Origin of the sequence: Streptomyces canus (assembly GCF_041435015.1) — a bacterium.
GTDB classification, from domain to species: Bacteria; Actinomycetota; Actinomycetes; order Streptomycetales; family Streptomycetaceae; genus Streptomyces; species Streptomyces canus_G.
Map to the genome: position 1 here is coordinate 7,358,511 of NZ_CP107989.1, position 57,234 is coordinate 7,415,744.

Here is a 57,234-nt window from a genome sequence, read left to right on the forward strand (position 1 = left end):
CCGGGCGTACGGGGCGTATGTGCTGGTCACGATGAGCCGTCAGGCCGTGTATCTGGGGCACGGGCGGGAGGCGATCCAGCTCGCGCGAGTGGCCCAGCAGGGCGTCGGTACGACGGCCCCGCCGGTCGTGCAGGCACTGCTGCACGCGGCCGAGGCGCGGGGGCACGGCGTACTGGGGGAGGTGCGGGCGTGCACGGCGTCACTGGTCCGCGCGGAACGGGCCCTGGAGGCGGCCCGACCCGGTGACGACGTCCCGCACTGGGCACGGTTCTTCGACGAGGCGCAGCTGGCGGACGAGTTCGGGCACTGTCACCGGGATCTGCAGCAGTTCCGGGCGGCGGCGCAGCACGCCGAGCGCTCGCTTCAGTTGCGGGCGCCCGCGTATGCGCGGAGCCGGTTGTTCTGCCGGGTGGTCCTTGCCTCCGCGCGCCTGGGTCTGGGGGAACTGGACCAGGCCTGTGCGCTGGCGGCGGAGGCGGCGGGGCAGGCCGCGGAGATGAGGTCGGTGCGGGCGGTGGAGTATGTGCGGGACTTCGAGCGGCGGTTGGAGCCGTACAAGGATGCGGCGCCGGTGCGGAGTTATCGGGACAAGGTTGCTGCGCTGGGGTAGGGGCCGCTTCGCCGTGACTCCGACGGCCCGGTGACGGGTGCGGCGCCGTCGTGGCTTGTCGCGCAGTTCCCCGCGCCCCTCGGGGGGCGCGGGTGTCACGTCGGTCTCAAGCGGCCCGCGTCGTTGGCAACGGATCAGCCCTATGCATTGAGCCTGCCACTCCCAGGTCCTTCAGGATTGCTGTGGTTGCCCGGTGGGCCGAGTGCAGGGCGCCCTGGATCGTGCTGGTGTCCCGGTGGTCGCCGCACACGTACAGGCCGGCCAGCAGGCGTACCGGGCGGCGCAGATCGTGCGGGGCGGGCATGGCCGGGACCGCCTCCCGGGTGTGGTGGACCGCGAGGGTCTCCCAGCGGTGCGTCGGCGTGCCGTACAGGCGGCCCAGGTGGGTGCGTACGGCCGTCTCCAGGTCCGGAGGCGGGGTGCCCAGGACCGTCGAGGAGATCAGGGCCCGGCCCGAAGGGGCCCGACTCGGGTCGACCTCGCTGATCACCGCCGTGTGGGCCACGGGGCCGCCCCGGTCGGCGTCGAGCAGCAGCGCGGAACCCGTGCGGGGCGGTTCGTCCGTCGTGTGGTGGAGGACCGTCACCGGGTGGAAGTCCGGCACCCGCAACCCCGGCAGCAGCTCGGCGGCGGCCCGTGCGTCCGTCGCCAGCAGCACCGCCCGGCACCGGATCTCGCCGTGCTCGGCCGTGGTCACCGACGTCGTCGAGACGGACGTGACCCGCACCCCCGTGTGCACGGTTGCCGTCGGCAGCGTCTGGGCGAGCAGCTCCGGAAGCGCCTCCGCGCCGCCCTCGGGCACGCACAGCCGCCCACCCGCGAAGGCCCGCAGCGCGAGATCGGCGCATCGGCTGGACGTCGTCAGCGCGGGGTCGCACAGCAGTGCGGCGAGCAGGGGACGCAGGAAGCCGTCGATCGTACGCGCGGGCAGCCCCCGGGCCGCGAGCGACTGCACGGCGGGCAACTCGGGACGGGCGAGGAGGCGTTCGACGGGCACGGTGGCGAACCGGGTGAGCGCGGCACCGAGCCGGGCCTGGTCGACGGCACCGCCGAGCGGCGCGCCCGCGCGGGCGGCCCTGGACGCGGTCCCCTGACCGGCACCGGGCAGCACCCGGAACGTGGCCCTCCGTGATGCGGCCCTCCGGGGTGCGGCCACCAACCTCGGCCCCGGCATCCCCCGAGGGGCGCTCGCCAGGGCGCGCACCGCATGCAGTGCGCCCCTTGCGCTCCGGGCGCCCGCCGGAGCGTCCACGCGGTGATGGCGTCCGTCGCCATGCAGCAGGACGCCCGGGGCGAAGGGCCGCAGCACGAGCCCGTCGAGCCCGGGCGCGAGCCGTAGTTCGGGATACGCCGTGGACAGCAGCTGTCCGATCCGGTCGAGCCGGAAGCCGTCGACCTTCTCGGTCGACATCCGGCCGCCCACACACGGGGCGGCCTCCAACACCGCGACGGTCACTCCTTGGCTGGTCAGCCGATGCGCCGCGGAGAGACCGGCGACCCCGGCTCCCACGATCACGACGTCCGCCTGGTACGCGGGCTCAAGCACGTGCCCCTCCTCGAGGTTGCGCGGCCGGTGGAGACGTCATGCCCCCAACAGGCTCCGGGGATACCCGAGTTCGGGTCGAGGGTAGGGCGGTGACCGGTCAGGAACAGTCGCGCATCGGCAGAGCACGGTCGCACAGCGGTCGCATGGTGTCACAGACGGCCACGGGAACCCTCACGCCGCCCGGATCGCCCCCTCGATGTCCGGGAACGCGAACGTGAACCCCGACTCCAGCAGCCGCGTCGGCCGCACCCGTGCGCTGCCCAGCACGTCCCCGGCCATCTCGCCGAGCACGGCCCGCAATACCGGCGCGGGGACGGTGAAGAGGGTCGGCCGGTGCAGCACGCGGCCCATGGCCTCGGTGATCTCACGGTTCGTCAGGGGCTGCGGGGCGGTGAGGTTGAAGGGTCCGGACAGCCCGTCGGTCTCCAGGAGATGGCGGATCGCGGCCACCTCGTCGTGCAGCGCGATGAACGACCAGTACTGCCGCCCGTCGCCCATCCGCCCACCAAGTCCCGCCTGGAACAGCGGGAACAGCTTGCCCCAGGCTCCGCCGCCGCGGCCCACCACGAGCCCGGTGCGGGTGAACGCGGTCCGTACGCCGGCCTGTTGAGCGGGCGCGGTCGCCCCCTCCCACTCCACGCACAGCTCGGGCAGGAAGCCCTGGCCGGCAGGGGAGTCCTCGTCGACGATCCGGTCGCCGGTCTCGCCGTAGTACCCCATCGCGCTACCGTTCACGAAGACCCGGGGCGGCTTGTCCAGGGAGGCGACCGCCTCGGCGAGGGCCCTCGTGCCGTTCACCCGGCTGTCGTGGATCTGCTTCTTGTACGCGTCCGTCCAGCGGCGCGAACCGACCCCCGCCCCGGCGAGGTTGACCACGGCGTCGCACCCCGCGAGCCCGGCCGTGTCGACCCGCCCGGCCTCGGGGTCCCACCGGACCTCGGTCCCGTCCTTGGGCTCCCGGCGCACCAGCCGCACCACCTCGTGCCCGTCCGCGGTCAGGGACCGCGTCAGGGCCGAGCCGATCAGTCCGGACGCTCCGGCCACCGCGATTCTTGAAAGTTGCATGACCTCATCCTGCCTGGTGGGTGAGTAAGAGCGATGTCTGGTTCCGGTACCTCCACCGTAGGCTGGCGGTCATGTCCCAGCTGTCCATACGCCTCGCTCTCCCCGACGACGAGGAGGAGCTGGCCCGCCTCGAGCGTGCCGAATGGTCGCCCCTGCACGACGTCCTGCCCGAGCAGCAGCCGCCCTACCGGCCGTTCTTCGACGAGCGGCACTTCCCCGACGACTGTCTGGTCGCCGAGGCCGACCGCCGCATCCTCGGCTACATCCGTCTCGGTTTCCCGACCGGGCTCGAGGCGAGCGCCCATGTGCGCCAGATCCAGGGTTTCGTCGTCAGCGCCCGGGCCCGGGGCCGCGGTGTCGGCCGGGCCCTGATCCGCGCGATCACCGAGGAGGCCCGGCGCCGGGGCGCCCGCCGCCTCACCCTGCGCGTCCTCGGGCACAACACGCCCGCCCGGGGGCTCTACGAGTCCGAGGGCTTCGCGGTCGAGGGCGTGCTGCCGGAGGAGTTCCTGCTGGCGGGGGAGTACGTCGACGACGTGCTCATGGGGCGCCGTCTCTGAGGATCTGGTCGGCCGCGGCGGTCGTACGGCGTCTGCGCACCGGCAGGCAGAGCGCGACCCCCGCCACGAGCAGCGAGATCAGGAAGAACACGGGCACGGGAGCCTCCGGGGTGCCATGCGGGACCAGTGCGGGACCGGTGTCGTGCGAGACCGTGTCCCCGTCATCCGGGAGGCTGCCGCGTTACGACGTGACCAGATCGCCCGTGTCCACCGGCGACGTGGCGTCCGCCGCCTTCTCGGCGTCGCCGGCGACCTCGTCGACCGTCAGGACGTAGCCCGTCTCGTCGTCGGAGGTGGAGCGGGCGAAGACCACGCCGTAGACCTTGCCGGAGGCGGTCAGCAACGGGCCGCCGGAATTGCCGGGGCGGACGGTCGAGCGGATCGAGTAGATCTCGCGGGTGACGGTGGCGTCGCTGTAGATGTTCTGGCCGGTCGCCTTCACCCGGTTGGCCACCGTGGCCGCCTGGAGGTTCAGGTCACCGTCCTGGGGATAGCCGGCGACCACCGCGGAGTCGCCCCGCGAGGCGCTGTCGTCGAAGCGCAGCACCGGCGCCCGGAGATCCGGGACGTACAGCACGGCCACGTCCCGGTTCGGATCGAACAGCACCACCCGTGCCTTGTACGGCTGCCCGACCCCGCCGACCCGCACGCTCGGCTCGTCGATGCCGGCCACCACATGGGCGTTGGTCATCACGTGCTGCGGGGCGTACACGAAGCCGCTGCCCTCGCGGCCCTGGGTGCCGGAGGCGCCCTCGATCTTGACCGTGCTGAGCTTGGCCGCGTCGGTGGCGGCGGCCGTGACGCTGTCGCCGGTGGGCTTGGCGACCTCGGCCGTCGACTCGTTCTCGAACGGGTTGAAGACCTGCGGGAAGCCCGCCTCGGTCAGCGCGGAGGTGGCCCGGGAGAACCAGGACGGCGTGGTCTCCGGCATGGAGTCCTGGACGGCGCCGAGCAGGGCGGAGTCCCGGATGGCGGTGGTGACCAGCGGGGACGAGGACGCGCCGAGCACGCTTGCGGCGACCCAGGCCACGATGAGCACGGCCACGGAGTTGGCGGCGGCACCGCCGACGCCGTCCGCGACTCTCAGCGGGCCCTGGTCCAGCTCCCGGCGCAGCCTGAGCGCCAGCCGTCCCGCCAGCTCGTGCCCCACCGCGGCCGGGACCAGCACGGTCAGCACGGCGGTCACCGTCGCGGCCGTGCTCCCCGGTGCCACCAGGTCCATCATCCACGGCAGCACCCACACGCCCACGACCGCGCCGCCGACGAACCCGGCGAGCGAGACGCAGCCGGCCACCAGACCGCGTCGGTAGCCGGAGGCCGCATAGGCGGCGATCACCAGCAACAGCAGGATGTCGAGCACGTCCACGGAGCCGCCCTTCTCTCTCGGAACCTTCAGTACGCAGGCGAGGCGTCCAGTGATCAGCCGCACGCACGCGTGGCCGGTTCCCGGCGGTACGTGTGCGTGCACCTGGAAAAACGTCGCGGACCAGGACGATGGTTCCACCGGGTGGCACAGCACACATCGCGGGCGGAGCGGATCGGGCCGAGAGTGGAACCATGCGTGTCCGAAGAGCGCGGGGGATGCGAGGACGGCGAACGGCCCGAATACGTGACGCGAGCGGGACAGGACTCGCGGCCCGCATACGTGACGCGAGCCGAAGAGGCCTCGCGCTCCAAAACCACCTCCCCCGTAAACACCGTCCGGCGCCCGCTGCCATCGGCTCCACGGTTCCTGACAGCCCCGAGGCGCCGACCGGACTCACCGCTCCGGTCGCCCCGACGGCGTCTGCCGGGCCTGCGGCCGCTGCTGGGGACGGGGTGTCCACCGGGCCTGCGGTCCCCGCACGTCCGGCGGCAGCTGACGAGCCCGTGGTTTCTGCCGGGACAGCCGACCCCGACGGGGCTGAAGCCACCCCTGGGGCCGCCGCTTCGGTTCGGCCGACGGCCCCCGTCCGCCGTCCCGCGACCCCCGTCCGGTCGGCGGCACCCGCCGGGTCCGCGCCCCCCGTCCGGCCTGCAGTCCCCGCCGACCTAGCGGCCTCCGCGGGGTCCGCGCCCCCCGTCCGGCCTGCAGCTCCCGCCGACCCAGCAGCCCCCGCACCGTCGGCGGCCCCCGCCAGGTCCGCACATCCCGCGCCGTCGGCGGCCCCCGACAGGCCCGTGGCCGTCGGCCCACCCGCCGCTTCTGTTCGGGCGGCGCGGCGGCTCCCGTTCGCTGTGCGCGTGGTGCTCGGGTGTGTTCCCGGGCTCGGTGCCGTCCTCGCGCTTGTGCTGTGTGTCAACGGCGTCGAGCGCGCGGTCGACGCCGGGCCCGCCAGGGCTGCCGAAGTGGCCCGGCACGGGCTCGCGGCGCACCGCGCGGTCAGGCCGCACATCGTGCCGCGGTCGGTGTGGGCAGCCGGCACCGATGAGGCGAACTCCGCCGCCCGCACCCCACCGCCCCCGCGCTACGACGACAAGGTGCTCGCGGTCTTCGTGCACCACACCGACTCGCCCAACGACTACGACTGCGCCGACACGCCCCGCATCATCCGCTACCTCGCCGCCGGCCAGACCGGCGCCCGCAACTGGGACGACATCGGCTACAACTTCCTCGTCGACCGCTGCGGCACCATCTACGAGGGCCGTGCGGGCGGCGTCGACCGGGCCGTCACCGGTGCCCACACCCAGGGCTTCAACCACCGCACGGCGGGCATCGCCGCCATCGGCACGTTCACCGCGGGCGTTCACGTCCCGCGGGCGATGACCGACGCGATCGCCGCACTGGCCGCCTGGAAACTCGGCCTCACCGGGATCGACCCGCGCACCACCGTACGTCTCACCTCCAGCAACAGCCTCAGCCGCTACGCCGCCGGCACCACCGCGAAGCTGCCCGCCCTCGCCGGCCACGGCGACGGCTACATGACGACCTGTCCCGGCGCCGCCCTCAGGGCGCGGCTGCCGGAGATCAGGGAGACGGCCGCCCGCCTCCAGGGCCGACGGACCTGACCCGCGAGCCGCCGCCGAGTGCCGCCGGGTCACCTGCGCCCGAGATACACCCCCAAGGCCCGCTGCAACACCCTGCCCTGGAGCCCCACCGGCCGTTCCCACTCCCCGAGGTACTCCACGACCCGGCCGCCCGCCCCCGTCTTGAAGCGGAGCCGGCCCAGCAGACGATCCTCGCCGAGGGAGGGATTCACGGAACGCAGGTCGTACGTCTCGGCACCGGCCGCCCGCGCGTCGCACAGCATCCGCCACAACAGCGCGCTGCTGGGCCGTAGTTCCCGCCCCCGGCGACCGGACGCGGCGTAGGAGTGCCAGACGCGGGAACCGACGTTGATCATCAGCGCGGCGGAGAGCACCTCGCCGTCGTACTCGGCGAGATAGAGCCGCAGCCGGTCGGAGTCCTCGGCGTTCATGGCCTCCCACATGCGCCGGAAGTAGACCGGCGGGCGGGCCCGGAAGCCGTCTCGGGCGGCGGTCGCGGCATAGAGGCGATAGAAGTCGGGCAGATCGGCGGCCGTCCCCCAGGAGACCCGGACACCCGCCGACTCGGCCGTGCGCAGGGACTGCTCGAAGTGCGGTGCGAGGGCTCCGCGCAGCTCGTCCACCGAGCGGCCCGCGAGCGGGATGTGACAGCCGTAGCGCGGCTGTCCGAGCCCGAAGCCGCTGTCCTCGTCCTGCGCGCACCGACGCCACCCCAGCCCGCGCAGCCGTTCCCCGGCGTCCAGCGCGAACCCGTCGACGCCGGCCGCGGGCACCTCGCGCACATGGCGTACGTCGGGGTCGGCGATGCCCGCCGTCACCGTCCCGGGGTCCCAGTGCCGCACGACGACGGGTGGCCCGATCCGCACCGAGAACGCCCCGCGCTTCTCCAGGTGGGCGACCAGCGGATCCAGCAGGCGCTCCGGGCGCGGGTCGCGCCAGTCGATCGCGGGCCCGTCGGGGAGATAGGCGAGACAGCGCCGGGTGCCGGGCAGCGGCCGGTACAGGACGAGGGCCGTCGCGACCCTCGCGTCGCCCTCGAACCAGCCGACGCTCTCCGCCAGCCAGTCGGGCTTCACGTCGGCCCACTCGGGGATCTGGAGATGGCTCGCGTCGGGGTGCAGCCGCAGATGGGCGAGATGTTCCTCGCGCGTGATCTCGCGCACATACGGGCTGGTCATGGGCGGGGTGCTCCTGTTCGGGGCGGCCACGGTAAGCCGGGAGTCACGGCAGGGGTCAAGAGGCCGAGCCCTCACAGGTTTCTCGCAGGCGACTCAAGGACCACTCCGAAACAGCCGCCCTATCGTCAGGCACACGCACTGACTGGAGGTGGGGAAGAAATGAACAGCAGTCACACGAACACCACGGAGACGGCCGGCGGATGGACCCGGACCGCGCGCGGCCCCTGGGCGGTCGTCTGCGCCGTCGCGGCCGTGATCCTCGGCCCGGCAGCCGTCACCGCGTCCGCGCTCGACCAGGCCAACGCGGCCCCGATGCACCACGCGGTGAAGGCCGACCGGACCCAGGCGTACATCCCGACGGACACGACCCGGCGCAGGGCCACGACGGCGGCCTGAACACAGGGCGAGCGGCCTGACCGGGACTCAGCCCCTGAACCGGTCCCACAGCTTGGGGTACCGCTCCGCCAGTACCCGGTCGCTCTCCAGGTCGACCGGCGCGCCGAGCGGCTCGGAGGCCCCGGGCGGGATACCCAGGTCGGGAGCGACGGCACCGGTGAGCTGCTCGTATGCCTCGTCGGCCGCGTAGCCCAGTTCCTCGCCGTCGCCGTCGATCTCCTCGTCGAAGTCGGCCAGCAGGTCGGCGAGCGAGTCGGGGTCGTGCACACCACCCTCGTACACCTCGCGCCCCTGGCCGATCAGCCAGCACCGGAAGGAGTCGAAGGCGTCGTCGCTCACCCCGTCCAGCAGGATCCAGGCGGCGCCCCACAGGTCCCAGGTGTACGCACGGTTGAAGCGGGCCTCGAAGTGACGGGCGAAGTCGAGGACCATGTCCGGGTCCAGCGTCAGGAGCCGGTCCACGAGCAGGTCGGCCTGCTCCTCGGGGTCTCCCTCGGCGGCCTCGCGGGTGGCGTCCACCAGCTCCCAGAACTCCGTCTCGTCCATCACGGGTCCAGCATCGGGCCTGGAAGGGTGGGACGCACGTGGAGTGCGGCGGATTGTTATGTCCCGAACAGGGTCTCGTCCCTGCCGTACAGCCCCGCCAGACGCACGGCGTCCCTCGCGAACCGCGTCCGCAGGCTCTCCGGAGCCAGCACCTCGACGTCCGGCCCCAGCGACGCGAGCTGCCCATGGGCGACCTCCTCGGACTCCACCGGGAGGGTCACCGTCACCCACCCGTCGTCGTCCGGCGGCCCGGCGGCCGCCAGTGCCTCCCGGGCGGGACCGGCGGGATCGACGGCGTACGGCAGTCCGCGCGCCCCCGCTCCTGACAGCCGTACGACGACCTCGGCCCGCAGGATCGAGCGCGCGAACTGTTCGGCGCGCTCCTCCCAGAACCCGGGCAGGTCGAACTCCTCGTCGCGCTCGAAGCGTTCCCCGGCGGCCGTCACCGCCATGAACCGGTCGATGCGGTACACCCGGAAGGTGCCGTTCCCCGGGATCCGCGCGCACAGGTACCAGACGCCCGCCTTGAGCACGAGCCCGTACGGCTCCAGCTCTCGCTCCACCTCGCGCTCGCGGCCGCGGTAGCGCGTGGTGACCCGTCTGTCGTCCCACACGGCGTCGGCGACGGCGGGCAGCAGCTCGGGGGACTTCGGCTCGGTGAACCAGTTGGGCGCGTCGAGATGGAACCGCTGAGCGGCCGTACGGGAGGCGTCGCTGACGGAGGGGAGCAGCGCGGCGGACACCTTCAGCCGGGCTGCGGAGGCGGCGTCCTCGAGCCCCATCTCGCGCAGCGCCCCCGGCACACCGGACAGGAACAGCGCCTCGGCCTCGCCGCGCGCCAGGCCGGTGAGGCGGGTGCGATAACCGCCGATGAGGCGGTACCCGCCCGCCCTGCCCCGGTCCGCATACACGGGAACCCCGGCCCCCGACAACGCCTGCGCATCCCGGGTGACCGTCCGCTCCGACACCTCCAGCTCCCGTGCCAGCTCGGCGGCGGTCATGGAGGGACGGGACTGGAGGAGCAGCACCATTTTGATGAGACGGGCAGCACGCATGGGTTCATGATGCCGGGGGCCACTGACAGCGAAGGGGTACGGCGGCCGCCGTACCCCTTCCTCGAAGCTCGGGCTCTTACAGCCCGTACTTCTCGCGTGCTTCCTTCACGGCCGTCGCCTTGACCTCGCCCCGGCGGGCCAGCTGAGCCAGGGCCGCGACCACGACGGACTCCGCGTCGACGCCGAAGTGGCGGCGGGCGCCCTCGCGGGTGTCGGAGAGGCCGAAGCCGTCCGCGCCGAGCGAGGACCAGTCCTGCTCGACCCACTGCGCGATCTGGTCCGGGACCTGGCGCATGTAGTCGGAGACCGCGAGGACGGGGCCCTCGGCACCGTGCAGCGCCTGACGGACGTAGGGGACCCGCTCCTCGCCGCGCAGCAGGCCGGCGTCGGCCTCCAGCGCGTCGCGGCGGAGTTCCGTCCAGGACGTCGCGGACCACACGTCGGAGGCCACGCCCCACTCCTCGGCGAGCATCCGCTGCGCCTTCAGCACCCAGTGGATCGCCGTGCCGGAGCCGAGGAGCTGGATGCGGGGGGCGTTCGCGGCCGGGGAGAGGCCCGCGGACTCCGCCGTGTTGAAGCGGTACAGACCCTTGACGATGCCCTCGTCGATGCCCGGACCGGACGGCTTGGCGGGCTGCGGAAGCGGCTCGTTGTAGACCGTCAGGTAGTAGAAGACGTTCGGGTCCTCACCGGGGGCCGCCTCGCCGTACATACGGCGGATGCCGTCGCGCACGATCGTGGCGACCTCGTACGCGAACGCCGGGTCGTACGTCAGCGCCGCCGGGTTCGTCGCCGCGATCACCGGCGAGTGACCGTCCGCGTGCTGCAGGCCCTCGCCCGTCAGCGTGGTACGGCCCGCCGTGGCGCCGACGAGGAAGCCGCGGCCGAGCTGGTCGCCGAGCTGCCACATCTGGTCGGCGGTGCGCTGCCAGCCGAACATCGAGTAGAAGATGTAGAACGGGATCATCGCCTCGCCGTGCGTCGCGTACGCGGTGGACGCGGCGATGAAGTCGGCCATCGAACCGGCCTCGGTGATCCCCTCGTTGAGGATCTGGCCGTTCTGGGCCTCCTTGTAGTACATCAGCTGGTCGCGGTCGACCGGCTCGTACGTCTGGCCCTTGGGGGAGTAGATCCCCAGCGACGGGAACAGCGACTCCATACCGAAGGTGCGCGCCTCGTCCGGGACGATCGGCACCCAGCGCTTGCCCGTCTCCTTGTCGCGGACCAGGTCCTTGATCAGGCGGACGAAGGCCATCGTGGTCGCGACGTTCTGCGTACCCGAGCCCTTGTCGAAAGAGGCGAAGGCCTTCTCCGCCGGGGCCGGCAGCGGGGCCACCGGGTGCACACGGCGGGCGGGGGCCGGACCGCCGAGGGCCGCGCGACGCTCCTGGAGGTAGCGGACCTCGGGGGAGTCGGCGCCGGGGTGGCCGTAGGGGACCACGCCGTCGACGAAGTCACTGTCCTTGATGGGCAGTTCAAGCAGGTCACGCATGGTCTTGAACTCGTCCACCGTCAGCTTCTTCATCTGGTGGTTGGCGTTCTTCGACGCGAAGCCCTCGCCGAGGGTGTGGCCCTTGACCGTCTGGGCCAGGATCACCGTCGGCGCGCCCTTGAACTCGACGGCGGCCTTGTAGGCGGCGTACACCTTGCGCGCCTCGTGGCCACCGCGGGAGAGGTGGAAGCACTCGAGGATCTTGTCGTCGGACAGCAGCTTCGCCATCTCGACGAGGGCCGGGTCCTTGCCGAAGAAGTCCTGGCGGATGTAGGCGGCGTCGCGCGTCTGGTACGTCTGCACCTGCGCGTCGGGTACCTCGCGGAGCCGTCGTACGAGCGCGCCCGTGGTGTCGAGCCGGAACAGCGCGTCCCAGGCGTTGCCCCACAGCGACTTGACGACGTTCCAGCCGGCGCCGCGGAACTGGGCCTCCAGCTCCTGCACGATCTTGAAGTTGGCGCGGACCGGGCCGTCGAGGCGCTGGAGGTTGCAGTTGATGACGAAGGTGAGGTTGTCGAGGCCCTCGCGGCTCGCGAGCGCGAGTGCCGCCGTGGACTCGGGCTCGTCCATCTCGCCGTCGCCGAGGAAGGCCCAGACGTGGGAGTCGGAGACGTCCTTGATGCCGCGGGCGGTCAGGTAGCGGTTGAAGCGCGCCTGGTAGATCGCGGAGAGCGGGCCGAGGCCCATCGACACCGTCGGGAACTCCCACAGCCAGGGCAGACGGCGGGGGTGGGGGTACGACGGGAGGCCGTTGCCGCCCGACTCGCGGCGGAAGTTGTCGAGCTGCTGCTCGTCCAGCCGGCCGTCGAGGAAGGCGCGGGCGTAGATGCCGGGGGAGGCGTGGCCCTGGATGTAGAGCTGGTCGCCGGACCCGTCGGCCTCCTTGCCCTTGAAGAAGTGGTTGAAGCCGGTCTCGTAGAGCCAGGCCGCGGAGGCGAAGGTGGCGATGTGGCCGCCGACGCCGTATTTGGAGCCGCGCGTGACCATCGCGGCCGCGTTCCAGCGGTTCCACGCGGTGATCTTCCGCTCCATCTCCTCGTCACCGGGCGCGGACGGCTCGGCGGCGGTGGGGATGGTGTTGACGTAGTCGGTCTCGAGGAGCTTCGGCAGCGCGATGCCGTTGCCCTCCGCCCTCTCCAGCGTGCGGCGCATCAGGTACGCGGCACGGTGCGGGCCGGCCGCCTTGGCGACCGCGTCCAGGGAGGCCTGCCATTCGGCGGTCTCCTCGGGGTCCCGGTCGGGGAGCTGGTCGAGCTCGCTGGCCTGGATGGCGTTGGGGTCGGTCATGTCGCCGCCTTCCTCAGTCGAAGGGGTTCCCTCAATCAGGCAGGGTTTCGGGGGTGCCCTTTGTCTTTGGCAGGACAGGGCGGAGGGCCCCGGTAAGGGCCCGTCGGCGACTCTAACTCGCTGATCGATGATCGATCAAAGGGTTGAGAGGCAAAACTTCTCGATGGCGAGAAAGTAGGCACGGGGTGCCTCGGACGGAGACACCGGGTGCCTTGTTTTCGAAGGGTTTCCGCAGGTGAGCGCGGGTGTGCTCGGCTGCGTCAGGCCCGCGGCGCGCACCCCAGGACATGCGCCTTCACGATCTCGGGGATCCGCGGGTCCCGGCGCTTGAACGCCGCCACCAGCTCCTCGTGCTCCTCCGCGTACGACTGCTGGACCGTCCCCAGCCAGCGGATCGACAGGGCGGTGAAGACCTCGATGCCGAGGCCCTCCCAGGTGTGCAGCAGCACGGAGTTGCCGGCCGCCCGCACCAGCTCGCGGTGGAAACCCACCGTGTGCCGCACCTGCCCCGTGCCGTCCGAGTCGCGGTCGGCCTCGTACAGCGCGGCGACATGCGGTTCCAGGGCCGAGCAGTCCTGCGCCAGGCGCTCCGCCGCCAGCTCCGCCGCGATGGCCTCCAGGCCGGCCCGCACGGGGTAGCTCTCCTCCAGGTCGGCCGCCGTCAGGTTCCGCACCCGTACGCCCTTGTTCGGGGCGGACTCGATCAGCCGCAGCGACTCCAGCTCGCGCAGCGCCTCCCGCACCGGCGTCTGGCTGACCTCCAGCTCGGTCGCGATACGGCGCTCCACGATCCGCTCGCCCGGCTGCCAGCGCCCGCTGACGATCCCCTCCACGATGTGCTCGCGGATCTGTTCGCGCAGCGAGTGGACGACGGGCGCGGTCATGAGAGCTCCTTAAGGGCGTTTGACGTTTAGACAATAAGGCCGAGTGCCCGTCCGGGAGGGGCGCACGGGGGCGCTTTCCTGCAGGTGAGACGAGGCTTACACGCTCCCAGCCGCACGACTTCTGTCAAGACACGGAACCCCACGGCTCTGAGAAGTGTCGCGTTCGTCAGGGGTTCCCGCGCGGGGCGCCCCTTCGCACCACAGGGGGACGGCATGAACATCGGGGGACAGCGCGGACTGGCGTTCGCGGCCGTGATCGGCGCGATCGTCGCCGTGACGGGCTGCGCTCAATCGGTCGCACGGGCGACGGCCGACGTGACACCGAGCAGTACCGAAGCGACCGAAGCGATCACCGGCATGGCGGGTGCGACCCGGAGCAGCGGCGCCGCCTGCGTCTTCGTCAAGCCCGACGGGGCACAGAAGTTCGGGCACGTCGGCTGGGGTTTCAAGGTCCCGGGCACCGGACGCTGGGTCTACGGCGCCGTCGAGAACCCCAGCGCGAAGCTGTACACCCCGCCGGGCGGCGACATCGGGGCCTGGCACGCGGAGGGGTCGTACGATCGCATGCTCAGCGACATGTCCACCGACGCCTATTACCCCGGCACGTCCGAGCACCCCTACAGCCGCTACCGCTGCACCACGTCCTCGACCCATGACGTGAACAACGCCCGCGCCATGATCCGCACGGTCGAGGCCCGCGGCTTCCTCGTCGGGGTCGACCCGAGGACCGGGAAACTCACCTCCCGGGACTGCCTGGACGCCACCTACGACGTCCTGAAGGCGTACCGGACGAGGCACCTCACGCCCGCACCCAAGTTGTCCATCCCCAACGTGTGGGCGGAGGAGCTGTGGGGCTGGTCGGACAGGACGCTGACGCCCCGGTGAGACGACGGTGCCCCGTCCGGAGAGCTCCGGACGGGGCACCGTACAGGCACTTCTGAGGCTTACAGGCCGAGCTCGACCTCGAACTCGCCCGCCTCCAGGATCGCCTTGACCGCGGTCAGGTAACGGGCCGCGTCGGCGCCGTCCACCAGACGGTGGTCGTAGGAGAGGGTCAGGTAGGTCATGTCGCGGACGCCGATGACCGTGCCCTCCTCGGTCTCGATGACCGCCGGACGCTTCACCGTGGCACCGATACCGAGGATCGCGACCTGGCCCGGCGGCACGATGATCGTGTCGAAGAGCGCACCGCGCGAACCGGTGTTGGAGATGGTGAAGGTCGCGCCGGACAGCTCGTCGGGCGTGATCTTGTTCGCGCGGACCTTGCCCGCGAGCTCCGCCGTGGCCTTGGCGATGCCGGCGATGTTGAGGTCGCCCGCGTGCTTGATGACCGGGGTCATCAGGCCCTTCTCGGAGTCCACCGCGATACCGATGTTCTCGGTGTCGAAGTAGGTGATCGTGCCTTCGCCCTCGTTGATCTTGGCGTTGATGGGCGCGTGCGCCTTCAGCGCCTGGGCCGCGGCCTTGACGAAGAACGGCATCGGGGAGAGCTTGACGCCCTCACGGGCCGCGAACGCGTCCTTGGCACGGGCGCGCAGCTTCATCAGGCGGGTGACGTCGACCTCGACGACCGAGGACAGCTGAGCCTGCTCGTGCAGCGCCTTGACCATGTTGTCGCCGATGACCTTGCGGATGCGCGGCATCTTGACGGTCTGGCCACGGAGGGGGGAGGCCTCCAGCGTCGGCGCCTTCTTGGCGGCGGGGGCAGCCGGGGCGGCAGCGGCCGGAGCCGGAGCAGCGGCGGCGGCCTTCGCGGCCTCGGCGGCGGCGATGACGTCCTGCTTGCGGACCCGGCCGCCGACGCCGGTGCCCTTGACGGAGGCCAGGTCGACGCCGTTCTCGGCGGCGAGCTTGCGCACCAGCGGGGTGACGTAGGCGCCGTCGTCACCGGAGGTCGCGGCCGGAGCCGGGGCCGGGGTGACCGGGGCGGGCGCGGGAGCCGGAGCGGCGGGCGCCGGGTCGGGAGCCGGAGCCGTCTGCTGCTGCGGGGCCGGAGCCGAGGGCGCCTGCGGAGCCGGAGCCGGAGCCGGAGCGGGCGCCGGAGCCGCGGGGGCCGGGGCGGGGGCGGGGGCCTCGGCGGCCGGGGCCGGAGCGGCGGGGGCCGGGGCAGCGGCCGGAGCCGCGCCCGGGGCGCCGATGACGGCGAGCTTCGCGCCGACCTCGGCCGTCTCGTCCTCGCCGACCACGATCTCCAGCAGGACACCGGCGGCAGGCGACGGGATCTCGGTGTCGACCTTGTCGGTGGAGACCTCGAGCAGGGGCTCGTCCTCCGCGACCTCCTCGCCGACCTCCTTCAGCCACCGGGTGACGGTGCCCTCGGTGACGGACTCGCCCAGCGCGGGCAGGACGACGTCCGTGCCCTCGGCGGAGCCGCCGCCGGAAGCGGCCTCGGCGGTGGGAGCCGGCGCGGGGGCGGCCTGCTCGGTGGACGGGGCGGCCGGAGCCGGCTCCGGGGCGGGCTCGGCGACCGGCTCGGCGGCCGGTGCCGGGGCAGCGGCGGGGGCGCCGGTGCCGTCGTCGATCACGGCCAGCTCGGCGCCGACCTCGACCGTCTCGTCCTCGGCGACCTTGATGGAGGCCAGGACGCCGGCGGCGGGGGAGGGGATCTCGGTGTCGACCTTGTCGGTCGACACCTCGAGCAGCGGCTCGTCGGCCTCTACACGCTCACCCTCGGCCTTCAGCCAGCGGGTGACGGTGCCCTCGGTGACGCTCTCGCCGAGCGCCGGAAGGGTTACGGAAACCGCCATGGTTTCGGTTGCTCCTTACGAATTGCGGAAGTCTGTGATCGTCGCTTCGTCGACCGAGGGATCAGTCGTGCGCGTGCAGCGGCTTGCCCGCAAGGGCCAGGTGCGCCTCGCCGAGCGCCTCGTTCTGCGTCGGGTGGGCGTGGATGAGCTGGGCGACCTCGGCCGGCAGCGCCTCCCAGTTGTAGATCAGCTGGGCCTCGCCGACCTGCTCGCCCATGCGGTCGCCGACCATGTGGACGCCGACCACTGCACCGTCCTTCACCTGGACGAGCTTGATCTCGCCCGCGGTGTTCAGGATCTTGCTCTTGCCGTTGCCCGCGAGGTTGTACTTGAGAGCGACGACCTTGTCCGCGCCGTAGATCTCCTTGGCCTTGGCCTCGGTGATGCCCACGGAGGCGACCTCGGGGTGGCAGTAGGTCACCCGCGGGACGCCGTCGTAGTCGAGCGGAACGGTCTTCAGACCGGCCAGACGCTCCGCGACCAGGATGCCCTCGGCGAAGCCGACGTGCGCGAGCTGGAGCGTGGGGACCAGGTCACCGACGGCGGAGATGGTCGGGACGTTGGTGCGCATGTACTCGTCGACCAGGACGTAGCCGCGGTCCATCGCGACGCCCTGCTCCTCGTAGCCGAGACCGGCGGAGACGGGCCCGCGGCCGACGGCCACCAGCAGCACCTCGGCCTCGAACTCCTTGCCGTCGGCGAGGGTGACCTTGACGCCGGCCTGGGTGTACTCGGCCTTCTGGAAGAAGGTGCCCAGGTTGAACTTGATCCCGCGCTTGCGGAAGGCGCGCTCGAGCAGCTTGGAGGAGTTCTCGTCCTCGAGGGGAGCGAGGTGCTTGAGACCCTCGATGATCGTGATGTCCGACCCGAAGGACTTCCACGCCGAGGCGAACTCGACGCCGATGACACCGCCGCCCAGGATGATCGCGGACTTCGGCACGCGGTCCAGGACGAGGGCGTGGTCCGAGGAGATGATCCGGTTGCCGTCGATCTCCAGGCCCGGCAGCGACTTCGGCACGGAGCCGGTCGCGAGGAGCACGTGGCGGCCCTGGATGCGCTGTCCGTTGACATCGACGGAGGTCGGCGACGACAGCCGGCCCTCACCCTCGATGTAGTGGACCTTCCGGGAGGCGACAAGCCCCTGGAGGCCCTTGTACAGGCCGGCGACCACGCCGTCCTTGTACTTGTGCACCCCGGCGATGTCGATGCCCTCGAAGGTGGCCTTCACACCGAACTGCTCGCTCTCGCGGGCCTGGTCGGCGATCTCGCCCGCGTGCAGCAGGGCCTTGGTGGGGATGCATCCCCGGTGCAGGCAGGTACCGCCGACCTTGTCCTTCTCGATCAGGGCGACGTCAAGCCCCAGCTGAGCCCCGCGCAGGGCCGCGGCGTAACCGCCACTACCACCGCCGAGGATCACTAGGTCGAAAACGGTGCTGGCGTCGTTCGCCACGTCACGTCCTCCATGCATGTGCGCCGTACGCCGGTCTCCAGTGACCGCGCGGCGGCTGGTGTCCGGCCGCTCTTTCTTCGGCCCTGTGGTGGGGGCCCTGTCCTGCCGAGCCCCATCTTCGCACTTGTCAGCCCTGAACGAGACGCCGGGCCGGGGTGTGAGACACCACACGCTCACATGAGAAGAGGGGACATGGTGAGGCAGCTCAGGAACGCGGGGCTGTATCCCCTTGCGGCTGTGCCGCGTGGCTCGACCAGCCCCCACGCCCCTGTGGATGCCACTCAACCGATGGCACCGAGCTATTGGGCGAACATCACCCCAGGTCACCCGAGGCAGTCAGCTCGGCCAGCCGCACCAGCGTCCGCACCGCCGACCCCGTCCCGCCCTTCGGCGTGTACCCGAACGGCCCCCCGTCGTTGAACGCGGGACCCGCGATGTCCAGGTGCGCCCAGGTGATCCCCTCACCCACGAACTCCCGCAGGAAGAGCCCGGCGACCAGCCCACCGCCCATCCGCTCGCCCATGTTCGCGATGTCGGCGGTGGGAGAGTCCATGCCCTTGCGCAGGTGCTCCGGCAGCGGCATCGGCCAGGCAGGCTCCCCGACCTCCTCGGCGGCCTCGTACACCGCGGAGCGGAACGCGTCGTCGTTGGCCATGATCCCGAAGGTCCGGCTGCCGAGCGCCAGCATCATCGCGCCGGTGAGGGTCGCGACGTCCACGATGGCGTCCGGCTTCTCCTGGGACGCCGCCCACAGAGCGTCCGCGAGGACGAGCCGCCCCTCCGCGTCGGTGTTGAGCACCTCCACGGTCTTGCCGCTGTACATCCGCAGCACGTCACCGGGGCGCGTGGCCGACCCCGACGGCATGTTCTCGGCGAGCGCCAGCCACCCGGTGACGTTGACCTCGAGCCCCAGACGCGCGGCCGAGACCACGGCCGCGAACACCGCCGCCGCCCCGCTCATGTCGCACTTCATCGTCTCGTTGTGACCCGCCGGCTTCAGCGAGATGCCGCCCGAGTCGTACGTGATCCCCTTGCCGACCAGCGCGAGGTGCTTCTTCGCCTTGGACGAGGTGTACGACAGCTTCACCAGCCGCGGCCCCGACGCCGATCCGGCGCCGACGCCGAGGATGCCGCCGTAGCCGCCCTTCTCCAGCGCCTTCACGTCGAGCACCTGCACCTTGAGGCCGTGCTCCTTGCCCGCGGCCTGCACGATCGAGGCGAACACCTCGGGGTTCAGGTCGTTCGGCGGCATGTTGATGAGGTCGCGCGCGCGGTTGAGCTCCTCGGCGACGGCGGCGGCCCGGGCGAGTGCGGCCTTGTACGCGGCATCCCGCGGCTTGCCGCCGAGCAGCGTGGCTTCGGCCAGCGGCGCCTTGCCGTTCTTCGCCTTGGCGTCGTTTTTCGAAGGCGCATTCTCCTTGTAGGCCGTGAAGGAGTACGCCCCGAGCAGCACGCCCTCGGCGACCGCGCCGAGGTCGGCGGCGTCGCCGAGCGGCAGTACGAACACGGCCTTCTTCGCGCCGACCAGCGCGCGGGCGGCGACACCGGCGGCCTTGCGCAGCGCCTCCGGGTCGAAGGAGGAGTCCTTCTCGGGCTCGGCGCCCAGGCCCACGGCCACCACGAGCGGCGACTTGATGCCGGAGGGCGCCGGCAGCTTCGTCACCTCGCCCTCGGCGCCGGAGGCACCGAGGGTCTCCAGGACGCCGGCGAGCCTGCCGTCGTAGGCCTTGTCCACGGATTCGGCGCCCGGCGCCACTACCAGGCCCTTCGCGCCTTTGGCGACACCGATCACGATCGCGTCGGCCCGCAGGCCGGGCGCCGCGGAGGTGCTGAGAGTGAGAGCAGTCACGGTGGTGAATTCTCGCTTCCGATGTGAAGTTGCTGGGGTCGAGCGGGTGGGTCGACCGGGCCCGACGGCCGACCCTATTTCGTGTCCGAGCACGGGTCCCGATCGGGGCCTTCACCCCTGCCGGCGACCACCCGGGACGAGCCTACGCTCGGGTCGGCCGAGCGTACCTCCGGCTGCGGCACACGAGATCATCCCTGGGTACGCCGTCGCACCGTCTGGAGCCTGTCCGTTGAAGCGCCCTCTCCTGCTCGTCACCCTGCTCCTCCTGGTGACGGGATGCTCGACCACCCCCGACTCCGCGTCCGGTGACTCCCGTTGGCGGCCCCGCCCCGGCGTCGCCTGGCAGTGGCAGCTGACCGGACGTGTCGACACGTCCGTGGACGTGCCGGTGTACGACATCGACGGCTTCGACCAGTCCGAAGCGGTCGTGTCGTCCCTGCACCGCAAGGGCCGCAAGGCCATCTGCTACCTCTCCACCGGCGCATGGGAGGACTGGCGGCCCGACGCCGACACGTTCCCCAAGTCGGTGATCGGGCGCGGCAACGGCTGGGAGGGGGAGCGCTGGCTCGACATCCGCGCCACGGACGCCCTGGAACCGCTGATGGCGGACCGCCTCGACATGTGCCGCGAGAAGGGCTTCGACGCGGTGGAGCCGGACAACATGGACGGCTACAAGAACCGCACGGGCTTCGAACTCACGGCGGCGGACCAGCTCCGCTACAACCGTCTGATCGCCGACATGGCCCACGACCGCGGACTGTCGGTCGGTCTGAAGAACGACCTCGACCAGATCCCGGAGCTGGTGGGGGACTTCGACTTCGCGGTCAACGAGCAGTGCGCGCAGTACGCCGAATGCGGGGACATGGAGCCGTTCATCACGGCGGACAAGGCGGTCTTCCACGTCGAGTACGAACTGCCCACCAGCCGCTTCTGCGCCGAGTCCCGGCGGCTGAAGCTGAGTTCGATGCTGAAGAAGTACGAACTCGGGGTGTGGCGCGAGGCCTGCTAGACGTTCATCGACAGGATCACCAGTGCCGTCGTCGCCGCCGTCTCCGCCAGCCCTCCGAACACGTCCCCGGTCACTCCGCCGAAGCGGCGCGTGCAGTGCCGCAGGAGAAGCTCGGCCGCTCCCCCGGCGGCGGCGACCGCCAGAACCGTGCGGACGACGTCGTACGACCCGAAGGGCGCCCCCGCTCCGGCCGCCGCCAGCGTCACCGCGACGGCCACCAGCACCGCACCTCGTACGGGGACCACGCCCGCCACCGCGGCCCCCAGTCCCTCCGGCCTGGCCGGCGGGACCCCGGCGCGGGCCGCCAGCGTCAAGGCCAGGCGCGCGGCCGTCGCCGAGACCACGGCCGCCGTCGCACCCCGCGCCCACGAGTCGCCGTACAGCTGCGACAGCGCGGCCACCTGGGCGAGCAGCACGAAGACGAGGGCGAGCACCCCGAACGGTCCGATGTCCGACTGCTTCATGATCCGCAGGGCGTCCTCGGCGGGCTTGCCGCTGCCCAGGCCGTCGGCGGTGTCCGCGAGGCCGTCGAGGTGCAGGCCCCGCGTGAGGACCGCCGGTACGGCGACCGTGGCGACCGCGGCGAGCAGTGCGGAGGAGCCCAGGGCCAGGAGCAGGAGGCCCAGCGCGGCCGACACGCACCCCACCGCCACCCCGACCAGCGGAGCGCACAGCATTCCGCCACGTGCCGCCTCCCGGTCCCAGCGGGTCACCTTCACGGGGAGCACGCTGAGCGTGCCGAAGGCGAAGCGGAGGCCGTCGAGCGGGGGTGGGGTCATGGACACGTCGGCAGGGTAGCCCGGACGCCGTAGCCGTCGGGCGGCCCGCCCCCGCCGACCCGAGACTGGGTCCATGGGCCACTGGCTGCACCGCAACATCGTGGAACCCGGCAAGCTGCCGTTGCTCCTCGCCCTGACCGCGTTCGTCCTGACGTTCCTGATCACGCGGGTCATCACCCGGCTCATCCGGGCGGGCAAGGGCCCCTTCGGCAACGTCAGCACCGGAGGGGTGCACATCCACCACGTGGTGCCCGGAGTCGTTCTCACCGTCGTCGGCGGCTTCGGCGCGGTCACGAGCGGGCGGCACGGCTTCGTGGCGGGGCTGTGCGCGGTCGTCTTCGGCATGGGCGCGGGTCTGGTGCTGGACGAGTTCGCGCTGATCCTGCATCTCGATGACGTCTACTGGACCGAGGAGGGCCGCAAGAGTGTCGAGGTCGTCGTCCTCACCGCGGCGCTGGTCGGCCTCATGCTCGCGGGATTCTCGCCGTTCGGCGTCAACGACGTGACGCAGGAGGAGGCCCAGGACCGCGGCGGCGTCATCACCAGCGTGGTGGTCAACTTCCTCTTCGCGATGCTCGTCCTGCTCAAGGGCAAGACCCGGATGGCGATCTTCAGCGTGATCGTCCCGCTCCTCGGCCTGATCGGCCTCATCCGCCTGGCCCGCCCGGGTTCCCCCTGGGCCCGGCGCTTCTACCGCCGCCGCCCGCGCGCCCGTGCCCGGGCCACCCTGCGCGCCTACCGCCGCGACAAGCGCTGGTCGGGCCCCCGCCGGAAGTTCCAGGATCTGATCGGCGGCAAACCGGACCCGACCCCGTCGCTGGAACGCCGCTGACGCGCCGCGGGGATCCTGGTCAGTGGTGAGGGGCGGTCGGCGTCCATGCCGGTTTCCGGGGCCCGGGGTCGCACGCGCTGCGTAGGGAGAAGAGCGTCGTCCGGTCGCCGACCGGGAAGGCGGCGGTGACCTACCGGGTCGTCGGCGATCGGATCGGCGACCCGGAGGCCTGGCCGGGGGCGATCGAGCCGTGGCTCGCCGAGGCGCGGGCGCACGGGTGGCTGCCGGCGGTGACGGGCGCGGGTGAGGACGCGGCGTCGGTGTACGCGCGGCGCTCGTCTCAGGGCTCGCCCGGCGGCAGCCCCGACCCGGCCTCTTCCCTCACGCGCCGCCGACGTGCCGCCGGGATTCCGCACAGCACCAGCATCGCCGCGATCGCCGCCAGGTGTTCCTTGCCGGCGAGGTTCTCCTTCACCAGCACCTCCGCCACCATCGACGCGATGACGGCACCCGCGGTGACCCGGGCGCCGTAGCGCAGGCCGACGAAGACGGCGAGGCCCACCACGGCCGCCGACGGGCCGGTGTCGACGACGTGCGCGTCCGAGGCGGACAGGCCGAGTGGGCTGTCGGGGCCCAGCCAGATGCCCACGCGCGCGTACAGCGTTCCGGCGAGCGTGGCCGCGTAGGCCACAGCGAGCGTCCGCCACCGGCCCAGACAGATCTCGGCGATCCCGAAGACGAACAGGATCTGCGCCAGCGCGCCCCACACCGGCAGGTCCAGGGCCGGCACGAACAGGGAGAGAGGGGTGCGGAGCAGGGCGAGCCACAGCGGGTCCGCGGCGCGTACGGCACCGACGTCCTGGACGACGTCGTAGCCCCACGACCGGTTGTGCACGACGTGCAGGGCCGCCGTCAGCCCGACGGCCGTCAACGCCAGGGGGACCGCCCGCCACTTCCGTCGCAGCAGCGGTCCGCGCACGGTGACGTACAGCGGCCCCCACTCCGCGCGGGCCCAGCGGGCGAGCGTCTTCATCCCATGGTCCTCATCTGTGCGTACTCAGGTGCTCCCGCCGCCGCAGCCACCCCGGCAGTCCCGGCACCTCCAGGAACCCCTCCGCGCGGGCCGAGGCGATGCCGATGCGCGGCAGGTCCGCGCTCTTCTCGAACAGCAGGAACCGCGGTTCCCAGATGGGCCGGTACTTGGCGTTGGCCCGGTACAGGGACTCGATCTGCCACCAGCGCGAGAAGAAGCTGAGCAGCGACCGCCACAGCCGCAGCACCGGCCCGGCACCAAGACGTGCACCACGTTCGAAGACCGAACGGAACATGGCGAAGTTGAGCGAGACCTGGGTGATCTGAATCTCCTGGGCCCGGTTCAGCAGCTCGATGACCATGAACTCCATGAGCCCGTTGTCCGCGTCGCGGTCCCGGCGCATGAGGTCCAGGGACAGCCCGTGCGGTCCCCACGGCACGAAGGAGAGCACCGCCTTCAGCTCACCGTCGCCGGCCCTGCACTCCAGCGCGACGCACCGGCCGTCCTCCGGATCCCCGAGCCGCCCCAGCGCCATGCTGAACCCGCGCTCGGTGGCACCGTCCCGCCAGTCGTCCGCACGCCGTACGAGAGCCGCCATCTCCTCGGCGAGGATGTCCTCGTGGCGCCGGATCCGTACCGTGTACCCGGCCCGTTTGACCCGGTTGTAGGCCTGCCGGACGGTCCGCATCGCCCGCCCCTCCAGCGTGAACTCGGCGACCTCGACGATCGCCTCGTCGCCCAGTTCCAGCGCGTTCAGGCCGTGCCGCGCGTACACCGTCCCCGCGTCCTCACCCGCGCCCATCACTGCCGGCAGCCACCCGTGCGCCCGCGCCTCGGCGAGCCACGGCTCGATCGCCCCCGGCCAGGCCTCCGGGTCACCGATCGGATCGCCGGAGGCCAGCGAGACCCCGCTGACGACCCGGTAGGTCACCGCCGCCTTCCCGGTCGGCGACCAGACGACGCTCTTCTCCCTGCGCAGCGCGAAGTACCCGAGCGAGTCCCGCTCGCCGTGCCGCTCCAGCAGCTCCCTCAGGCGCCGCTCGTCGTCCTCGGTGAGCGGGTCGACCGCACGCCGGGAGCGGAAGGCGGCGTAGAAGACGGCGAGGACGAGGATCGTACTGAGCACGTTGATGACGACGTTGACCCAGTTCGGCGTCAGGATCCCGTCGAAGCGGGAGTCGTCGGCGGCGACGGAGACCAGCCGCAGCGTGCCGTACCACCACCGCTCCCCGAAGGACGAGGACCTCGAGGCCTTGTTGGTGACGGTCACCAGCAGCGCGGCCAGCAACGAGGACACCAGCAGTCCGCCCACGGCCACGGCGGCGGCGAGCCGCGGATTGGACCGGTCGCCCTTGGCGTAGAACTCCCGCCGGCCGACGAGCAGCGCGGTGACGAACGCGGCCGTGAGGCCGAGCGAGATCCAGTTCTGCGCGTACCGGCGGATCTCCGGGAACGCCATCGCGAGGACGAACAGCGCGAGGAACGCCCCCGACAGCACCAGGTTCAGGATCCACGCCGCGCGCTTGCGCCGCCGCATGGTGATGGCGAGGAAGGCCGTGAACACCCCGGAGGCGAAGCCCGCCGTCAGCAGATACGGCGTGAAGAAGTCCTGCTGGTTGTGCCGCCGCACGTCCTGCCCCAGCGAGACCCACACCGCGCTGAGGAAGTTGACGAACGCGACGACCCGCAGGTACCAGACGGCGAAACCGGCGGCCCGCCGCGAGGCGCCGGTGGACCGGCGGACATTCCGAACAGGTGCAACTCGGACATCTCCCATGAAGGGCGATCATGCCCTTTGCGCCGGCGATTCTGTCGCAAGGGCACCCACCTGTCCCGGACTACTCCTCGTCGGACACCTTCTCCGGCTCCTCCTCGGAAACCGCGGGCTTCTCCGGCAGCTCGGCGGCCAGCGCCGCCGCGGCCTGCACCAGCGGCAGCGCCAGCAGTCCGCCCGCACCCTCCCCGACCGTCACAGCATGGTCGAGCAGGGGTTCCAGGGCCATCCGGTCCAGCGCCTTCGTCTGCCCCGGCTCACCGCTGTTCTGCCCGGCCAGCCACCAGTCCGGCGCCCGGAACGCGATCCGCTGACCCACCAGCGCACAGGCGGCCACGACCACTCCGTCCAGCACGACGGGCAGCTTGCGCACCGCGCTCTGGAGGAGAAAGCCGGTGATCGCGGCGAGGTCGGCGCCGCCGACGGTCGCCAGCAACTGCAACTGGTCCCCGAGCACCGGCCGCGCCCGCCGCAGTGCGTCCCGGATCGCCGCGCACTTGCGCATCCAGGCCAGGTCGTCGATCCCGGTCCCGCCCCGTCCGGTCACGACGGAGGCGTCGGTCCCGCACAGCGCGGCGACCAGCACCCCGGCCACCGTGGTCCCGCCCACGCTCACATCGCCGAGCACGACGAGATCGGTACCGGAGTCGGCCTCCTCGTCGGCCACCGCGACCCCGGCCCGGAAGGCGGCCTCGGCCTCCTCCAGGGTCAACGCGTCCTCGACGTCGATACGACCGCTCCCGCGCCGCACCCGATGCCGTACGACATCCTCCGGCAGCTCGGCCGGGTCGCAGTCCAGGGCCATGTCGACGACCCGCACCGGCACACCCAGCCGTCGCGCGAGGATCGACACCGGACGGCCGCCCTCCAGGACCTCCCGCACCACCTCCGAGGCGCTGCCCGCGGCCCGCCCCGAGACGCCCAGTTCGGCGACCCCGTGGTCACCGGCGAACAGCACGACCCGCGGCCGTTCGACCGGCCGTACCGGTACGGCCGACTGCGCCGCGGCCAGCCACTCACCCAGGTCGTCGAGGCGGCCCAGCGCCCCGGGCGGCACGATCTGACGCTCCCTGCGCGCCTCGGCGTCGCGACGCACCCCGCCGTCGGGGCGCTCGATCAGATCGGTGAAGTCGTCGAGATTAAGCGAGCTCATTCGCCGAACAGTACCGGCCCTGATCGAACACGGGGGCGCCACGTGGCCATGACGTCATTGCACCCGGGATCGGGATCCCATACGTTCCGATTTGCAGCGAATTGCCGTACGTTCCCGGGAGGCCTCATGCCCGCACCAACCGCCCCTTCCGTACGGCGTCTTCGCTCCACCGCCCGCGCGATGCTGCCGTTCCCCGAACCGGAGAGCTGGTTGGACGTGGAGACGGGGGACGCGGACTTCCCGGAGGCGGCGAGAACGTTCTTCCCCTACACGGCCTTCGACGGCCTGGACCCCAGCCCCCGTGTCGTGCACGCCCAGGTGGTCGAACGCCTGGAGGAAGGCCACGTCGGCCGGCTGACGGACCCACGGATCACCGCCCGTCTCCGCGCCCGCTACGACGTGGTCAGTCTGCTGAACCAGCGGCCCCGCACCGCGGATTTCCAGGCGGCCCTCGCCGTCCTGCGCCCCGGCGGTCACCTGCTCGTGGAATGCCCGGCCGACCCCCGCGCCGAGTTGGAGTCCCAGGGCTGCACGATCGTCACCACGGCCCGCAGATCCGCGCACATCCCGGGCCGTGTGACGACCCGCCTGCCCCTGAGGGCGACCGGACCGCTGGCCTCCGCCGCGAGAGCGCTGGACCACGCCCTGGCCCTCCTCCTCGCCGGCACCCGCTTCGCGAAGGCGTACCGGGTGATCGCCCGCAAGAACGCGGACACCTCAGCCCCGTAGCACCATCGCCTGCCCCGCCACCACCAGCACCACCTGCTCGCACTCGCCCGCGAACGCCGCGTTCAGCCGTCCCAGTTCGTCCCGGTACCGGCGCCCGGACGCGGTGGCCGGCACGATCCCCGACCCCACCTCATTGGACACGGCCACCACGGTCCGCCGGGCGCCCCGCACCGCGTCCGTCAACTCCCGCACCCGCGCCCGCAGTTCGCGTTCCCCGCCGCCGGCCCACTCCGCGTCGTCCCACGCTCCCACGGCGTCCATCGCGTCCGTCAGCCACAGCGACAGACAGTCGATCAGCAGTGGCGCCCCGTCGTCCTTCAGCAGCGGCACCAGATCGCACGTCTCGGCCGTACGCCACGACCCGGGCCGCCGCTCCCGATGGGCGGAAACCCGGGAGGCCCACTCGGTGTCCCCGTTCCGCGAGCCACCGGTCGCCACGTACAGCACCTCGGGGAAGGCCTCCAGCCGTCGCTCGGCCTCCACCGACTTCCCGGACCGCGCCCCGCCCAGCACCAGCGTCCGCCGCGGCACATCCGGTACGTCCTCGTAGACCCCGACCACCAGAGTCGTCCCGTCGGGCACGGCCCGCGCTCCCGCCGCGGCCAGCCGCCGCCGCAACTCGGCCCCCGGTGGCACGTCATGATCGATATGCACGGCGACGACATCCGTCGTGGGACCGACAGCGCCCACGGCCCGCAGCCGGGCCAGCGCGTCCGGCCGCCGTACGACATCGGCGAGCACCATGTCGTACGACTCGACGGTCCCTTCCTCCAGCCCGGCGGGCGAACCCCCCGGCGGCAGATACAGCGCCCGCTGCCCGTCGGGCCCGGTGACGGCGTACCCGGTCCCCGGCGCGTCCATCGCCACGGCCCGCACCCGATGCCCGGTCAGCAGCGCCAGCTCCCGCCCGTCCGGCACCCGCCCCGGCTGCGGAAGCCCGGCGGGCACCTCGACCGGGGGCCCGTCGTGGGGGTGCGACAGCAGAACCTGTCGTACGCCACCGAGCGTGTGCCCGGCGCGGGCGGCCGCGAAGGCGGCACCGGGGGTGAGATCGAGCAGCAGGGCCTCGTCGACGAGGACGGAGGTGGCACCCCGTGCGTCCGCCCCGACGGCGACCGCACAGGCGGCACAGGGACAACCGGGGCGAGGAAGGCCGTTGGGGGCACCGGTCCCGAGCAGAGTGAGTTCCACGGAGACGATTCTCGCCGGTCCCCGTTGATCTTGCGCGCGAGCAACCCCCGCGGGCCCGCAGCCGACGAACTACCGCTTAGGGTGCTCTTCGTAACGGATCAAACACGGGAGGCTCGCATGGCGACATGGACCTGGCGATTCGAGAAGGCCGACGGCGCGGAGACCCAGCCCGCCGTGGAGCCCGAGGAGTTCACCACCCAGGGAGACGCCGAGTCGTGGCTCGGCGAGTACTGGAAGGACCTGCTCGCGGGCGGCGCGGAACAGGTACGGCTGTTCGAGGACGCCACGGAGATCTACGGCCCGATGAGCCTGCGCGCGGCCGAGGAGGCCTGACCTCGGCGGGCGAGGGTGCCATGGCCCCCTCGCCCGCCTCCGCACAGCGACAGAGCGCTCAGCCCCGCACTCCGCACAGGTGCAGCAGCGCGGCGACCCCCCGGTACGGATCCGTCCGCCCGGCCCGCTCCTCGCAGGCCAGCAGCGCCTCCACGTCGGCCGGCGCCTCGGTGTCGTCCGCTGCCGTGTCCGTGAACACCCGCACGCCGTACCAGGCCTGGAGAGGCGCCCCGATGCCGGCGAGCGTCGCGGTCAGCGTGCTCAGCCGGTCGGCCCGCACATCGAGCCCGAGCCGGTTGCGGTACGCGGTGGTGTCGAAGGCGCCCAGCGCACCGGCCCAGTCCCCGGTCAGCCCCGGCCGCATCGCCAGCGCGTCGGCGTTGCGCACGAGCAACGACAGCAGCCCGCCCGGTGCCAGCATCCGCGCCAGCCCCGCAAGGAGCGGATCCGGCTCCTCGACGTACATGAGCACCCCGTGGCACAGCACCACGTCGAAGCTGCCCGGCAGGAAGTGCACCCCGGTGTCCCGGCCGTCGCCCTCGATGATCCGCATCCGCTCCCGGATGCCCTCGGGCTCGGCGGACAGGGACTCCCGGGCCGCCGCGACCATCGTGGAGTCCTGTTCGAGCCCGGTCACCTGGTGCCCGGCCCGGGCCAGCCGCAGCGCCTGGGTGCCCTGACCCATGCCCACGTCGAGCACCCGCAGCCGCTTCCCGACGGGGTACCGACCGACTATCTGCTCGTCGAGCTGCCGGGCCACCAGCTCCTGTCGTACGACATTCCGCAGCCCGCCCAGCTTGTTCAGCCAGGCATGCGCCGCGCCCCCGGAGAAAGACGTCGTACTCAGGGCCGCTCTCCGCGCTTGACCTGCGGCTTGGGCAGCCGGAGGCGACGCATCTGGAGGGAGCGCATCAGGGCGTAGGCGACCGCGCCCTTGCGGTTCTGGTCCGGGAAGCGCTCGGCGAGCCGCTTCTTCAGACGGAAACCGGTGAGGATCGAGTCGAGCACGATGAGCACGATCACGACGAGCCACAGCAGCAGCGCGATGCTCTGCAGCGCACCCACCCGCACCAGGCTCAGCACGAGGATGACCACGGCCATCGGCAGGAAGAACTCCGCCACGTTGAAGCGCGCGTCGATGGTGTCGCGGGCGAACTTGCGCACCGGGCCCTTGTCGCGCGCGGGCAGGTACCGCTCGTCGCCGCCGGCCAGCGCCTGGCGCTGCCTCTCCAGCGCGCTGCGGCGCTCCTCGCGCTGGCGCTTGGAGGCGTCCTTGCGGGTCAGCGACGTATGGGCGACGCTGCGGCGCTGGGACTGGGCCTCACTGCGCTTGGGCGTGGGCCGGCCCTTGGGGGCCTGCGGGTCGCGGGGCTGCTTGGAGTCGGTCAGCTGCGCCTTGTCGGCGACGGCGGCCTTCTCATCCTTGGTGGCACGGCTACGGAACACAAAACCCAAGGGTAAGGGGTGTCCGGGGTTGGACCCCAGCCCGGTGGGGAACGATCCGGCAACACCAGTCGTCATGTAGGGGGACAGAGGGGACGTCCGGTGTCGGTTGCTCACCCTGAAGGTCACCTACTCCTTACGCCGGAGCAAGGGATTGGTCAGTCGTCCTTGGGGATGAGCGCATCCGTCCCGGAACAGTGCGTCAATGGATGCAGGGCCCGTACTGTGGGTTCTGTCGCAGAGCTGGAGCTGGAAGTCCGTCAGAAGGGGGCGCGCGAAGCCCATGAGCGGTGTCATGAAGCGTATGGGGATGATCTTCCGCGCGAAGGCGAACAAGGCCCTTGACCGGGCCGAGGACCCGCGCGAAACCCTCGATTACTCGTATCAGAAGCAGCTGGAGCTGCTCCAGAAGGTGCGCCGGGGCGTGGCCGACGTGGCCACCTCCCGCAAGCGCCTGGAACTCCAGCTCAACCAGCTGCAGTCCCAGTCGGGCAAGCTGGAGGACCAGGGCCGCAAGGCGCTCGCGCTCGGCCGGGAGGACCTCGCCCGCGAGGCGCTGTCCCGCCGTGCCGCGCTCCAGCAGCAGGTGACGGACCTCGAGACACAGCACTCCACGTTGCAGGGCGAGGAGGAGAAGCTCACCCTTGCGGCCCAGCGCCTCCAGGCCAAGGTGGACGCCTTCCGCACGAAGAAGGAGACCATCAAGGCGACGTACACCGCGGCCCAGGCCCAGACCCGTATCGGCGAGGCGTTCTCCGGCATCTCCGAGGAGATGGGCGACGTCGGCCTGGCGATTCAGCGGGCCGAGGACAAGACGGCACAGCTCCAGGCCCGGGCCGGCGCGATCGACGAACTGCTCGCCTCCGGCGTCCTGGACGACCAGTCCGGCATGCACAAGGACGACATCCAGGCCGAGCTGGACCGGCTCTCCGGTGGTACGGATGTAGAGCTGGAACTGCAGCGCATGAAGGCGGAGCTGGCGGGAGGCTCGTCGTCGCAGCAGGCCATCGAGGGCGGCACCGGCCAGTCGCAGTCCCAGCAGCAGCCGCAGGACACCCCACGCTTCGACAAGCAGTAGGGCCCACGCCGAGGAGGGCGACATGATCGTACGGATCATGGGGGAGGGGCAGGTGAGGCTGGCCGAGGGCCACCTCGCCGACCTCAACAAGCTGGACGACGAGCTGTTGGCCGAGATGGAGAACGGCGACGGCCCAGGTTTCCGCCGCACCCTCCAAGCCCTCCTCACCAGGGTCCGCGAGCTGGGCGTGCCACTCCCGGACGACTCCCTGGAACCCTCGGAACTGATCCTCCCGTCCCCGGACGCCACCCTGGAGGAGGTCCGGGACCTGCTCAGCGACGACGGCCTCATCCCCGGGTGACCGGGCGGACGGTGCGCTCCCGGGGACGACGGTCACCGGGTCACCGGCCCGGTGACCCGGGACGTACAGGCAGCCTCCGTTCCGCCCCCGCCGGGGCACCCGTACCGTTGCGGACGTGAGCACTCTCCAGCGCGCCAAACAACAGCTCAAGGCGCATCCCCTGGCCCTGGACGCCGTCCTCGCGGTGGGCGTCCTCGCCTGCATGATGGTCGGCTCCTTCGTCGCGCCCCATGAGAAGGACGCCGTCAGCTGGAGCCTGCGCACCCCGGCCCCCCTCAGCCTCGTGCTCATGGTCCTCGCGGCGCTGGCCCTGGTCTTCCGCCGCCGTGCCCCGCTCACGGTCCTCGCCCTCACCGGCACCGCCTCCATCATCGAGTGCGTCACCGGCGATCCCCGTGCTCCCGTCGCCATGGCCGCCGTCATCGCCCTGTTCACGGTCGCCTCCACCACCGACCGCCCCACCACCTTGCGGGCCGGCCTGCTCACCATGACCGTGCTCACCGGCGCCGCGATGCTCGCCGGACCGCTGCCCTGGTACGCCCAGGAGAACCTCGGCATCTTCGCCTGGACCGGTATCGGCGCCACCGCGGGCGACGCCGTCCGCAGCCGCCGCGCCTTCGTCCAGGCCATAAGAGAGCGCGCGGAGAAGGCCGAACGCACCCGCGAGGAGGAGGCCCGCCGCCGCGTCGCCGAGGAACGCCTGCGTATCGCCCGCGACCTGCACGACGTCGTCGCCCACCACATCGCCCTGGTCAACGTCCAGGCCGGAGTCGCCGCGCACGTCATGGACAAGCGCCCCGACCAGGCCAAGGAAGCCCTCGCCCATGTCCGCGAGGCCAGCCGTTCCGCGCTCAACGAACTCCGCGCCACCGTCGGCCTGCTGAGACAGTCCGGCGACCCCGAGGCCCCCACCGAACCCGCCCCCGGACTCGCCCGCCTCGACGAACTCGTCGGCACCTTCCGCAGCGCGGGCCTCCATGTCGAAGTCGCCCGCGCCGACCACGGCACCACCCTCCCCGCCGCCGTCGACCTCGCCGCCTACCGGGTCATCCAGGAAGCCCTCACCAACGTCCAGAAGCACGCCGGCACGGAGGCCAAGGCCGAGGTCAGCGTCGTACGCGTCGGCCCCAACCTGGAGATCACCGTCCTCGACAACGGTGCCGGCGAGGACGACGACCCCGACAGCGGCGGCGGCCACGGCCTGCTCGGCATGCGCGAGCGGGTCACCGCCCTGCGCGGCACCCTCACCACCGGTCCCCGCTACGGCGGCGGTTTCCGCGTGCATGCGATCCTGCCGGTCAAGACCCGCACCCCGGCCGCGGGCGGCGCCGTATGACCACCACCCCTGCCACGGGAGAGCCCGTATGACGATCCGTGTCCTGCTCGCCGACGACCAGGCACTGCTGCGCAGCGCGTTCCGTGTGCTCGTCGACTCGGAGCCGGACATGGAGGTGGTCGGCGAGGCGTCCGACGGCGCCGAGGCGGTCCGACTGACCAGGCAGGAGCGCGCCGACGTCGTCCTCATGGACATCCGGATGCCCGGCACGGACGGCCTCGCGGCCACCCGCATGATCAGCGAGGATCCCGGCCTCGCCCATGTCCGCGTGGTCATCCTGACCACCTTCGAAGTCGACGACTACGTCGTGCAGTCCCTGCGGGCCGGTGCCTCCGGCTTCCTCGGCAAGGGCAGCGAACCCGAGGAACTCCTCAGCGCCATCCGGGTCGCGGCCGGCGGCGAGGCCCTGCTCTCCCCGGCCGCCACCAAGGGGCTGATCGCCCGCTTCCTCGCCCAGGGCGACGCGGACGACAACGACCCGGTGCGCTCCGAACGCCTCGCCGCCCTCACCGTCCGCGAGCGCGAGGTCCTCGTCCAGGTCGCCGGTGGTCACTCCAACGACGAGATCGCCGAGCGCCTCGAGGTCAGCCCGCTCACCGTCAAGACCCACGTCAACCGGGCCATGTCCAAGCTGGGCGCCCGGGACCGGGCCCAGCTCGTGGTGATCGCGTACGAGTCGGGGCTGGTCCGGCCGAAGGTGGAATGACCCGACGAGGGCCGTGAAAAGAAATCTCGCGGTGATGTCGAGAACCCGTGCCCCGCTCCGTCCCCGTGGTGGGAGCGGCCAGAATGGGTCGCACCGGGACCGAGGAGAGACACCATGGCGAAGTACCTGCTGCTGAAGCACTACCGTGGCGCTCCGGCTCCGGCCAACGACGTGCCCATGGAGCAGTGGACGCCCGAGGAGATCTCGGCACACGTGCAGTACATGCGGGACTTCGCGGACCGGCTGGTGAAGACCGGGGAGTACGTCGACGGGCAGGCGCTCGCTCCCGAGGGGACGTGGGTGCGGTACGACGGCGAGGGGCGCCCGCCCGTCACCGACGGACCGTTCGCCGAGACCAAGGACCTCATCGCCGGCTGGATGGTGATCGACGTCGACAGCTACGAGCGGGCCGTCGAGGTGGCGGGGGAGCTGTCGGCCGCCCCCGGGGCCGGCGGGAAGCCGATCCACGAGTGGCTGGAGCTGCGCCCGTTCTACGCGGCGTCGCCCACCGACCCGGAGTGCCACGCCGGTGGATGAGGCGCTGCTCAGAAGCCTCACGCCGAGCGTGCTCACCGTGCTCGTCCGCCGTGGCGCCGACTTCGCGGCGGCCGAGGACGCCGTCCAGGACGCGCTCGTCGAGGCGGTCCGTCTCTGGCCGGCCGACCCGCCGCGGGACGCGAAGGGCTGGCTGGTCACCGTGGCCTGGCGCAAGTTCCTCGACGCGACCCGCTCGGACACCGCCCGTCGCCGGCGTGAGGAACGTATCGAGGAGGAACCGGCGCCCGGCTCCACGCCCGCCGTGGACGACACGCTCCAGCTCTACTTCCTGTGCGCCCACCCCTCGCTCACCCCGTCCTCCGCCGTCGCCCTCACCCTGCGCGCCGTCGGCGGACTCACCACCCGCCAGATCGCCCAGGCCTACCTCGTGCCCGAGGCGACCATGGCGCAGCGCATCAGCCGGGCCAAGCGCACCGTCTCCGGGGTCCGCTTCGACCAGCCCGGCGACGTGGGCACCGTGCTGCGCGTTCTCTACCTGGTCTTCAACGAGGGCTACTCCGGCGACGTCGACCTCGCCGCCGAGGCCATCCGGCTCACCCGGCAGCTCGCCGGCGCCATCGACCACCCCGAGGTCGCGGGGCTGCTCGCCCTCATGCTGCTCCACCATGCCCGCCGCGCCTCCCGCACCGCCCCCGACGGCGGTCTGGTGCCGCTGGCCGAGCAGGACCGTACCCGCTGGGACACCGCGGCGATCGCCGAGGGCGTCCGGATCCTGCAGACCGCGCTCGCCCGCGACCGGCTGGGTGAGTTCCAGGCCCAGGCCGCGATCGCCGCCCTGCACGCCGACGCACCCACCGCCGGGGAGACCGACTGGGTGCAGATCGTCGAGTGGTACGACGAACTCGCCCGCCTCACCGACAGCCCCGTCGTCCGCCTCAACCGCGCGGTCGCCGTGGGCGAGGCGGACGGCCCCCGCGCGGGCCTGGCCGCCCTGGCCGTGATCAAGGACTCGCTGCCCCGCCACACCGCGGCCGCGGCCTATCTCCACGAACGCGCCGGCGATGTGACGACGGCGGCCCGCCTGTACGCCGAGGCCGCCCACAAGGCCCCCAACCTCGCCGAACGCGACTACCTGACCCGCCAGGCGGCCCGGCTCAACTCCCGTACGCGGTACTGACGGGGCGGCCCGGGACCGTCGTGCGGCGGGGCCGGGCACCCCGTTACCTATGCTGGGTGCTCGGAATGCCGCACGGGGGAAGGGGATGCGGGCGTGCCGCTGAACAAGGACGACCCGAAATCGGTCGGTGGGTACAAGCTGGTCGACCGGCTCGGGTCGGGGGGAATGGGCTTCGTCTACCGGGGCAGATCCCGCTCCGGGCGCGAGGTCGCGGTGAAGGTGGTGCACGCCCAGTACGCCGAGGACCCCGTCTTCCGCACCCGCTTCCGCCAGGAGATAGAGGCCGTTCGCAAGGTGAGCGGCGCCTTCACCGCACCGGTGGTGGACGCCGATCCGGAAGCGCCGCGGCCGTGGATGGCGACCCAGTACGTCCCCGGCCGTTCGCTCGCCGACCGGATCTCCGAGCGCGGCCCGCTGCGGGAGACCGAACTGCGGCGCCTGGCACTGGGGTTGGTGGAGGCCCTCCGGGACATCCACCGTGCCGGTGTCGTGCACCGCGACCTCAAGCCAGCGAACGTCCTGATGGCCGACGACGGCCCCCGCGTCATCGACTTCGGCATCTCCCGGGCGGCGGAGAACAACCCGCTCACCGAGACCGGCCAGATGATCGGCACGCCGCCCTTCATGTCCCCGGAACAGCTCACCGACGCCCGCACCGTCGGCCCGGCCTCCGACGTCTTCGCGCTCGGCGCGCTGCTGGTGTACACCCTCACGGGGCGGGGGCCGTTCGACGCGGACAGCCCCTACCTCACGGCGTACCAGGTGGTGCACGACGAACCCGTCCTGGACGGCGTACGACCGCAGCTGCGGACGGTCCTGGAGAGCTGTCTGGCCAAGAAGGCCGAGGACCGGCCCGGACTGGACGACGTGGCCCGGGAGCTCGCGCGGGTACTGCCCGAGGAGGAGGCGGCGGAGCCCCCGCGGACGGTGACCATGCGCGGGGGCCTGCCGGACCCCTCCGACACCGGGGCCCCGGACCCGGAGTCGGCCACGTCGCCCGGCCGCCGGCGTCGGCTGCGCCCGCTGTGGGCGGCGACCGCCACCATCGGCGTGCTGGCCGTCGGGCTGACCTCGTACCTGCTGACCGGCCCGGGACGCACCGACGGCGACGCCGAGGGCGGCGGTACGGCCGGTGCGCGGGCCGCCACCTCTCGCTGGACGGCGTTGCCCAGTGGCTGGCAACCGTGGCAGACGACGGTGTACGCCGACGCCGAGCGGGGCCTGAAGAAGGGGATCACCCTCCTTGAGGGAGGGATGGACAGCGGCCCGGAATGCCAGATGCACGAGGGTTCCGTCTACTGCGCGGGCGACGCGGTTCTGCCTGTGCGCCTCGACGGTGTCACCGGCCGGGTCGACTGGCGCGCCGACGGGGTGCCGTCCGTCGTGAGGAAGAGGTCGTACGTCTTCTCGCTCCTCGGGGTCGCGGACGGCGTCATGCTGGTCCAGCAGCGCTACCAGCCCGAGGGCGGGGATGTCGTGGTCTCGGTCATCGCCCTCGATACCGGGACAGGGGAACGGCTGTGGCGCCGCACGCTGGACTCCGAGTCGAGCCACCCGTACCTTTCGGGCGACCTTCTGCTCGTCCCGGACATGGAGCGCGGATCGGTGACCGCACGTTCGGCGCGCACCGGCGCCGAGCGCTGGAAGGCGCCGCTTCCGTCGGGGATGCAGTGCGACCCGGCGCGCTCGAACGAGGGCCTCTACCTGGAGTGCGCACCCGCCATGACGGCCAGCAAGGACACGCTGGTTCTGAGTTTCGACCGCTCCGACGGCTCGGTGCGGCGCCTGACGGTGCCCAGGCAGGCGATTCTCGTCGGCACGTACGACGGCCGCCTGCTCTACCTCGACGCAGGGCAACGGGCCTCCGAGTACAAGGGACCCTTCTCCCGGATCCGGCTGGTGGATCCGGACACGGGCGCCGCCACGACGACGGAGCTGGCCAAGGAGTTCGAGGGCACCGCGACGACGGCGGACGGCACCCTGTGGTTCACCGGCACCTCGGGCCGGGTGACCGCTGTGTCGGTCCGCACGGGCAAGCAGCTGTGGCAGACCTCGACGAGCCTGGAGCAGCCGGGCGGTGTCACCCCCGCTCCGCGCGCCCGCGTGGTCTATCTGGCCAGCGCCAGCGGCCGGGTCGCGGCCCTGGACGCCAAGGAGGGCACGCTGCTGTGGGAAACCCTGCCGCGCGCCAAGTGGGTGAGCGCACTGACCGAGCGGCTTCCCAGGGTGCTGCTCCACGAGGGCGCCCTGGTCGTCACCACCCCGTCCGGCGACGTCTTCACCCTCGACCCCGCCCACCCCGAGCGGACCTCCGCGTCGGGGTGAGCGTGGCTCGACACGGGCCTACGGCAGCGCCAGCATCCGCTCCAGGGCCAGCTTCGCGAACGCCTCGGTCTCCTTGTCGACCTCGATCCGGTTCACGAGCTTGCCCTCGGCCAGGGACTCCAGGGTCCAGACCAGGTGGGGCAGGTCGATGCGGTTCATGGTCGAGCAGAAGCAGACCGTCTTGTCCAGGAAGACGATCTCCTTGCCCTCGGGGGCGAAACGGTTCGCGAGCCGTCGTACGAGATTGAGCTCGGTGCCGATGGCCCACTTGGAGCCGGCCGGGGCCGCCTCCAGCGCCTTGATGATGTACTCGGTCGAGCCGACGTAGTCCGCCGCGGCCACGACCTCGTGCTTGCACTCGGGGTGCACGAGGACGTTCACACCGGGGATCCGGGCGCGGACGTCCTCCACCGAGTCCAGCGAGAAGCGGCCGTGCACCGAGCAGTGGCCGCGCCACAGGATCATCTTCGCGTCGCGCAGCTGCTCGGCGGTCAGGCCGCCGTTCGGCTTGTGCGGGTTGTAGAGGACGCAGTCCTCCAGCGTCATCCCCATGTCCCGCACGGCGGTGTTGCGGCCGAGATGCTGGTCGGGGAGGAACAGCACCTTCTCGCCCTGCTCGAAGGCCCACTCGAGAGCCTTCTTGGCGTTGGACGACGTGCAGATGGTGCCGCCGTGCTTGCCCGTGAACGCCTTGATGTCCGCCGAGGAGTTCATGTACGACACCGGCACGACCTGCTCGGCTATGCCGGCCTCGGTGAGCACGTCCCAGCACTCGGCGACCTGCTCGGCCGTCGCCATGTCGGCCATGGAGCAGCCGGCGGCGAGGTCGGGGAGGACCACCTTCTGGTCGTCGGACGTGAGGATGTCCGCCGACTCGGCCATGAAGTGCACACCGCAGAACACGATGTACTCGGCCTCCGGGCGCGCGGCCGCGTCCCGGGCCAGCTTGAAGGAGTCGCCCGTGACGTCGGCGAACTGGATGACCTCGTCACGCTGGTAGTGGTGGCCGAGGACGAACACCTTGTCGCCGAGCTTCTCCTTGGCCGCGCGGGCGCGCTCGACCAGGTCGGGGTCGGAGGGCGAGGGCAGGTCGCCGGGACACTCGACGCCCCGCTCGCTCCTCGGGTCGGCCTCGCGGCCGAGCAGCAACAGGGCGAGCGGAGTCGGCTGTACGTCGAGCTCCGTGGTCTGGGCGGTGGTCACGTCACGCACCCTTTCTACTTTTCGTCGATCTGACGCTATCTATCATAACCCGGTTCACGTCACTTTGACGATGGCTATAACGTCGATGTGACGTGAATCCCGGTCCTCCCGGGAGGGGTGGTTCTCGGGCCGCTGTTCGCTTCGTCGCGGGTGTGCGAGCATGAAGGGGACAGGCGAAAAGACAAGTTGCTCGGCCCGGAATGAATCCGCGGCCCCGGCGGTTGCAATCGTCGGTAAGCAGTCTCCGTACAACCCGGGAGAGATGTAGATGTCCGTATCGGACGAGACCGGCACCGTCACCGACGGCATCATCCTGTCCGACGCCGCCGCGGCGAAGGTCAAGGCCCTGCTCGACCAGGAAGGCCGTGAGGACCTGGCCCTGCGCGTCGCCGTTCAGCCCGGCGGCTGCTCCGGCCTGCGTTACCAGCTCTTCTTCGACGAGCGTTCCCTCGACGGGGACGTCGTCAAGGACTTCGGTGGCGTCAAGGTCGTCACCGACCGCATGAGCGCTCCGTACCTCGGCGGCGCGTCCATCGACTTCGTGGACACCATCGAGAAGCAGGGCTTCACGATCGACAACCCGAACGCGACCGGCTCCTGCGCCTGCGGCGACTCCTTCAGCTAAGCCACGGGTTCGACCAAGGCTCGAACGACAGAAGGCGGCGGCCCCCTCCGACGGGGCCGCCGCCTTCTCGTATCTCCAGGACTACCGGGCCCCGGAGGTCTCCGGCAGCCGCGCACCCGCCTTCTTCAGCGGGATCTCCTTGCCGTCCGTGCTCACGACCTTGCGGTCACCGAGCGGCGCGTCGAGCGGCACGGTCTTCTGGATCTCCTTGGCGATCGCGATGCAGACCTTGTCCGGCCACGGCGTATAGGTCACCTTGGCCGTCACCTCGTCCGAGGTCTCGCTCGCCGTCGCCGCGTAGTCCCCGCACACCCCGCCCGTGAAGCTCAGGGTCAGCTCGTCGCCCTCGGCCGAGTAGCCGTCCACCTTGACGTCGCGCGTCTTCGGCGCGGAGGTCGGCTGGTCCGAGGGTGCCGTGGGTGTGGCGGGTGACGTGGGCGTCGCCGTCGCCGTGGAGGCGATGTACGTCGGGTCGACCGCCGGATACGTCACCGTGAAGGCGTCCTTCGCGCCCGACGCCCGCACCTCGAACAGCCAGGACGGCACCAGCGCCGGCCGGCCGGCCACGAGATGCGACGCCAGCCCGAACACCGCCTTCTCGACGGCGAGCGTGTTCTTCGCGGGGCTCGCCGTCGACTCCCCGCAGGGCGCCTCCAAGCGGTCCTTGAGCGGTACGGGACTGGCGCAGCCGCCGATGCCCATGCGGTGGCCGGTCGCGGGCACCTTGTTCAGCAGGCCAAGCGTCTTCTCGGCGCTCAGCACGGGATACGTGTCGCTCTTCACCGGCGCCTTCAACTGGCCGGTGCCGCCGACCACGTCGCCCTGGCCGTTCACGGTGACGCCGGTCGTCCAGCCGTACGTGGGCAGCCCGCCCACGACCGGATCGGCGTTCACGACCCGCTGGGCGCCCATGACCTGGCTCGCGTCCAGCTTCGCGCGGTCCTGACCCGCCGCCTTCAGTACCGGCGCGGCGGCCTTCTCCGCGACCGCCACGCTCACCGGAGATCCGGTGGGGGTCTGCTCCGCACCGCACACGGTGGCGCTGTCACAGTTGTCGATGACGGGGGAGTAACGCTGGAAGGTCCACGCGCCCGGCGCCTGCCGGTTCACCTGGAGACTCGGTCCCGAACCGTCCCTGGCCCCGACCCGCCAGACCTGCCCCTGCGCCACCGGCGTGCCGTCGACCCCGAGCGCCCCGGCGAGCCGCGCCACGTCGTCCTCGGTGACCTGCCCCTGGGTCCGGTAGACCGGCGCCGAGTTGGGCCCCTCCGGGAGGCTGCCGTCGACGCGGTACGTCACGCCGTACGGATTCGGCTCCCCGGGGGCGATCCCGTTCCCCGCACCACCACTCTTGCTGTAGCCGTCGAGCGCGAGGGGCGGAGGAGTGTCGTCCCCCGACGCGCCGGAGGCCGTGCCGTCGCCGGACCCTCCGGCGGTACTGGCGGCGAGGTACGCCCCACCACCCCCGACCAGCAGGACGGCAGCGGCGACGGCGGCGACGACGGCCGGGGAGCGGTGCCCACCGGAACGGGGTGCGTCGGGGGCGGAGAGGGCGGCGACGGCGGGAACGTGATCGTGGTCGGACCCCGCCCCCGCGACGGCGGTATCCGGCGCGGGGGGCTGAGTCTGATCGAGACCGGTGTCCAGGCCCGCGGGCACGTCCGGGCCGACAGCGGCGTCGGGTGCGGGGAGCTTGCCGAGGCCGGTGCGGCCGGGAGTCGCCGCGCTGTCGCCATCGGCGGGAGCCTGTGGCGTGTCAGCGTCGGCATGGGCGCCGGGGGCCGCGGGGCCGTCCGCCTCGTCGGCCGCGGCATCGGCCGCGGTGCCGGAGGCCGGCGAGTCGTCCGCTGCTTCCTCGGTGTGTTCTGCCGGGCCTCGGGTGGCACTGGCTTCCTCGGTGCGTTCTGCCGGGCCTCCGGTGGCGCCGGCTTCCTCGGTGCCTTCGGCTCCGCCGCCCTGATCGGCGCCCGCGTGGCTCTCCCCCTCCAGGGGCGTAACGGCGGGGCTCGTCTCGTCGCCGAGAGCGTCGGAACCCCGCGTCTCCTCGGCCCCGCTCACGTCGTCGGCGCCGACCGCCCCCGCACCGCGCGCTTCCGCAGAGCTCCCGTCCCCGCCGCCGGAGGCCTCGTCGTTGTCGGGTCGCTCGGTGTTCACCGCATCGCTCCTTCTGCTGCGCAACTGTCCCTCGACCCTGACCAGACCCTGTCAAAAAGGTCGGCAAACGGGTCGTATCCCGCATCCCCTTTCCGGGGGACGGCGATGGGACGCAGCGGGGGAGCGCGCGGTTCCCTCGAACGCGCCGACGCGAGCGCCCTGCCTCAGTCGCCGTACTCCGACATCGCCTCCAGCAGCCGGGCGGAGCCCTCGGGAACCGTCACGCCGTGGATGAGGGAGGGAGAAACCGGAAGGGAAACGATCCGGTCGGGAACCGCCCAGTGCGGAGCCATCCGGGCGCAGTCACCGAGCAGCGACGCGAGGCCCCCGTCCAGGTCGGCAGGGGCGGAGACGTACAGCTCAAGGTTGGTCATGACGGCACCGTATGCACGCCCGGGCCCGCGAAGAAAGATCTACTATCGGGTAGTTTTTCCTGCTTCACCGCGCCGTCGGCCGCCTCGCAGTACCCCATACGGACCCGATAGCGTGAACCGTCAATACACCCTCCCCCCAGGAGAGCCACGCCGTGCGCATCGCAGTCACCGGCTCCATCGCCACCGACCACCTCATGACCTTCCCCGGCCGCTTCGCCGACCAGTTCGTCGCGGACCAACTGCACACGGTCTCGCTCTCCTTCCTGGTCGACAACCTCGACGTGCGCAGGGGAGGCGTCGGTGCGAACATCGCCTTCGGCATGGGCCAGCTCGGCACCAAGCCGATCCTCGTCGGCGCCGCGGGCTTCGACTTCGACGAGTACCGCGCCTGGCTCGACCGGCACGGCGTCGACACCGCGTCCGTCCGCATCTCCGAGACCCTGCACACCGCCCGCTTCGTGTGCACCACCGACGCCGACCACAACCAGATCGGCTCCTTCTACACGGGCGCGATGAGCGAGGCCCGCCAGATCGAACTCAAGACGGTGGCCGACCGGGTCGACGGCCTCGACCTCGTCCTCATCGGTGCCGACGACCCCGAGGCGATGCTCCGCCACACCGAGGAGTGCCGGTCGCGCGGCATCCCCTTCGCCGCGGACTTCTCCCAGCAGATCGCCCGGATGAACGGCGACGAGATCCGGATACTGCTGGACGGCGCCACGTATCTCTTCTCCAACGAGTACGAGAAGGGGCTCATCGAGTCCAAGACGGGCTGGTCCGACGCCGAGATCCTGGCCAGGGTGGGCCACCGGGTCACGACGCTCGGGGCGCAGGGTGTGCGGATCGACCGGGTCGGCGAGGAGCCGATCGTCGTCGGCTGCGCGGAGGAGGAGCGCAAGGCGGACCCCACGGGGGTCGGCGACGCGTTCCGCGCCGGGTTCCTGTCGGGGCTGGCCTGGGGGGTCTCGCTGGAGCGGGCGGCTCAGGTGGGCTGCATGCTGGCGACGCTCGTCATCGAGACCGTGGGGACGCAGGAGTACCGGCTGCGGCGGGGGGACTTCATGGAGCGGTTCACCAAGGCGTACGGGGACGAGGCCGCGTCCGAGGTCCAGGGGCACCTGGGCTGAGTCCCGTCATCACCTGAATCACCTGAATCACCTGATCCGGCGGATCACATATGCCGTTCCGTTGTCCGCCGGTTCCTCTCCCACGTACTCCTGCTCCCGCATCTCGCACCACGCCGGGACATCGAGGCGGGCCGCCTCGTCGTCCGACAGGACCCGGACGGTCCCGCCCACCGGAACGTCTCCGATCACCTTGGCCAGTTCGATGACCGGGATCGGGCACCGCTTGCCGAGGGCGTCCACGACAAGTGAGTCCTCCCGTACCACGGCCGAAGGCGTCGGTGCGCCCAGCTTCTCCCGCACCGCCGCCACCGCCCCCGGCAGCACCTCCAGGAAACGCTCGACCTCCTCGGAGGTCGCTCCCGGCGGCAACGACACCCGCACATTCCCCTCACTCAGTACGCCCATCGCCTTCAGCACATGGCTCGGCGTCAGCGTGCTGCTCGTGCAGGACGAACCGGAGGAGACGGAGAAACCGGCGCGATCCAGCTCGTGCAGCAAGGTCTCTCCGTCGACATAGAGACAGGAGAAGGTGACGATCCCCGGCAGCCGCTTCTCGGGATCGCCCACCACGTCCACGTCCGGCACCAGCCGCGGCACCCGGGCCCGGATCCGCGCCGTCAGCTCCCGCAGCCGTACGGCCTCTTGCGCGGCCTCGGCCCGCACCGCCCGCAGCGAGGCCGCCGCCGCGACGACGGCCGGCAGGTTCTCGAACCCCGGCGCCCGCCCCGACTCCCGCTCGTCGGCGGGTCCCTGGGGGGAGAAGCGGACACCTTTTCGTACGGCGAGCAGGCCGACCCCCGACGGACCGCCCCACTTGTGCGCGCTGGCGGTCAACAGCGACCACTCGCCCTCGACCGGCCCCCACCCGAGCGACTGCGCCGCGTCCACCAGCAACGGCACCCCCGCCCGACGGCACACGGCGGCCACCTCGGCCACCGGCTGCACGGTCCCCACCTCATGGTTCGCCGACTGGAGGCAGGCCAGCGCGGTATCGGGGCGAAGGGCATCGACGTACGCCTGCGGGCTCACCGCTCCCGTACGGCTCACCGGAACCTCGGTCACCTCGAACAGCTCCGCCGAATGGAGTACCGAGGAGTGTTCGACGGCTGACACGATCAGGTGACGTCCGATGCGACGACGACCGGCAAGCGCCCCCGCGATCCCGCTGTGCACGGCCCGCGTCCCGGAGGACGTGAAGGTCAGTTCGTCAGGCCGGCACCCCACGGCCTCGGCAGCGGCCTCCCGAGCGGCATCCAACAGCAGCCGAGCCCGCCGCCCCTCCCGGTACAACCGGGCGGGATCAGCCCATCCTTCGTCCAAGGAGGCCAACAGCGCCTGACGTGCGACGGGATGAAGGGGAGCACTGGAAGCAGCGTCGAAGTAGGACACACTGCAACGCTAACTCCCTGGACGGCGTGACCAGGCACAAAAGGCCCGCAGCCGCCAATTCAGCTAACCCCCCACCCAGTAGGCACCCCTCCCGCTGAACCCCCGGAGAGCGTCGGCTAGGGTTTGGTCCGCATAAACATCCAAACCCCTGCCCGACGCAGGGCGGCGACCGACCACCGAGTAAGGGCAGGCCGCAGCCAATCCGCGCGGGCGAGACTCTCGGGAAGGCGCTACGTGAGTCCCAACGGCTCCGACCGCTCGCCGCGGCGCCCGATGCGGCGGAAGCTGCTGCAGGCAATGATTGCGGGCCTGGTCCTGGCGACCGCCACCGGTTGCTCGTACAACTGGGAAGACTTCCCCCGCCTTGGTATGCCCACCCCGACCACGGAAGAGGCTCCGCGGATCCTCTCCCTGTGGCAGGGCTCCTGGGCTGCCGCGCTGGCCACCGGTGTGCTGGTGTGGGGCCTGATCCTGTGGAGCACGATCTTCCACCGGCGCAGCCGTACCAAGGTCGAGGTTCCTCCGCAGACCCGGTACAACATGCCGATCGAGGCGCTGTACACGGTCGTTCCGCTCGTCATCGTCTCGGTCCTCTTCTACTTCACGGCCCGCGACGAGTCGAAGCTCCTCAGCCTCAAGGATGAGCCCGACGTCACCGTCAACGTCGTCGGCTACCAGTGGAGCTGGGCCTTCAACTACATCGAGCCCGTCGCGGGTTCCACGGGCGACGCGAAGACCGACAAGAACCTGGACGCGATTCCGACCCGGTTCAAGAACGACTTCCCGGCGAACGCCGGCGGTGTCTACGACTTCGGTACGCCCGCCACGCGGAACCCGCAGACCGGAAACCCCGGCCCGACCCTCTGGCTCCCCAAGGGCAAGAAGGTCCGCTTCGTCCTCACCTCGCGTGACGTCATCCACTCCTTCTGGGTGGTGCCGTTCCTGATGAAGCAGGACGTCATTCCGGGCCACACCAACGCCTTCGAGGTGACCCCCAACAAGGAGGGCACCTTCATGGGTAAGTGCGCCGAGCTGTGCGGCGTCGACCACTCCCGGATGCTGTTCAACGTGAAGGTCGTCTCTCCCGAGCGCTACGAGCAGCACCTCAAGGACCTCGCGAAGAAGGGGCAGACCGGTTACGTTCCCGCGGGCATCGAGCAGACCGCCCACGAGAAGGACCGGGAGACGACGAACCTGTGAGCATCCTCAACGAACCCCAGGGTGCCGCCGAAGCAGGGTCCCACTACGCGGACGAACTGCCGGTCCGGCGCCAGAACCGCGGCAGCGTGGTCATCAAGTGGCTCACCACCACTGACCACAAGACGATCGGCACGATGTACCTGGTCACGTCGTTCGCCTTCTTCCTCATCGGCGGCGTGATGGCGCTCTTCATGCGCGCCGAGCTGGCCCGGCCGGGTCTGCAGATCATGTCGAACGAGCAGTTCAACCAGGCGTTCACGATGCACGGCACGATCATGCTGCTGATGTTCGCGACGCCGCTGTTCGCCGGCTTCACCAACTGGATCATGCCGCTGCAGATCGGCGCGCCCGACGTGGCGTTCCCGCGGCTGAACATGTTCGCCTACTGGCTGTACCTGTTCGGCTCGACGATCGCTGTCGGCGGCTTCCTCACCCCCTCGGGTGCGGCCGACTTCGGCTGGTTCGCCTACTCCCCGCTCTCCGACGCCGTCCGCTCTCCGGGCATCGGCGCCGACCTGTGGATCATGGGTCTGGCCTTCTCCGGCTTCGGCACGATCCTCGGCGCGGTCAACTTCATCACCACGATCATCTGCATGCGCGCACCGGGCATGACCATGTTCCGCATGCCGATCTTCGTGTGGAACGTGCTGCTGACCGCGGTGCTGGTCCTGCTCGCCTTCCCCGTGCTCGCCGCCGCGCTGTTCGCGCTGGAGGCGGATCGGAAATTCGGGGCACACGTCTTCGATGCCGCGAACGGCGGAGCGTTGCTGTGGCAACACCTCTTCTGGTTCTTCGGCCATCCAGAGGTGTACATCATCGCCCTGCCGTTCTTCGGCATCATCTCCGAGGTCATCCCGGTCTTCTCCCGCAAGCCGATGTTCGGCTACATGGGTCTGATCGCGGCCACCATCGCGATCGCGGGTCTGTCCGTGACGGTGTGGGCTCACCACATGTACGTCACCGGCGGTGTGCTGCTCCCGTTCTTCTCCTTCATGACGTTCCTCATCGCCGTACCGACGGGCGTGAAGTTCTTCAACTGGATCGGAACGATGTGGAAGGGGTCCCTGAGTTTCGAGACCCCGATGCTCTGGGCCACCGGCTTCCTGATCACCTTCACCTTCGGTGGTCTGACCGGTGTCATCCTGGCCTCGCCCCCGCTGGACTTCCACGTCTCGGACTCGTACTTCGTGGTGGCGCACTTCCACTACGTCGTCTTCGGCACCGTCGTCTTCGCGATGTTCTCCGGCTTCCACTTCTGGTGGCCGAAGTTCACCGGCAAGATGCTCGACGAGCGCCTCGGCAAGATCACGTTCTGGACGCTGTTCATCGGCTTCCACGGCACCTTCCTGGTCCAGCACTGGCTGGGCGCCGAGGGCATGCCGCGTCGGTACGCCGACTACCTGGCGGCCGACGGCTTCACCGCCCTGAACACGATCTCGACGATCAGCTCCTTCGTGCTCGGCCTGTCGATCCTGCCGTTCCTCTACAACGTGTGGAAGACGGCCAAGTACGGCAAGCCGGTCGGCGTCGACGACCCGTGGGGCTACGGCCGCTCCCTGGAGTGGGCGACCTCCTGCCCGCCGCCGCGCCACAACTTCCTCACCCTGCCGCGGATCCGCAGTGAATCCCCGGCGTTCGACCTTCACCACCCGGAGATCGCCGCTCTCGACCAGCTCGAGAACGCCGGTCACGGTGAGAAGGCCCTCTCCGGTGCCAAGGAGGCCGGCAAGTGAAGATCCAAGGACGGATGTTCATCTGGCTGAGCGTCTTCATCCTCGTCATGGCGATCGTCTATGGCGTGTGGTCGAAGGAGCCGGCCGGTACCACCGCGCTCTTCCTGGCCTTCGGCCTGTCCATCATGATCGGCTTCTACCTGGGCTTCACGGCCCGGCGGGTGGACGCCGGCGCGCAGGACAACAAGGAGGCCGACGTCGCGGACGACGCCGGCGAGGTCGGGTTCTTCAGCCCGCACAGCTGGCAGCCGCTCGCCCTCGGCTTCGGCGGCGCCCTCGCCTTCCTGTCGGTCGCGATCGGCTGGTGGCTGCTGTATTTCTCGTTGCCGGTGATCCTCGTCGGCCTGTACGGCTGGGTCTTCGAGTACTACCGCGGTGAGAACCGCACGCAGTAGCACGAGCGGAGCTCATCAGGAGCCCGGACACTCCGTCAGGAGGGTCCGGGCTCCTGCTTTTGCCGCAATCCTTGTCCCTCGTACGAGTCACTCAGCGCGCCGTTCTTGACGGGGCTTCCTAGCGTGAAGCCATGAACCACGCACCGCGTACCCGCACCGTCGTGAGCTGCACGCTGCTGGTGATCGCCCTCGGCGCGAGCGCCGCCGCCTGCGGGTCCGACGGGAACCCGCTGGCGGCCACGCCGTTCGACGCGGCGGACCAGATCGCCTTCAACGCGCCCACGGGCGGCGGCAAGAAGGCCGACCCGGACAAGCCGCTCGAGGTCACCGCCGATGACGACGACGGCCGCATCACCGACGTCACGGCCACGGACGCCACAGGCCGCTATCTGGCGGGCGAACTCTCCGCCGACGGCACCCGCTGGCGCAGCACCTCCCCACTGGCCGCAAACGCCCACTACACCGTCCGGGTGAGCACCGAGGACGAGGACGGGGCCCCGGGCCGCAGGGTCCTCGACTTCGACACCAGCAAGCCGCTGGGCAAGACGCGCCTGAAGGTCACCTTCGGCCCCAAGTCGGGCACGTACGGCGTCGGCCAGCCCGTCACCGCCAAGCTGGACAGACCCGTCAAGGACAAGGCCCAGCGGGCCGTCATCGAGCGCGCCCTCAGAGTCGACTCCACGCCCGCCGTACCGGGCGCCTGGCACTGGGTGGACGACAAGGAGCTCCACTACCGGCCCAAGGAGTACTGGCCCGCCCACGCCACGATCCAGGTCCGCAGCGAGCTGGAGGGCATCAAGATCGGCGACCGGCTCTGGGGCGGCAAGGCCAAGCCCCTGAAGCTGACCACCGGCGACCGCATCATCGCCGTGACGGACGCCGCGTCACACTCGATGAAGGTCTACAAGAACAACGAGGTCATCAACGAGCTCCCGGTCACGACCGGCAAGCCGGGCTTCGACACCCGTAACGGCGTCAAGGTCGTGCTGGCCAAGGAGTACTTCGTACGCATGCGCGGCACCAGCATCGGGATCGCCGAGGGTTCCTCGGACTCGTACGACCTCCCGGTCTACTACGCCACCCGCGTCACCTGGAGCGGTGAGTACGTCCACGCCGCTCCCTGGTCGGTCGGCTCCCAGGGCTACGCCAACGTCAGCCACGGCTGCACCGGCATGAGCACGTCCAACGCCGAGTGGTTCTTCAACACCGTCCACGAGGGCGACGTGGTCCAGGTCGTCAACTCGGAGGGCGACACCATGGAGCCCTTCGGCAACGGCTTCGGCGACTGGAACCTCGACTGGAAGAAGTGGCGCGACGGCAGCGCCCTGGTGGCCGGCACCCCGGACGCCCCCAGCCCCGACCAGACGGCGAGGCTGAGGCCGCAGAGCATCTAGAGGGACGCGGGAGCAGCTCTCAGGCGTTCAAGGCCTTGCGGTCCCGCAGCAGGGAAGCCAGCGCCGAGGCGAACTCCACCGGATCCACCGGATGGGTCACCGCGGCCTCCGCCCGGCTCCACGTGGCCAGCCACGCGTCCTGCGGCCGCCCGATCAGCAACAGCACCGGCGGGCAGTTGAACACCTCGTCCTTGATCTGCCGGCAGAGCCCCATGCCGCCCATCGGCACGGCCTCCCCGTCCAGCACACAGACGTCGATCCCGCCCTTGTCCAGCTCCTTCAGCACCGCCGCAGGCGTGGCGCACTCCAGGAACTCGACCAACGGGACGTCGGGAGCCGGTCGACGGCCCGCGGCGAGCCGTACCTGCTCGCGGGTGTTGGAATCGTCGCTGTAGACCAGCACCGTGGCGGTCGGCTGCATTGTTCCTCCGTGACGTCAGCGTCGTAAGGACAGGCCCGTTGGGCCGGATGCTACTCCCTTGAACACCACGTCAACACCGGTCTGGAGCAGGGAGACACTCCGAACGGCACCCCCCGGGGTGAGGGCGGGATAAGCGACCGACATAATGTCGGTCGTGGCGACAGCAACGACAGTAGAAACCGGGCACGCGCACCCGTCGGTCAACCGGCCGAACCTCACCAGCGTCGGAACCATCATCTGGCTGAGTTCCGAGCTGATGTTCTTCGCGGCCCTCTTCGCGATGTACTTCACCCTGCGATCGGTGACGGGTCCTGATCACTGGAAGGAGATGGCGCACGCCCTGAACGTTCCGTTCTCGGCGACGAACACCACGATCCTGGTGCTCTCCTCCCTCACCTGCCAGCTCGGCGTCTTCGCCGCCGAGCGCGGTGACGTGAAGAAGCTCCGGGGCTGGTTCATCATCACCTTCATCATGGGTGCGATCTTCATCGGCGGTCAGATCTACGAGTACACGGAGCTGGTGAAGAAGGACGGGATCTCCCTGTCCTCCGACCCGTACGGCTCGGTGTTCTACCTGACCACCGGCTTCCACGGTATGCACGTGACGGGCGGCCTCATCGCCTTCCTGTTCGTTCTCGGACGTACCTACGCGGCCAAGAGGTTCACCCACGAGCAGGCGACCGCCGCGATCGTCGTGTCCTACTACTGGCACTTCGTCGACGTCGTCTGGATCGGCCTCTTCGCCACGATCTATCTGATCAAGTAGCCGGGCCCGCTCCCGACATCGCAAGCATCGACGCAGAAGATCCTGACACCGGGGTAATCCGTGAAAAAGCTCTCCGCACGACGACGCCACCCGCTGGCGGCGCTCGTCGTCCTACTCCTCGCGCTGGCATGCACCGGGGGGCTGTACGCCGTGTTCGCACCCGCGAGCAAGGCGCAGGCAGATGAAACCGCCCAGTCCCTGGCCATCGACGAGGGCAAGAAGCTCTTCGCCGTAGGCTGCGCCAGTTGCCACGGCGCCGGCGGTCAGGGGTCCTCCGACGGTCCGAGCCTCGTGGGCGTGGGCGCCGCGGCCGTCGACTTCCAGGTCGGCACCGGCCGTATGCCGGCCCAGCAGCCGGGCGCGCAGGTTCCGCGCAAGAAGGTCATCTACACGCAGGCCGAGATCGACCAGCTGGCCGCGTTCGTCTCCTCGCTGGGCGCGGGTCCGAACATCCCGACCAAGGCGCAGTACGGCCCCGACGGTGCCGACATCGCCAAGGGCGGCGAGCTGTTCCGTGACAACTGCACGCAGTGCCACAACTTCACCGGCAAGGGCGGCGCGCTGACGCACGGCAAGTTCGCGCCGAGCCTCGAGGGCGTCGATCCGAAGCACATCTACGAGGCCATGCAGACCGGCCCGCAGAACATGCCGTCGTTCCCCGACACCACGCTGTCGGAGCAGAACAAGAAGGACATCATCGCGTACCTGAACGCGGTCAACGGCGACGACACCGTGAGCCCCGGCGGCCTTGAGCTGGGCGGTCTCGGCCCGGTCTCCGAAGGCCTGTTCGCCTGGATCTTCGGCCTCGGCGCGCTGATCGCGGTCGCCGTCTGGGTCGCCGCTCGGACCGCAAAGGCCAAGAAGTCATGAGTAGCCAAGACATTCCAGAAGAGAACCTGCCCGCAGAGCAGGACGCGCACGGCGCGGTAGGCGTCGCGGACGAGAAGAACCCCTTCGCGGACCCCGGCCTCCCGCCCCACGAGCACCGGGTGCAGGACATCGACGAGCGGGCCGCCAGGCGGTCCGAGCGCACGGTGGCCATGCTGTTCACGGTGTCGATGCTGGCCACCGTCGGGTTCATCGCCTCGTACGTGGGCATCCCCCACGACAAGTCGATCTTCGTCTTCCCGATCGGGCACATCAACGCGCTGAACTTCGCGCTGGGCCTGACCCTCGGTCTCGCCCTCTTCTCGATCGGCGCGGGTGCGGTCCACTGGGCCCGCACCCTGATGTCCGACGAGGAGATCGCCGACGAGCGCCACCCGATCGAGGCGTCCCCCGAGGTCCGCGCGAAGGTCCACGCGGACTTCAAGCAGGGCGCCAAGGAGTCGGCGCTCGGCCGGCGCAAGCTGATCCGCAACACGATGTTCGGCGCGCTCGCCCTGTTCCCGCTCTCCGGCGTCATGCTGCTGCGCGACCTCGGCCCGCTGCCCGGCACCAAGCTCCGCCACACCATGTGGCGCAAGGGCCTCCAGCTCGTCAACATGAACACCAACGAGCCGCTGCGTCCCGAGGACGTGGCGGTCGGCTCGCTGACCTTCGCCAAGCCCGAGGGCCTGGAGGAGCACGACGAGGAGTTCCAGACCGAGATCGCCAAGGCCGCCCTGATGATCGTCCGCATCCAGCCGGACAACATCAAGGACAAGCGCGAGCTCGAGTGGTCGCACGAGGGGATCGTCGCGTACTCGAAGATCTGCACCCACGTGGGTTGCCCGATCTCCCTGTACGAGCAGCAGACGCACCACGTGCTCTGCCCCTGCCACCAGTCCACCTTCGACCTCTCCGACGGTGCCCGGGTGATCTTCGGCCCCGCCGGTCACGCCCTGCCGCAACTGCGCATCGGCGTGAACGACCAGGGTTACCTCGAAGCGCTCGGCGACTTCGACGAGCCTGTCGGTCCTGCATTCTGGGAGCGCGGATGAGCACAAACGAGAGCACCGCGGCCAACGGGGCGCGGCGCGACAAGGCCCCGGCGGGCGAGCGCGTCGCCGACTGGGCGGACGGCCGGCTGGGGATCTACTCCCTGGCCAAGTCCAACATGCGCAAGATCTTCCCCGACCACTGGTCGTTCATGTTGGGCGAGGTCTGCCTCTACAGCTTCATCATCATCATCCTCACGGGTGTGTACCTGACGCTGTTCTTCCACCCGTCGATGAACGAGGTGGAGTACCACGGCAGCTACGTCCCGCTGCAGGGCCAGCTGATGTCCGAGGCGTTCAACTCGACCATGCACATCTCCTTCGAGGTGCGCGGTGGTCTGCTGATCCGGCAGATCCACCACTGGGCGGCGCTGATCTTCCTCGCCGGCATGTTCGTGCACATGATGCGCGTGTTCTTCACGGGCGCGTTCCGCAAGCCGCGTGAGGTCAACTGGCTGTTCGGCTTCCTGCTGTTCGTCCTGGGCATGTTCACCGGCTTCACCGGCTACTCGCTCCCGGACGACCTGCTCTCCGGCACCGGTGTCCGCTTCATGGAGGGCGCGATCCTGTCCGTGCCGATCGTCGGCACGTACCTGTCGTTCTTCCTCTTCGGCGGTGAGTTCCCGGGCGGCGACTTCGTGGCCCGCTTCTACTCGATCCACGTGCTGCTGCTGCCGGGCATCATGCTCGGCCTGGTCGTCGGCCACCTGATCCTGGTCTTCTACCACAAGCACACGCAGTTCGCGGGCCCCGGAAAGACGAACAACAACGTCGTCGGCATGCCGCTGCTGCCGGTCTACATGGCCAAGGCCGGAGGCTTCTTCTTCCTGGTCTTCGGTGTCATCGCGGCCATCGCGGCGATCGCCTCGATCAACCCGATCTGGTCGATGGGCCCCTACCGTCCCGACCAGGTGTCCACGGGCGCCCAGCCGGACTGGTACATGGGCTTCTCCGAGGGCCTGATCCGTGTCATGCCGGGCTGGGAGATCAACTTCTGGGGCCACACGCTCGTCCTGGGCGTGTTCATCCCGCTGGTGATCTTCCCGCTGGTCCTGGTCGCGATCGCGGTCTACCCGTTCATCGAGTCCTGGGTCACCGGCGACAAGCGCGAGCACCACATCCTGGACCGCCCGCGCAACGCGCCGACGCGTACCGCCTTCGGCGTCGCGTGGATCACCTGGTACATGGTGCTGCTGATCGGTGGTGGAAACGACCTCTGGGCCACCCACTTCCACCTGTCGATCAACGCCATCACCTGGTTCGTCCGGGTCGCGTTCTTCGTCGCCCCGGTCCTCGCGTTCATCGCCACCAAGCGGATCTGCCTCGGCCTCCAGCGCCGCGACAAGGACAAGGTGCTGCACGGCCGCGAGTCCGGCATCATCAAGCGCCTGCCGCACGGTGAGTTCATCGAGGTGCACGAGCCGCTCAGCCAGGAGCAGCTGCACACGCTCACGGCGCACGACCAGTACGAGCCGGCCGCGATCGGTGCCACGGTCGACGAGAACGGCGTCGAGCGCAAGGTGAAGGGCTCCCAGAAGCTGCGCGCCAAGCTGAGCGAGGCGTACTACGGCGAGGAGTCCCAGATCCCCAAGCCCACCGTCGAGGAGTACAAGGAGATCACGAGCGGCCACGGCCACCACTGATCGCTGCGCTCGCCACGCGCGGTAGAAGGGCCCGTCCGACACACTGGACGGGCCCTTTGCCATGCGCTGAGCGGCGGAGGTGGGGCGAAGTCCGGTACACGCGGTTGGGAGGGGGAGGAGACCGTGGGCCCCGTCCGAACGCCGGACGGGGCCCTTTGCCGTGCCCCGGGCTGGATAGGGTGGGAGCACATTGTTCTACGACATCTGGAGCGGCCCCATGAGCGCTGTGACCCCCGCTGGAGGCGACACCGCGGCGGGCCGTTCCTGGCCCGCTCTGCTCAACGGCCTGCTGGAGGGCCGTGACCTGTCCGCCGACGACACCGCGTGGGCGATGGACCTGATCATGCGCGGCGAGGCCACGGACGCGCAGATCGCCGGGTTCGCGGTGGCGCTGCGCGCCAAGGGCGAGACCGTCCAGGAGATCACCGGGCTGGTCCGGACGATGTACGAGCACGCGAACGTCATCGAGGTGCCGGGCCGGACCGTCGACATCGTCGGCACGGGCGGCGACGGCGCGAAGACGGTGAACATCTCCACGATGTCGGCGATCGTCATCGCCGGCACCGGCGCGAAGGTCGTCAAGCACGGCAATCGGGCCGCCTCCTCCGCGTCCGGCGCCTCGGACGTCCTGGAGAAGCTCGGCGTCAATCTGGAGCTGACGCCGAAGCGGGTGGCCGAGGTCGCCGAGGAGGCCGGGATCACCTTCTGCTTCGCGATCAAGTTCCATCCGGCGCTGCGTCATGTGGCCGCAGCGCGAGGGCAGTTGGGGATCCGGACCACCTTCAACGCGCTCGGTCCGCTGACCAACCCGGCCAAGGTGAAGGCGCAGGCCGTGGGCGTCGCCGACCCCCGCCTGGCACCGCTCATCGCCGGCGTCCTGGCCGAGCGGGGCAACTCCTCCCTCGTCTTCCGCGGCGACGACGGCTTCGACGAGCTGACCACGACGTCCACGTCCCGGGTGTGGGTCGTGCGCGACGGCAAGGTCACCGAGGAGAGCTTCGATCCGCGGCACGTCGGCCTCGAGCTGGTCCCGGTGGAGGCACTGCGGGGCGCGGATCCGTCGTACAACGCGGAGGTCGCGCGGCGGCTCCTGGACGGCGAGACGGGCCCCGTCCGGGACGCCGTACTGCTGAACTCGGCGGCGGCGCTGGTGGCGCTGGACCCGGGGTCGGGGACGCTGGCCGAGCAGATCGGCGCCGCCATGACCAAGGCCGCCGAGTCGATCGACTCCGGGTCCGCCAGGCGCACGCTGGATCGCTGGGTGGCCGCGAGCAACGCGTAGCGGGCAGCGCGGTCCCGTCATCCGGACACGGGTTGCGGGACCGCGATCACTTCACGTACGTTCCTGTACCAGGTCATGAGTGACAGTCATGAGGCCCCGGCCGACTGTCCGGCAACCCTCCGTCCGTGGCGGGGTGCCCCGGGTGAAGACCAGGCCGTAGGCAGCGAGGTCTACGGCAAGCGCGGGCCCCTCTCGAAACCAGGGGTCCTGGTCATTCGAGGGAGTCTTCCGTGAGCAAGCGAATGCGATAGGGCGCCGAGCCCCGCCTCCGCACACCCATCTCACCTTTCTTTTCACGGGAGTCCCCCATGTCTGTCTCCACCGTTGCCCCCGCCCGGACCATTTGTGACCATCTGCCCGTTCTGGGCCGGGATGTCACCGTCCCGCTCGTCACGGGCGGCGAGGTCACCTACGCGGCCCTCGACTACGCGGCCAGCGCCCCCGCCCTCCAGCGCGTCTGGGACGACGTGGCGGCCTACGCGCCCTACTACGGCAGCGTGCACCGCGGTGCCGGTTACCTCTCGCAGCTGTCGACCGACCTGTTCGAGAACGCCCGCAGGACCGTCACCGAGTTCCTCGACTGCCGGGACGACGACCAGCTGGTCTTCACCCGGTCGACCACCGACTCGCTCAACCTCCTCGCCGCCGCGCTCCCCGCCGACTGCCAGGTCTTCGTCTTCGAGACCGAGCACCACGCCTCGCTGCTGCCGTGGAAGGACGCCCGGGTCACCTACCTCGACGCCCCGCGCACCCCGCGGCAGGCCGTGGAGACGCTGGAGAAGGCCCTCGCCGACCGCGACCCCCAGGGCCCGGCCCTGGTGTGCGTCACCGGCGCCTCCAACGTCACCGGTGAGCTGTGGCCCGTACGGGAGCTTGCGGCAGCCGCTCACTCCCACGGCGCCCGCATCGTGCTCGACGCGGCCCAGCTGGCCCCGCACCACCCGTTGAGCGTCCGTGACCTCGATGTCGACTGGGTCGCCTTCTCCGGCCACAAGCTCTACGCCCCCTTCGGCTCGGGTGTCCTGGCCGGCCGCGCGGACTGGCTCCGGGCCGCCGACCCCTACCTCGCGGGCGGCGGCGCCAGCCGCAAGGTCACGCGGCGCGAGGACGGGGGAGTGGACGTGGAGTGGCACGAGAGCGCCGCCCGCCACGAGGCCGGCTCGCCGAACGTCATCGGCGCCTACTCCATCGCCTCCGCCTGCCGGGCCCTCACCGAGGCCGGCTTCGACACGCTGGTCGCCCGCGAGCAGCACCTGATCGAGAAGGTGAGGGCGGGCCTCGCCGAGGTCCCCGAGGTCCGCGTCCTCTCCCTCTTCGGTGACGACGCCCCCCGCGTCGGCGTGATCTCCTTCGTCGTCGAGGGCTGGAACAGCTCCCACTTCGCCGCGGCCCTCTCCGCCGAGTACGGCATCGGAGTCCGCGACGGCCTCTTCTGCGCCCACCCCCTCGTCCGCACCCTCCTCGGCAGCGACCCGCAGTCCCAGGGCGAGTGCGGCGCCCCCGAGGCCGCGCCCGGCGAGAAGTCCCTCAACGCGATCCGGGTGAGCTTCGGCGCGGGCACACCGGACGAGCACGTGGAGCGGTTCGTGAAGGCCGTGAAGGAACTGGTCGCGGACGGTGCGAAGTGGACGTACCGCACCGAGGACGGCCGCTGCGTCCCGGCCGTCTGACTTCTGACGTCCGGCGCGCGTATACGCTCCCCCTCAGCAGCCGTACGGAAAGCAGGGGGAGCACGGGGTGCAGGAGCTGCGCGAGACGGACCCGCGGACCATCGGGCCCTACGAGGTCCTGGGCAGACTCGGGTCCGGCGGCATGGGCGAGGTGTATCTCGCCGAGGCGCGGGGCGGGCTGCGACTGGCCGTGAAGGTCGTACGGGCCGAGCACGCCGAGGACCGCACCTTCCGTGCCCGGTTCCGGCACGAGGTGCGGGCCGCGCAGACCGTCGGCGGGGCGGGCACGTACACCGCGCGGGTCGTGGACGCGGACACCGAGGCCGCGCGGCCGTGGATGGCGACCGAGTTCGTGGCGGGGCCCAACCTGCGGGACGCGGTGCTCGACCGGGGGCCGCTGCCCGCGGACGCGGTACGGCTGCTGGCGGCCGCGCTCGCCGAGGCGCTCGCCGCGATCCACGCCAAGGGGCTGGTGCACCGGGACCTCAAGCCCTCCAACATCCTGCTCTCGCCGGACGGGCCCCGGGTCATCGACTTCGGGATCGTCAGGGCTCTGGAGGGCACGGCACTGACCCGGACCGGTGTGGTCGTCGGATCGGTCGGCTATCTCTCGCCCGAGCAGATCCGCAACGGCGCCCAGGTGGTGCCGGCCAGTGACGTCTTCTCCCTG

Annotated in this window: 52 protein-coding genes, 1 pseudogene and 1 riboswitch (2 of these 54 running past the window's edge); of the genes and pseudogenes, 30 read left to right on the forward strand and 23 right to left on the reverse strand. The window is 70.9% G+C overall.

Annotated features, from left to right (window positions below):
- Positions 1-610, forward strand: the 3' portion of a protein-coding gene (locus tag OG841_RS33605; RefSeq protein WP_328637959.1) for a regulator. 824 nt of this gene lie to the left of the window's left edge; the window shows 610 of its 1,434 coding nt (coding positions 825-1,434); the start codon falls outside the window, past its left edge; the stop codon is at positions 608-610.
- A gap of 106 nt (positions 611-716) precedes the next feature.
- Here the strand turns inward: OG841_RS33605 and OG841_RS33610 are convergent, their stop codons facing one another.
- Both OG841_RS33610 and OG841_RS33615 read right to left on the reverse strand, forming a co-directional pair.
- On the reverse strand, positions 717-2,156 hold the full coding sequence (locus tag OG841_RS33610; protein WP_365118279.1) for an NAD(P)/FAD-dependent oxidoreductase: 1,440 nt from the start codon (positions 2,154-2,156) through the stop codon (positions 717-719).
- A 171-nt stretch (positions 2,157-2,327) separates the two neighbouring features.
- Positions 2,328-3,221, reverse strand: coding sequence for a TIGR01777 family oxidoreductase (locus tag OG841_RS33615; protein WP_328637957.1), 894 nt, complete (start codon positions 3,219-3,221; stop codon positions 2,328-2,330).
- Positions 3,222-3,292: 71 nt separating this feature from the next.
- Between OG841_RS33615 and OG841_RS33620 the strand changes: the two genes are divergently transcribed.
- The gene (locus OG841_RS33620; protein ID WP_371567851.1) at positions 3,293-3,781 is read left to right on the forward strand and encodes a GNAT family N-acetyltransferase; all 489 of its coding nucleotides are present in this window, start codon (positions 3,293-3,295) and stop codon (positions 3,779-3,781) included.
- 181 nt (positions 3,782-3,962) lie between these two features.
- Here the strand turns inward: OG841_RS33620 and OG841_RS33625 are convergent, their stop codons facing one another.
- Positions 3,963-5,147, reverse strand: coding sequence for a MarP family serine protease (locus OG841_RS33625; protein ID WP_328637955.1), 1,185 nt, complete (start codon positions 5,145-5,147; stop codon positions 3,963-3,965).
- Between the two features lie 857 nt (positions 5,148-6,004).
- On the opposite strand from OG841_RS33625, the gene OG841_RS33630 reads away from it, so the two are divergent.
- Entirely contained in the window at positions 6,005-6,769 is a 765-nt protein-coding gene (locus OG841_RS33630; protein ID WP_371567853.1) for a peptidoglycan recognition protein family protein, read from the forward strand.
- Positions 6,770-6,798: 29 nt separating this feature from the next.
- Here OG841_RS33630 and OG841_RS33635 read toward each other — a convergent pair whose 3' ends face one another.
- Positions 6,799-7,926: a lipid II:glycine glycyltransferase FemX gene (locus tag OG841_RS33635; protein WP_328637953.1), complete on the reverse strand. Its 1,128-nt coding sequence runs from the start codon at positions 7,924-7,926 to the stop codon at positions 6,799-6,801.
- Between the two features lie 159 nt (positions 7,927-8,085).
- Between OG841_RS33635 and OG841_RS33640 the strand changes: the two genes are divergently transcribed.
- Complete coding sequence (locus OG841_RS33640) at positions 8,086-8,322, forward strand: hypothetical protein (RefSeq protein ID WP_328637952.1); 237 nt, start codon at positions 8,086-8,088, stop codon at positions 8,320-8,322.
- Between the two features lie 27 nt (positions 8,323-8,349).
- On the opposite strand, the gene OG841_RS33645 is transcribed toward OG841_RS33640, so the two are convergent.
- The 4 genes from OG841_RS33645 to OG841_RS33660 form a co-directional block, all read right to left on the reverse strand.
- Entirely contained in the window at positions 8,350-8,868 is a 519-nt protein-coding gene (locus OG841_RS33645; RefSeq protein ID WP_328643510.1) for a DUF4240 domain-containing protein, read from the reverse strand.
- A 56-nt stretch (positions 8,869-8,924) separates the two neighbouring features.
- Positions 8,925-9,923, reverse strand: coding sequence for a helix-turn-helix transcriptional regulator (locus OG841_RS33650; RefSeq protein ID WP_371567856.1), 999 nt, complete (start codon positions 9,921-9,923; stop codon positions 8,925-8,927).
- 76 nt (positions 9,924-9,999) lie between these two features.
- Complete coding sequence (aceE, locus tag OG841_RS33655) at positions 10,000-12,702, reverse strand: pyruvate dehydrogenase (acetyl-transferring), homodimeric type (protein ID WP_371567859.1); 2,703 nt, start codon at positions 12,700-12,702, stop codon at positions 10,000-10,002.
- A gap of 260 nt (positions 12,703-12,962) precedes the next feature.
- Positions 12,963-13,586, reverse strand: a complete 624-nt coding sequence (locus tag OG841_RS33660; RefSeq protein WP_020115869.1) for a GntR family transcriptional regulator — start codon at positions 13,584-13,586, stop codon at positions 12,963-12,965.
- A gap of 213 nt (positions 13,587-13,799) precedes the next feature.
- On the opposite strand from OG841_RS33660, the gene OG841_RS33665 reads away from it, so the two are divergent.
- Complete coding sequence (locus tag OG841_RS33665) at positions 13,800-14,471, forward strand: hypothetical protein (RefSeq protein ID WP_371567861.1); 672 nt, start codon at positions 13,800-13,802, stop codon at positions 14,469-14,471.
- 59 nt (positions 14,472-14,530) lie between these two features.
- Here OG841_RS33665 and sucB read toward each other — a convergent pair whose 3' ends face one another.
- The 3 genes from sucB to OG841_RS33680 form a co-directional block, all read right to left on the reverse strand.
- On the reverse strand, positions 14,531-16,333 hold the full coding sequence (sucB, locus tag OG841_RS33670) for a 2-oxoglutarate dehydrogenase, E2 component, dihydrolipoamide succinyltransferase (protein ID WP_371567864.1): 1,803 nt from the start codon (positions 16,331-16,333) through the stop codon (positions 14,531-14,533).
- Positions 16,334-16,394: 61 nt separating this feature from the next.
- Entirely contained in the window at positions 16,395-17,783 is a 1,389-nt protein-coding gene (gene lpdA, locus OG841_RS33675) for a dihydrolipoyl dehydrogenase (protein ID WP_371567867.1), read from the reverse strand.
- A gap of 313 nt (positions 17,784-18,096) precedes the next feature.
- On the reverse strand, positions 18,097-19,632 hold the full coding sequence (locus OG841_RS33680; protein ID WP_328637946.1) for a leucyl aminopeptidase: 1,536 nt from the start codon (positions 19,630-19,632) through the stop codon (positions 18,097-18,099).
- Positions 19,633-19,861: 229 nt separating this feature from the next.
- Here OG841_RS33680 and OG841_RS33685 point away from each other — a divergent pair, with 229 nt between their 5' ends.
- On the forward strand, positions 19,862-20,641 hold the full coding sequence (locus OG841_RS33685) for an endo alpha-1,4 polygalactosaminidase (RefSeq protein WP_328637945.1): 780 nt from the start codon (positions 19,862-19,864) through the stop codon (positions 20,639-20,641).
- On the opposite strand, the gene OG841_RS33690 is transcribed toward OG841_RS33685, so the two are convergent.
- Entirely contained in the window at positions 20,638-21,420 is a 783-nt protein-coding gene (locus OG841_RS33690) for an adenosylcobinamide-GDP ribazoletransferase (RefSeq protein WP_365118481.1), read from the reverse strand. The genes OG841_RS33685 and OG841_RS33690 overlap by 4 nt on opposite strands.
- Before the next feature lie 73 nt (positions 21,421-21,493).
- On the opposite strand from OG841_RS33690, the gene OG841_RS33695 reads away from it, so the two are divergent.
- Together OG841_RS33695 and OG841_RS33700 are read left to right on the forward strand one after the other, a co-directional pair.
- The gene (locus OG841_RS33695; RefSeq protein ID WP_328637944.1) at positions 21,494-22,252 is read left to right on the forward strand and encodes a hypothetical protein; all 759 of its coding nucleotides are present in this window, start codon (positions 21,494-21,496) and stop codon (positions 22,250-22,252) included.
- A 65-nt stretch (positions 22,253-22,317) separates the two neighbouring features.
- A pseudogene (locus tag OG841_RS33700) lies at positions 22,318-22,524 on the forward strand (phosphatidylglycerol lysyltransferase domain-containing protein); the annotation flags it as partial.
- Positions 22,525-22,532: 8 nt separating this feature from the next.
- On the opposite strand, the gene OG841_RS33705 reads toward OG841_RS33700, so the two are convergent.
- The 3 genes from OG841_RS33705 to cobT all read right to left on the reverse strand — a co-directional run bounded on the left by OG841_RS33705 (position 22,533) and on the right by cobT (position 26,152).
- Positions 22,533-23,225: a hypothetical protein gene (locus tag OG841_RS33705; RefSeq protein WP_365118291.1), complete on the reverse strand. Its 693-nt coding sequence runs from the start codon at positions 23,223-23,225 to the stop codon at positions 22,533-22,535.
- Between the two features lie 10 nt (positions 23,226-23,235).
- Positions 23,236-25,002, reverse strand: coding sequence for a phosphatidylglycerol lysyltransferase domain-containing protein (locus OG841_RS33710; RefSeq protein WP_328637942.1), 1,767 nt, complete (start codon positions 25,000-25,002; stop codon positions 23,236-23,238).
- A gap of 61 nt (positions 25,003-25,063) precedes the next feature.
- Complete coding sequence (gene cobT, locus OG841_RS33715) at positions 25,064-26,152, reverse strand: nicotinate-nucleotide--dimethylbenzimidazole phosphoribosyltransferase (RefSeq protein WP_328637941.1); 1,089 nt, start codon at positions 26,150-26,152, stop codon at positions 25,064-25,066.
- A gap of 126 nt (positions 26,153-26,278) precedes the next feature.
- Between cobT and OG841_RS33720 the strand changes: the two genes are divergently transcribed.
- Entirely contained in the window at positions 26,279-26,881 is a 603-nt protein-coding gene (locus tag OG841_RS33720) for a methyltransferase domain-containing protein (protein ID WP_328637940.1), read from the forward strand.
- Here OG841_RS33720 and OG841_RS33725 read toward each other — a convergent pair.
- Positions 26,870-28,072 (reverse strand): bifunctional adenosylcobinamide kinase/adenosylcobinamide-phosphate guanylyltransferase, encoded by a 1,203-nt coding sequence (locus OG841_RS33725; protein WP_371567874.1) that lies wholly within the window; start codon positions 28,070-28,072, stop codon positions 26,870-26,872. The two genes, OG841_RS33720 and OG841_RS33725, sit on opposite strands and share 12 nt — an antisense overlap.
- Before the next feature lie 117 nt (positions 28,073-28,189).
- Here OG841_RS33725 and OG841_RS33730 point away from each other — a divergent pair, with 117 nt between their 5' ends.
- A complete protein-coding gene (locus OG841_RS33730; RefSeq protein WP_266525765.1) occupies positions 28,190-28,405 on the forward strand; it encodes a hypothetical protein in 216 nt (71 codons plus the stop codon).
- A 58-nt stretch (positions 28,406-28,463) separates the two neighbouring features.
- On the opposite strand, the gene OG841_RS33735 is transcribed toward OG841_RS33730, so the two are convergent.
- Both OG841_RS33735 and OG841_RS33740 read right to left on the reverse strand, forming a co-directional pair.
- On the reverse strand, positions 28,464-29,165 hold the full coding sequence (locus tag OG841_RS33735) for a class I SAM-dependent methyltransferase (RefSeq protein WP_328637938.1): 702 nt from the start codon (positions 29,163-29,165) through the stop codon (positions 28,464-28,466).
- 83 nt (positions 29,166-29,248) lie between these two features.
- On the reverse strand, positions 29,249-29,926 hold the full coding sequence (locus OG841_RS33740) for a DUF3043 domain-containing protein (protein WP_328637937.1): 678 nt from the start codon (positions 29,924-29,926) through the stop codon (positions 29,249-29,251).
- A gap of 217 nt (positions 29,927-30,143) precedes the next feature.
- On the opposite strand from OG841_RS33740, the gene OG841_RS33745 reads away from it, so the two are divergent.
- The 7 genes from OG841_RS33745 (at position 30,144) to OG841_RS33775 (ending at position 37,269) form a co-directional block, all read left to right on the forward strand.
- Positions 30,144-30,926, forward strand: a complete 783-nt coding sequence (locus tag OG841_RS33745; RefSeq protein ID WP_242435893.1) for a PspA/IM30 family protein — start codon at positions 30,144-30,146, stop codon at positions 30,924-30,926.
- Positions 30,927-30,948: 22 nt separating this feature from the next.
- Entirely contained in the window at positions 30,949-31,227 is a 279-nt protein-coding gene (pspAA, locus tag OG841_RS33750; protein ID WP_328637936.1) for a PspA-associated protein PspAA, read from the forward strand.
- Positions 31,228-31,342: 115 nt separating this feature from the next.
- Positions 31,343-32,563: a sensor histidine kinase gene (locus OG841_RS33755; RefSeq protein WP_328637935.1), complete on the forward strand. Its 1,221-nt coding sequence runs from the start codon at positions 31,343-31,345 to the stop codon at positions 32,561-32,563.
- A 28-nt stretch (positions 32,564-32,591) separates the two neighbouring features.
- On the forward strand, positions 32,592-33,269 hold the full coding sequence (locus OG841_RS33760) for a response regulator transcription factor (RefSeq protein WP_326669249.1): 678 nt from the start codon (positions 32,592-32,594) through the stop codon (positions 33,267-33,269).
- A 114-nt stretch (positions 33,270-33,383) separates the two neighbouring features.
- On the forward strand, positions 33,384-33,806 hold the full coding sequence (locus OG841_RS33765; protein WP_328637934.1) for a YciI family protein: 423 nt from the start codon (positions 33,384-33,386) through the stop codon (positions 33,804-33,806).
- Entirely contained in the window at positions 33,799-34,944 is a 1,146-nt protein-coding gene (locus OG841_RS33770; RefSeq protein ID WP_371567882.1) for an RNA polymerase sigma factor, read from the forward strand. The genes OG841_RS33765 and OG841_RS33770 overlap by 8 nt, the downstream gene beginning before the upstream one ends.
- Positions 34,945-35,037: 93 nt before the next feature.
- Complete coding sequence (locus tag OG841_RS33775) at positions 35,038-37,269, forward strand: serine/threonine-protein kinase (RefSeq protein WP_371567884.1); 2,232 nt, start codon at positions 35,038-35,040, stop codon at positions 37,267-37,269.
- 18 nt (positions 37,270-37,287) lie between these two features.
- Here the strand turns inward: OG841_RS33775 and nadA are convergent, their stop codons facing one another.
- The gene (nadA, locus tag OG841_RS33780) at positions 37,288-38,472 is read right to left on the reverse strand and encodes a quinolinate synthase NadA (RefSeq protein ID WP_057611825.1); all 1,185 of its coding nucleotides are present in this window, start codon (positions 38,470-38,472) and stop codon (positions 37,288-37,290) included.
- A 268-nt stretch (positions 38,473-38,740) separates the two neighbouring features.
- Between nadA and OG841_RS33785 the strand changes: the two genes are divergently transcribed.
- Positions 38,741-39,097 (forward strand): iron-sulfur cluster assembly accessory protein, encoded by a 357-nt coding sequence (locus OG841_RS33785; protein ID WP_266525746.1) that lies wholly within the window; start codon positions 38,741-38,743, stop codon positions 39,095-39,097.
- A gap of 81 nt (positions 39,098-39,178) precedes the next feature.
- Here OG841_RS33785 and OG841_RS33790 read toward each other — a convergent pair whose 3' ends face one another.
- Positions 39,179-41,251 (reverse strand): hypothetical protein, encoded by a 2,073-nt coding sequence (locus OG841_RS33790; RefSeq protein ID WP_328637930.1) that lies wholly within the window; start codon positions 41,249-41,251, stop codon positions 39,179-39,181.
- Between the two features lie 164 nt (positions 41,252-41,415).
- Entirely contained in the window at positions 41,416-41,625 is a 210-nt protein-coding gene (locus OG841_RS33795) for a hypothetical protein (RefSeq protein ID WP_306982631.1), read from the reverse strand.
- A 152-nt stretch (positions 41,626-41,777) separates the two neighbouring features.
- Between OG841_RS33795 and OG841_RS33800 the strand changes: the two genes are divergently transcribed.
- A complete protein-coding gene (locus tag OG841_RS33800; RefSeq protein WP_365118310.1) occupies positions 41,778-42,752 on the forward strand; it encodes a carbohydrate kinase family protein in 975 nt (324 codons plus the stop codon).
- Between the two features lie 27 nt (positions 42,753-42,779).
- On the opposite strand, the gene OG841_RS33805 is transcribed toward OG841_RS33800, so the two are convergent.
- Entirely contained in the window at positions 42,780-44,141 is a 1,362-nt protein-coding gene (locus OG841_RS33805; RefSeq protein ID WP_365118313.1) for a cysteine desulfurase/sulfurtransferase TusA family protein, read from the reverse strand.
- Positions 44,142-44,375: 234 nt separating this feature from the next.
- Between OG841_RS33805 and ctaC the strand changes: the two genes are divergently transcribed.
- The 4 genes from ctaC (at position 44,376) to OG841_RS33825 (ending at position 48,863) form a co-directional block, all read left to right on the forward strand.
- Positions 44,376-45,341, forward strand: coding sequence for an aa3-type cytochrome oxidase subunit II (gene ctaC / locus OG841_RS33810; RefSeq protein ID WP_266380827.1), 966 nt, complete (start codon positions 44,376-44,378; stop codon positions 45,339-45,341).
- Positions 45,338-47,074, forward strand: coding sequence for an aa3-type cytochrome oxidase subunit I (gene ctaD, locus OG841_RS33815; RefSeq protein WP_328637927.1), 1,737 nt, complete (start codon positions 45,338-45,340; stop codon positions 47,072-47,074). The genes ctaC and ctaD overlap by 4 nt, the downstream gene beginning before the upstream one ends.
- Positions 47,071-47,469: a cytochrome c oxidase subunit 4 gene (locus OG841_RS33820; RefSeq protein WP_328637926.1), complete on the forward strand. Its 399-nt coding sequence runs from the start codon at positions 47,071-47,073 to the stop codon at positions 47,467-47,469. Before ctaD ends, OG841_RS33820 begins: the two co-directional genes overlap by 4 nt.
- 131 nt (positions 47,470-47,600) lie before the next feature.
- Positions 47,601-48,863 carry a L,D-transpeptidase gene (locus tag OG841_RS33825; protein ID WP_328637925.1) on the forward strand — a complete coding sequence of 421 codons (1,263 nt, stop codon included), beginning with the start codon at positions 47,601-47,603 and terminating at the stop codon, positions 48,861-48,863.
- Between the two features lie 19 nt (positions 48,864-48,882).
- On the opposite strand, the gene OG841_RS33830 is transcribed toward OG841_RS33825, so the two are convergent.
- Positions 48,883-49,284 carry a hypothetical protein gene (locus OG841_RS33830; RefSeq protein ID WP_328637924.1) on the reverse strand — a complete coding sequence of 134 codons (402 nt, stop codon included), beginning with the start codon at positions 49,282-49,284 and terminating at the stop codon, positions 48,883-48,885.
- A 145-nt stretch (positions 49,285-49,429) separates the two neighbouring features.
- Here OG841_RS33830 and ctaE point away from each other — a divergent pair, with 145 nt between their 5' ends.
- From ctaE to OG841_RS33865, 7 genes are all read left to right on the forward strand, one after another.
- The gene (ctaE, locus tag OG841_RS33835) at positions 49,430-50,050 is read left to right on the forward strand and encodes an aa3-type cytochrome oxidase subunit III (protein WP_328637923.1); all 621 of its coding nucleotides are present in this window, start codon (positions 49,430-49,432) and stop codon (positions 50,048-50,050) included.
- 60 nt (positions 50,051-50,110) lie between these two features.
- Positions 50,111-50,920 carry a cytochrome bc1 complex diheme cytochrome c subunit gene (gene qcrC / locus OG841_RS33840; RefSeq protein WP_328637922.1) on the forward strand — a complete coding sequence of 270 codons (810 nt, stop codon included), beginning with the start codon at positions 50,111-50,113 and terminating at the stop codon, positions 50,918-50,920.
- Entirely contained in the window at positions 50,917-51,972 is a 1,056-nt protein-coding gene (qcrA, locus tag OG841_RS33845) for a cytochrome bc1 complex Rieske iron-sulfur subunit (RefSeq protein WP_328637921.1), read from the forward strand. The genes qcrC and qcrA overlap by 4 nt, the downstream gene beginning before the upstream one ends.
- Complete coding sequence (qcrB, locus tag OG841_RS33850) at positions 51,969-53,612, forward strand: cytochrome bc1 complex cytochrome b subunit (protein WP_328637920.1); 1,644 nt, start codon at positions 51,969-51,971, stop codon at positions 53,610-53,612. The genes qcrA and qcrB overlap by 4 nt, the downstream gene beginning before the upstream one ends.
- A 217-nt stretch (positions 53,613-53,829) precedes the next feature.
- Complete coding sequence (gene trpD, locus OG841_RS33855; RefSeq protein WP_328637919.1) at positions 53,830-54,894, forward strand: anthranilate phosphoribosyltransferase; 1,065 nt, start codon at positions 53,830-53,832, stop codon at positions 54,892-54,894.
- Positions 54,895-54,965: 71 nt separating this feature from the next.
- A riboswitch (SAM riboswitch) is annotated at positions 54,966-55,082 on the forward strand.
- 120 nt (positions 55,083-55,202) lie between these two features.
- Positions 55,203-56,564, forward strand: coding sequence for an aminotransferase class V-fold PLP-dependent enzyme (locus OG841_RS33860; RefSeq protein WP_371567899.1), 1,362 nt, complete (start codon positions 55,203-55,205; stop codon positions 56,562-56,564).
- Between the two features lie 67 nt (positions 56,565-56,631).
- Positions 56,632-57,234, forward strand: the 5' end (the start) of a protein-coding gene (locus OG841_RS33865) for a serine/threonine-protein kinase (RefSeq protein ID WP_328637917.1). 1,560 nt of this gene lie beyond the right edge of the window; the window shows 603 of its 2,163 coding nt (coding positions 1-603); its start codon is at positions 56,632-56,634; the stop codon falls past the right edge of the window.

Bases quoted from the DNA above. Each gene is read 5' to 3' on its own strand.
- OG841_RS33615 (WP_328637957.1), bottom strand. From the start codon at position 3,221: ATGCAACTTTCAAGAATCGCGGTGGCCGGAGCGTCCGGACTGATCGGC.
- OG841_RS33620 (WP_371567851.1), top strand. From the start codon at position 3,293: ATGTCCCAGCTGTCCATACGCCTCGCTCTCCCCGACGACGAGGAGGAG.
- OG841_RS33635 (WP_328637953.1), bottom strand. From the start codon at position 7,926: ATGACCAGCCCGTATGTGCGCGAGATCACGCGCGAGGAACATCTCGCC.
- OG841_RS33640 (WP_328637952.1), top strand. From the start codon at position 8,086: ATGAACAGCAGTCACACGAACACCACGGAGACGGCCGGCGGATGGACC.
- OG841_RS33645 (WP_328643510.1), bottom strand. From the start codon at position 8,868: ATGGACGAGACGGAGTTCTGGGAGCTGGTGGACGCCACCCGCGAGGCC.
- OG841_RS33650 (WP_371567856.1), bottom strand. From the start codon at position 9,923: ATGCGTGCTGCCCGTCTCATCAAAATGGTGCTGCTCCTCCAGTCCCGT.
- aceE (WP_371567859.1), bottom strand. From the start codon at position 12,702: ATGACCGACCCCAACGCCATCCAGGCCAGCGAGCTCGACCAGCTCCCC.
- OG841_RS33660 (WP_020115869.1), bottom strand. From the start codon at position 13,586: ATGACCGCGCCCGTCGTCCACTCGCTGCGCGAACAGATCCGCGAGCAC.
- OG841_RS33665 (WP_371567861.1), top strand. From the start codon at position 13,800: ATGAACATCGGGGGACAGCGCGGACTGGCGTTCGCGGCCGTGATCGGC.
- sucB (WP_371567864.1), bottom strand. From the start codon at position 16,333: ATGGCGGTTTCCGTAACCCTTCCGGCGCTCGGCGAGAGCGTCACCGAG.
- OG841_RS33690 (WP_365118481.1), bottom strand. From the start codon at position 21,420: ATGACCCCACCCCCGCTCGACGGCCTCCGCTTCGCCTTCGGCACGCTC.
- OG841_RS33695 (WP_328637944.1), top strand. From the start codon at position 21,494: ATGGGCCACTGGCTGCACCGCAACATCGTGGAACCCGGCAAGCTGCCG.
- OG841_RS33705 (WP_365118291.1), bottom strand. From the start codon at position 23,225: ATGAAGACGCTCGCCCGCTGGGCCCGCGCGGAGTGGGGGCCGCTGTAC.
- OG841_RS33710 (WP_328637942.1), bottom strand. From the start codon at position 25,002: ATGGGAGATGTCCGAGTTGCACCTGTTCGGAATGTCCGCCGGTCCACC.
- cobT (WP_328637941.1), bottom strand. From the start codon at position 26,152: ATGAGCTCGCTTAATCTCGACGACTTCACCGATCTGATCGAGCGCCCC.
- OG841_RS33720 (WP_328637940.1), top strand. From the start codon at position 26,279: ATGCCCGCACCAACCGCCCCTTCCGTACGGCGTCTTCGCTCCACCGCC.
- OG841_RS33730 (WP_266525765.1), top strand. From the start codon at position 28,190: ATGGCGACATGGACCTGGCGATTCGAGAAGGCCGACGGCGCGGAGACC.
- OG841_RS33740 (WP_328637937.1), bottom strand. From the start codon at position 29,926: ATGACGACTGGTGTTGCCGGATCGTTCCCCACCGGGCTGGGGTCCAAC.
- OG841_RS33745 (WP_242435893.1), top strand. From the start codon at position 30,144: ATGAAGCGTATGGGGATGATCTTCCGCGCGAAGGCGAACAAGGCCCTT.
- pspAA (WP_328637936.1), top strand. From the start codon at position 30,949: ATGATCGTACGGATCATGGGGGAGGGGCAGGTGAGGCTGGCCGAGGGC.
- OG841_RS33760 (WP_326669249.1), top strand. From the start codon at position 32,592: ATGACGATCCGTGTCCTGCTCGCCGACGACCAGGCACTGCTGCGCAGC.
- OG841_RS33765 (WP_328637934.1), top strand. From the start codon at position 33,384: ATGGCGAAGTACCTGCTGCTGAAGCACTACCGTGGCGCTCCGGCTCCG.
- OG841_RS33785 (WP_266525746.1), top strand. From the start codon at position 38,741: ATGTCCGTATCGGACGAGACCGGCACCGTCACCGACGGCATCATCCTG.
- OG841_RS33795 (WP_306982631.1), bottom strand. From the start codon at position 41,625: ATGACCAACCTTGAGCTGTACGTCTCCGCCCCTGCCGACCTGGACGGG.
- OG841_RS33825 (WP_328637925.1), top strand. From the start codon at position 47,601: ATGAACCACGCACCGCGTACCCGCACCGTCGTGAGCTGCACGCTGCTG.
- OG841_RS33830 (WP_328637924.1), bottom strand. From the start codon at position 49,284: ATGCAGCCGACCGCCACGGTGCTGGTCTACAGCGACGATTCCAACACC.
- ctaE (WP_328637923.1), top strand. From the start codon at position 49,430: ATGTCGGTCGTGGCGACAGCAACGACAGTAGAAACCGGGCACGCGCAC.
- qcrA (WP_328637921.1), top strand. From the start codon at position 50,917: ATGAGTAGCCAAGACATTCCAGAAGAGAACCTGCCCGCAGAGCAGGAC.
- qcrB (WP_328637920.1), top strand. From the start codon at position 51,969: ATGAGCACAAACGAGAGCACCGCGGCCAACGGGGCGCGGCGCGACAAG.
- trpD (WP_328637919.1), top strand. From the start codon at position 53,830: ATGAGCGCTGTGACCCCCGCTGGAGGCGACACCGCGGCGGGCCGTTCC.
- OG841_RS33860 (WP_371567899.1), top strand. From the start codon at position 55,203: ATGTCTGTCTCCACCGTTGCCCCCGCCCGGACCATTTGTGACCATCTG.